This is a genomic window from Streptomyces sp. R35, from assembly GCF_041053035.1.
Classification (GTDB): Bacteria; Actinomycetota; Actinomycetes; order Streptomycetales; family Streptomycetaceae; genus Streptomyces; species Streptomyces lutosisoli.
In genome coordinates this window covers 9829156-9884777 of sequence record NZ_CP163440.1, presented here as the reverse complement: position 1 = coordinate 9884777, position 55622 = coordinate 9829156, and the positions used below count along the sequence as shown (strand labels likewise).

The window sequence follows — 55622 nt, the reverse complement described above, 5'->3', positions numbered from 1 at the left end:
ACGCCGACAAGGTCGGTCTCGGCCTTGATCAGGATCGCGCCGAGGGCGGCCAGGGTGCCGAGGAAGGCCCAGAGCCAGTCGATCCGCCCGGAGCCCCACAGATCGGAGGCGCGCAGGCCGAAGCCGACGAGCACGGCGGCGTCGGTGAGATACGCGCCGACCCGGTCCAGGTAGACCCCGCCGAGCGAGAACTGCTGCTTCCAGCGCGCGATCTCGCCGTCGACGCAGTCGAGCAGCAGGTAGAGCTGGACCATCAGCACGCCGAGCACGGCGCCCGCGATCCCCGGCACCAGCAGGGCCGGGGCCGCGAGAACGCCGCAGACGGTCATCAGGTAGGTCAGCTGGTTGGGCGTGACCCGTGTGTTCACCAGGTACCGGTCCACCCGCAGCGAGATCTCTCGCATGTACAGGCGTCCCGCCCAGTGCTCACCGCTGCGCCGGTCCTTCACCCCTGGGGGGTGAACGACGGGGCGGAGTTCAGCTACCGATGGCCTTGGCATAGTCGGTGTAGATGTCCTTGATCTGGTTGGTTTTCAGGTCGAGGTGTTCGAGGATCGTGTAGCGGCCGGGCCGGGTCTGCGGAGCGAACTCCACGACCTGCACGAACTCGTCCACGGTGAAGCCGATCTCCTCCGGCAGCACCGGCAGCCCGTGCCGGTGCAGCACCTCGGCCATGTACGCCGACTCCTCGTGCGCCCCACGCAGATACATCGCGAAGGCCGCGCCCAGACCACACTGCTCGCCGTGGCTCGCCGCGCGCTTGGGGAAGAGGAGGTCGAAGGCGTGGTTGATCTCGTGGCAGGCGCCGGACGAGGGTCGTGAGTCACCGGACACCGACATGGCGATCCCGCTGAGGACCAGCGCCTCGGCGAGTACCTGGAGGAAGCCGTTGTCACCGATGCCGCCCGGGTGCCGCAGCACGGCCTCACCGGCCTGGCGGGCCATCGCGGCGGCGAGACCGTCGATCTTCTCGCCGTTGACGCGGTTCGCCAGCTCCCAGTCCGCGATCGCGGAGATGTTGGAGACGGCGTCGCCGATGCCGGCGCGCACGAACCGTACGGGGGCCTCGCGGATCACATCGAGGTCGATGACGACCGCGATGGGGTTCGGCACACCGTACGAGCCGCGGCCCGCGTCGTTGTCGAGGGTCGCGACGGGCGAGCACAGGCCGTCGTGCGCGAGGTTCGTGGGCACGGCGACCAGCGGGAGGCCGACGCGTGCCGCGGCGAACTTCGCACAGTCGATGATCTTGCCGCCGCCCAGGCCTACGACCGCGTCGTAATGCCCGGCCTTTATGGCACCGGCCAGCCGGATCGCGTCGTCGAGGGTGCCGCCGCCGACCTCGTACCAGGTGGCGCCCGGCAGGGCCGGGGCGATCCGCTCGCGCAGTTTGGCGCCGGAGCCGCCGCTCACCGCGACGGCGAGCTTGCCCGAATGCGAGATCCGCTGGTCGGAGAGCACACTCGCCAGGTCGTCCAGGGCACCCGGACGGATGTCGACGACGACCGGCGAGGGGATGAGCCTCGTCAGTACCGGCACGCGATCTCACGCCCCTTGGCCAGGTCGTCGTGGTTGTCGATCTCGACCCACTTGACGTCACCGATCGGCGCGACATCGATCTGGAAGCCGCGGTTGACGAGCTCCTGGTAGCCGTGCTCGTAGAACTGCTGCGGGTCCGTCTCCCACACCGTCTTCAGGGCGTCGGCCAGGTCGGCGGCGGCGGCGCCCTCGATGAGGGTGACGCCGATGTACTCACCGGTGGCCTCGGACGGCTCCATCAGCTTGGTGATCTTCTGGACGCCCTTGGCGGGGTCCACGACGACCTTCATCTCCTCGTCGGCGAGCTTCTTCACCGTGTCGAGGGCGAGGATGATCTTCTTGCCGTCGCCGCGGGCGGCGAGGAGCGTCTTCTCGACGGAGACCGGGTGCACGGTGTCGCCGTTGGCGAGGATCACGCCGTCCTTGAGGGCGTCACGGCCGCACCACAGGGAGTAGGCGTTGTTCCACTCCTCGGCCTTGTCGTTGTCGATGAGGGTGATCTTGAGGCCGTACTTCTCCTCAAGGGCCGCCTTGCGGTCGTACACGGCTTCCTTGCGGTAACCCACGATGATGCCGACCTCGGTCAGGCCGATCTCGGCGAAGTTGCCGAGCGTCAGGTCCAGGACCGTCGGTTCGCCCTCTATGCCCGCGGGCCCCACCGGCACGAGAGCCTTGGGGAGGCTGTCGGTGTAGGGACGCAGACGCCGTCCGGCGCCGGCCGCCAGCACGAGGCCGATCATGCGGGTTCTCCTTCATCGTGTACGGCGGGCGCCCCGGAGGACACCCAGAAGCGGATGCTCTCGACGAGCACCAGCAGCGCCACGGCCACGGCGAGCGCCGTGAGCGCGACCTTGAACTGTTCGGCGGTGAGCAGCGCGGCCAGGACGGTGACCAGCAGCGTCCTGCCTTCGTGCCCGCCGATCGCCCGCACCAGCCAGTGCGGGGGGGCTCCGGCGTTGCCGCGGATGCGGTACACCGTGTCGTAGTGATGGTAGGCGACGGCGGCCACCAGGCCGAAAGCCGCAGGAAGCGCCCCGTTCACGTCGGCGTTGGCCGCCAGTACCAGAACGGTGAGGTATTCGGCCGCGCGGAAGAACGGCGGGACCAGCCAGTCGAGGGCGCCCTTGAGGGGGCGGACGACGGCCAGCGGCGACAGCAGTACATAGAACACGGCGCCCAGCACGGGCCACCAGCTGCCGTAAGGGGCGAGCCAGGCCGCGAGGACGACGACGGCGCCGCCGGCCAGCGCGGTGACGGCCGGTGCCCGCAGGGGCACGCGGCGTGCGAAGCGGGTGAGCAGCTCGGCGAGCGGTCCGCTGTCCGTGAGGTCGGCCAGCGCCTGCGCCGCGCGGTCCGTGCGTCGCGCCTTGCGGGTCAGCGAGCGCAGTACGCGGCCCGCCGTGGTGTACGTCGCCGCGAAGGCGCAGCCGATGAGCAGCGCGTAGAAGGTGATGCGCGGGGTGGTCAGCGCCGTGAGGACGGCGATCATGGCCCAGCGTTCGCCGATGGGCAGGACTATCATCCGGCGCACCCAGACCGTCCAGCCGACGCTGTCGAGCTTGTCCGAGAGGGCCGCGGTGGGGCTGGTGTTGGCGGTGGCGTCGTGGTTCGCCTCGTTGAAGGAGAAGTCGACGACGTGCCGGCAGGTCTGAAGGATCATCGCGCCGAGCGCGAGCGCCCATACGTCGTCGCCGCCACGGGCCGCGCCGAGCGCGAGGCCCGCGTAGTAGGCGTACTCCTTGGCGCGGTCGAAGGTCGCGTCCAGCCAGGCGCCGAGCGTCGAGTACTGCAGGGAGTAGCGGGCCAGCTGGCCGTCCGTGCAGTCCAGGACGAAGGAGAACATGAGCAGCAGGCCGGCCACGACGAACCCGGCGCGGGTGCCGGTGGCGGCGCAGCCCGCGGCGATCAGCGCGGTGATCAGTGAGGCGGTGGTGACCTGGTTCGGGGTCAGGCCGCGGCGGGCGCACCAGCGGGCGATGTAGCGCGAGTACGGGCTGATGCAGTAGGTGGTGAAGAAGCCGTCGCGGGCCTTCACGGCGCTGCGCAGTCGTACGGCCTCGTCGTCCACGGCCGAGACGGCCTGCCGGGCCTCGTTGCGCTCCTGCGGGTCGGCGGGTACGGCGGCGACCAGCGTGCCGAGCTCGGGGCGGTACACGGCGACGCCGTCCGCGTCGAGCGCCGCGGTGAGGCGTTCGGCGAGGTGGTCCGTGGCGACGGCGAGGCCGCCGGGGGCGGAGCTCTCGCGGGCCACGGCCCGGGTCAGGGCCTTGCGGGCCTCGGGCTGCACCGATATGGCTCCGGGCAGCGCGGAGGCCGCGAACCGGGGATCCGTGAGGCCGAGGCGCAGCGCGTGCGGGTGCCCCACGAAGCGGGCGTCGACGACGGCGACCCGCTGGTCCAGGGGGACGGCGGCAAGGAGCGTCTCGGCGTCTCCGGCGTCGGCGGCGAGCCGCACGTCGAAGCCGAGCGACCGCAGATCGCCCTCAAGCGACGATCCGGGAACCGGCTGGCCGGTGAGGATGGCGGTCGACAGCGAACTCACTCCCTGGGTGCCGACGCGTCCGCGCCGGGCAAGTGCGTGGTGGGATGGCCCCGCGCCAGGCGACAGGGCCTGTCCGGGCGGCATGTCGGCAGAGGTTATCGGATGGACGGCAGCGGGCGTTCACCACCCGTTCATGGCCCGATCCACCCGGTTTTGCATGGCCTCCGCCGAGATCATCATCAGGGATCCGGGGCCCGCGCCACAAACCGTGCCCTCAGACCGGCGCATTCTCGGCATCGCGCACGGCACCCGGCGCCCCGCCCGGAGCGGGACAGGACGGACACCGCGCGGGACCGGCATAGGGTGGGCGTCCATGACATGGCTGATCACAGGCGGAGCCGGATACATCGGGGCCCACGTGGCGCGGGCGATGGCGGAGGCCGGGGAGCGCGTCGTCGCCCTCGACGACCTTTCGTCAGGGGTGCCGAACCGGCTTCCGGAGAGCATTCCCCTGGTGCAGGGCTCGTCACTGGACGGGGATCTGCTGAAGCGGGTCTTCGCGGAGCACGCGGTGACGGGTGTGGTGCACCTCGCCGCACGCAAGCAGGTCGGCGAGTCCGTGGCCCAGCCGACGCGCTACTACCAGGAGAACGTGGGCGGGCTCGCGACGCTCCTGGAGGCGGCCGCCGGGGCGGGCGTCAAGCGGTTCGTCTTCTCCTCGTCGGCGGCCGTCTACGGCAACCCCGATGTGGACCTCATCACGGAGGACACCCCCTGCGCCCCGATGAGCCCGTACGGCGAGACGAAGCTCGCCGGGGAGTGGCTGGTACGGGCGGCGGGCCGGGCGCACGGCATCGCGACCGTGTGCCTGCGCTACTTCAACGTGGCGGGCGCGGCCGCGCCCGAGCTCGCCGACACCGGGGTGTTCAACGTGATCCCGATGGTCTTCGACCGCCTCACGCGCGACGAGGCCCCGCGGATCTTCGGCGACGACTATCCGACGCCGGACGGCACCTGCGTCCGTGACTACATCCACGTCGCCGACCTCGCCGAGGCGCATCTGGCGGCGGCCCGGCGGCTGGCCGACGGCGCGACGGGCGATCTGACGGTGAACATCGGCCGCGGCGAAGGCGTTTCGGTCCGCGAACTCATCACCCTCATCGGCGAGGCCAGCGGGGACACCCGGGAGCCGCTCGTCGAACCGCGCCGCCCCGGCGACGCCCCGCGCGCGGTCGCCTCGGCCGAGCTGGCCGCGCGGGAGCTCGGCTGGAGCGCGCGGCGCGGGGTGCGCGAGATGGTCGGGTCGGCGTGGGAGGGCTGGCAGCTGCACCGCCCCCGGACGCAGGATTAACGATCTTTCCCATGCCCTGACCTGCGGATCGTTTCCGCAGGTCAGGGCACATGACAACGGTGTTCAGTGCCGCGTTGCCCGATACCCCCCGCCCGTAGTTCACTGTGAGCCCGAGCAGAGCACAGGAGGCGGCTTCCATGGGGGCTGGGCACGACCACGGGCATGCGCACGGCGCTCCCGCCACGGGTACGGCGACAGCGGCGTACCGCGGGAGGCTGCGCGTCGCGCTGTCGATCACGCTCACCGTGATGGTGGTCGAGATCGTCGGCGGTCTCGTCGCCGATTCGCTCGCGCTCATCGCCGACGCGGCACACATGGCGACGGACGCGCTGGGCCTGGGCATGGCGCTGCTGGCCATCCACTTCGCGAGCCGCCCGCCGAGCGAGACCCGCACGTTCGGGTACGCGCGGGCCGAGATCCTCGCCGCGCTCGCCAACTGCCTGCTGCTGCTCGTCGTCGGCGGGTACGTCATGTACGAGGCGATCCAGCGCTTCGTGACGCCCGCCGACACCGACGGCGCTCAGGCCATCGTGTTCGGTCTGATCGGCCTGGTCGCGAACACGATCTCGCTCACGCTGCTCATGCGCGGCCAGAAGGAAAGCCTGAACGTGCGCGGCGCCTTCCTGGAGGTGGTGGCGGACGCGCTGGGTTCGGTGGCGGTCATCATCGCCGCGGCGGTGATCATGACCACGGGCTGGCAGGCCGCCGACCCGATCGCCTCGATCCTGATCAGCCTGATGATCGTCCCGCGCACCTGGAAGCTGCTCCAGGAGACGCTCAACGTGCTCCTGGAGGCCGCCCCCAAGAACGTCGACATGGCGGAGGTGCGCGCCCACATCCTGGCGCTGCCGGGCGTCGAGGACATCCACGACCTGCACGCCTGGACCATCACATCCGGCATGCCCGTGCTCTCCGTGCATGTGGTCGTCAGCTCCGACGTCCTGAACGCGATCGGCCACGAGAAGATGCTCCACGAACTCCAGGGCTGCCTCGGCGTGCACTTCGACGTCGAGCACTGCACGTTCCAGCTGGAGCCCAGCGGGCACGCGGAGCACGAGGCGAAGCTGTGCCACTGACGCGCAGGCGGGGAGCCGCCTGAATTCGGGGGCGGGACGGCCGCTCATTTTGCTAACGTGGCCGGCGATTGGAGGAGGTGGGTTGATGACGGTCGCTTTCGGCGCTGCCGCGCGCAGCGACACAGTCGTCCCCGTTTCCCGGGCCCGAGGCTGACCCGCAGCTCATCCGTGCGTCGGCCGGGCCCCTCACCCAAGGGTTTCCACGTTGACCGACAACGCTGAACACATCACTGCCTGGCGCACCCGCCGGGAAACCTCCGCCGATCGCGCCGAGGTGTACGCCGTGACCGCCGCCGCCTTCCAGAGGGCGGAGGAAGCCGATCTGGTCGACGCTCTGCGCGCCGATCCCGGGGCATGGTTCCCGGACCTGTCGTACGTCGCCGAGGCGCCGGACGGCACGATCGCGGCGTACGCGCTGATCACCCGCTGCCATGTCGACGGCGCCCCCGCCGCCGCGCTGGCCCCCGTCGCCGTACGACCGGACCAGCAGCGCCGGGGCGCGGGATCGGCCGTCGTACGCGCGGTGCTGGAGGCGGCACGCGCGCGTGGGGAGCGGCTGGTCCTCGTACTCGGACATCCCGGGTACTACCCGAGGTTCGGATTCCGGCCCGCTTCGGAGTACGGCATCCGGCCCGGATTCGACGTGCCGTCCGAACATTTGATGGCCCTTGTCCTGAGCGATTCCCTGTCCGTGGCACCGGGCACGATCAGGTATCCGGCCGCTTTCGGCGTCTGACGCACGTCGGCCGTACGTCCCGCTCCGGGGTTCCGGGGCGGGACATGCGGGAGTCGCGAAGTGCCGGGAGTGCCGGTTTCGTACGGCAGACTTGGGGCTCGAAGACCGATGCGAAGGATGGGTATGCCGATCACACCTGCCACCGCGACGCACAGTTCGTCGAACGGCACCGTTGAAGCGATCTTGCTGGAGCTGGTCGACGAGGACGGCAATACGATCGGCACGGCGGAGAAGCTCGCCGCGCACCAGGCGCCGGGGCAGCTGCACAGAGCGTTCTCGGTGTTCCTCTTCGACGAGCGCGGGCGGCTGCTGCTCCAGCAGCGCGCCCTCGGCAAGTACCACTCCCCCGGGGTCTGGTCGAACACCTGCTGCGGCCACCCCTACCCGGGCGAGGCACCCTTCGCGGCGGCGGCCCGGCGGACGTACGAGGAGCTCGGGGTCTCCCCGTCGCTGCTCGCCGAGGCGGGCACGGTCCGCTACAACCACCCGGACCCGGACTCGGGTCTGGTGGAGCAGGAGTACAACCACCTCTTCGTCGGGATGGTGCAGTCGCAGCTCGGCCCCGACCCGGAGGAGGTCGGCTCGACGGCCTTCGTGACCGCCGCCGAGCTGACGGAGCGGCATGAGAAGGACACCTTCTCGTCGTGGTTCATGACCGTGCTGGACGCGGCCCGCCCCGCGATCAGGGAGCTGACGGGCCCGTCCGCGGGCTGGTAGCGCGTCCGCTACACCACGCTCGGAGTGAGCGGCAGGGCTGCCCAGATCACCTTGCCGCCGCTCGCCGTGTGCTCGACGTCGCACACTCCGCCCGACTCCCTGGTGACCTCCCGCACCAGCAGCAGGCCCCGGCCGCCGGTCTGCCCGTGGTCGGCCTCCAGGGCGGTCGGGCGGTAGGGGTGGTTGTCCTCCACGGAGACGCGCACCCACTCGGCACCGACGGCGACCTCCACGGCGAGCATCGGGGACAGCAGCGCCGCGTGCCGGACCGCGTTCGTGACCAGTTCGGAGACGATCAGCAGGAGTCCCTGGACGAGGTCGTCCGAGACGGGCACCCCCTGGCGGGCGAGCAGATCACGGACGGCGTGCCGCGCCTGCGGCACCGAAGCGTCGATGGCGGGAGCGGTGAACCGCCACACCCCCTCGTACGGCAGCGGGCCCGGCGGTCTCCGGTCGGGAGCCATCTCCCCGCCGCCGCCAGGGCTCGGGTCGGACCCCCGCCCGAGGTTCTCCATCGTCCGGTCGCCACCCTTGCGCTCGATTGTCACCACACGTCGAGTGTTGACAATGCGCTGGTCCGGACCGGATGACTGAACAGAAGTCAGCTGGTATCGACGCCTTCTGACCGTCGGCGTATGACACGGTCAGTTGTGGGACTGCTCCTGTCCCTATTGGGCCTGCTTCGCGAACTATTCGGGTTGTACGGGTTTGGCACCGGGCTCGCCCGATTCGTTCCCCGCGGTCTCGTCGTCCGCCTGCCCCCTTCTTGATCGTTCGTTCGGCGGGTGCGGATAGCATCCGGCCTATGGAGCCTCAGCTGCTGCACAGCACCGGCGACGGGGTCGCCACCGTCGTCATCCACCACCCGGCCAAGCGCAACGCCATGACGGCCGGCATGTGGCGGGCGCTGCCACCGCTGCTCGACACGCTGGCCGCCGACCCCGCCGTGCGCGCGCTCGTACTCAGGGGCGAGGGCGACACCTTCTGCGCGGGGGCCGACATCTCGACGCTGCGGGGCTCCCCGGACGAGGCGCAAAGCCTCGCCGTGCTCGCCGAGGAGGCGCTCGCCGCGTTCCCGAAACCGACGCTGGCCGCGATTCGCGGGTACTGCGTGGGCGGCGGGTCGCAGCTCGCTGCGGCCTGCGATCTGCGGTTCGCCGAGGAAGGGGCGCTGTTCGGGGTGACTCCGGCGAACCTCGGGATCGTCTATTCGGCCTCCTCCACACGACGGCTGGTGTCTCTGGTGGGGCCGGGCGCCGCCAAGTACCTCTTGTTCTCGGGCGAGTTGATCGACGCGGAGCGTGCGCTGCGCACCGGTCTGGTGGACGAGGTACTGCCCGGGGGCGAACTCGACAAGCGTGTCGTGGAGTTCACTCGCGTACTGATCACGCGCTCCCTGCTGACCCAGGCGGCGGCCAAGGAGTTCGCGAACGGGCGCACGGACCGGGACGCTTACTGGGCTGAGCGGGCGCGGGGCAGCGGCGACACCGCCGAGGGGGTCGCCGCCTTCCTGGAGCGCCGGCAGCCGCGCTTCACCTGGACTACGTCAGGATGAAGCGGCTCTTCGCGCGGAACTCTTCGACGAGGTGCGCGGGCGCCTTCTGCGGGGATCCGGCGTCGTAGGGCGGCTGCGGGTCGTACTCGGTCAGCAGCTGTACGGCCTGGGCGTGTTCGTCGCCCGCGATCCGGCCGAGCAGGGTGAGCCCCATGTCGATCCCGGACGACACACCGGCCGCCGTCACATACTTGCCGTCGAACACGACCCGCTCCCCCGTCGGCTCGGCGCCGAACTGCTTGAGGATGTCGAGCGCCAGCCAGTGGGAGGTGGCGCGGCGGCCCTCCAGAAGCCCCGCGGCGGCCAGCAGCAGCGAGCCGGTGCACACGGAGGTCGTCCAGGTGCTCGTGGCGTCGGCGGCGCGCAGCCAGTCCAGCAGGACCTCGTTCTCCATCTGCGGGGTCTGGCCCGGGCCTCCCGGGACCAGGACGATATCGGGGTTCGGCACCTCCGCCAGCGTCTTGTCGGCGGTGATCGCCAGATAGCCGGTGTCCGCGCGTACCGGGCCGGTGTGCTCGGCGACGAAGACGGTCTCCGCGTCGGGCAGTCGGCCGAGGGTCTCGTAGGGGCCCACGGCGTCCAGGGCGGTGAAGCGGTCGAAAAGGACGATGGCGATCTGCATCGGGGTTCCTTTCAGGGGATCAGCGGGTGGGATTCCAGCGGGTCAGCGGGTGGGTTCGCGGCGGATCGGGCCCAGGGGCGCCGGGCGGAAACGGCGCCGGTACTCGGCCGGTGCCGAGCCGAGCGTCCTGACGAAGGCACGGCGCATCGCCTCGGGCGTGCCGTAGCCGCACGCGCGGGAGATCTCCTCGATGCCGTCGGCGGTGTCCTCCAGGAGGCGCCGGGCGTGTTCGAGGCGGACGCGATCGACGTAGCGGCCGGGCGGCATGCCGGTCTCGGTCTGGAAGGCGCGGGCGAAGTGGCGGGGCGAGAGGCGGGCGCGGGCGGCGAGCGACTCGACGCTCAGGTCGCCGCCGGGGTGCTCGGTGATCCACTGCTGGACTTCGCGCAGGGGTTCGCGCTGCGCGGTCTGGGCGGCCAGCTGGGCGCTGAACTGCGCCTGGTTGCCGGGGCGTCGCAGGAAGACGACCAGGTAGCGGGCGATCAGGAGGGCGGTCTCGCGGCCCAGGTCCTCCTCGACCAGCGCGAGGGCCAGGTCGATTCCGGAGGTGACACCCGCCGAGGTCGAGACCTGGCCGTCCCGGACGTAGATGGGGTCCGGGTCGACCTCGACGGCCGGGTGGTCGCGGGCGAGCTTGTCGCAGTAGGCCCAGTGGGTCGTGGCGCGGTGGCCGTCCAGGAGGCCCGCCTCGGCGAGCAGGAGGGCGCCGGTGCACACGGAGACCAGGCGTTCGGCGCGCGGGCCGTGCTCACGCAGCCAGTCGGTCAGGCGAGGATCGGGGCGCCGGGTGCCCTGCCCGCCGGGCACGAGCAGGGTGTGCGGATCGGGTACGTCGGCGAGCGCGTGGTCCGGGACGACCGTGAGGCCGCTGGAGGTGCGCACCGGCGCGCCGTCCGGGGAGGCGGTGCGGATGCGGTACGAGCCGGCATGGCGGGCCTCGGCGCCCGCGAAGACCTCGAGGGGACCTGTCACGTCGAGGCTCTGCACCTCGTCGAAGAGGACGATCAGGACGGTTCGCATGTCCTCGATTCTTCGTGGGCCCGGTGATGGCCGCAACGCCGAATACCCCACCTTTCCTGCCATCCCAGGCACTGCCATTCCCGCCGTACCGACCAGTCGGTAATGTGCCGGGCATGACCACTCCACTGCCGGAGCGCGCCGGGCGGCGCTGCCACAACGTCCTCAATCCGCTGCACTCGACGCACTACTTCTCGCCCGATCTGGGGCGGGAGCTGGCCTCGGTCGGGGTCGAGGACAGCAGGGCCGCGTACTTCGCGGTGCGGGCCGCGGCCATGGGAGCGGTGGGCCCGGGCACGGTGACGGCGACGTTCTACAACTTCCGCCACGAACTGGTGGCCAAGCACCTGCCCGAGGTGTGGCGGACGGCTTCCCCGGAGACCGTGCTCGCGGCACGCGCGCGTGCCGTCGACGCGACTCTGCGGCGGCTGCTCGGCGAGGACGTCATCGCCTCCAAGGAGGTGGCGGAGGCGGCGGAGCTCGCCCTGCGGGCGGCCGAGGCCTGCGGCAGGACCGCGCGCCCGCTGTATGCCGCCCACGCCGACCTCCCCGTGCCCGACGCGCCGCACCTCGCGCTCTGGCACGCGGCCACCCTGCTGCGTGAGCACCGCGGCGACGGTCACCTCGCGGTGCTGCTGGACGCGGAACTCGACCCGGTGGAGGCCCTGGTGAGCCACACCGCGACCGGCAAGGGCATGGCCCCGAAGTGGGCCCTGGGCACGCGCGGCTGGTCCCGGGCGGACTGGGAGGCGGCGGCCGGACGGCTGCGGGAGCGTGGACTGCTCGACGCCGAGGGCGAGTTGACAGAGGCAGGTGTGGCCCTGCGCAACGAGATCGAGGCGCGGACGGACCGGCTGGACCGCGCCCCGTACGAGCATCTGGGCGCCGCGGGTGTCGAACGCCTCACCGAACTGGCCAGGGGCGTCCTCATGACGGCGCTCGCGGCCGGCGCCTTCCCCGAGGGCATGACCGGCAAGGGCTGACACCGCCGAGCGGTGCCCTGATCCCCCGTTGTCGGTGCCACCTGCCACAATTGCCGCGCAACCTCAGTGGAGAAGGCGGTACGGGATCGTGACGACACCCCTCGTAGGGTCCATCGAAGGCAGGATCGCCGAGGAACTCGGCGTACGGGAACGGCAGGTCAAGGCCGCCGTCGACTTGCTCGACGGCGGTTCGACGGTGCCCTTCATCGCCCGCTACCGCAAGGAAGCGACCGAGATGCTCGACGATGCGCAGCTGCGCACCCTCGAGGAGCGGCTGCGCTATCTGCGGGAACTGGAGGAGCGGCGCGCCGCGATCCTCGACTCGGTGCGCGAGCAGGGCAAGCTCACCGCGGAGGTCGAGGCGCAGATCAGGGGCGCCGAGACGAAGGCGCGTCTTGAGGACATCTATCTGCCGTTCAAGCCGAAGCGGCGCACGAAGGCGCAGATCGCGCGCGAGGCGGGCCTGGAGCCGCTGGCCGAGGGCCTGCTCGGCGACCCGACGGTCGACCCGCTCGCCGCGGCGCTGGCCTTCGTCGACGCCGACAAGGGAGTGGCCGATCCGCAGGCCGCGCTGGACGGCGCCCGGTCGATCCTCACCGAGCGGTTCTCGGAGGACGCCGACCTGATCGGCGAGCTGCGCGAGCGCATGTGGGTGCGGGGGCGGCTGGCCGCCAAGGTGAAGGACGGCAAGGAAGAGGCGGGCGCCAAGTTCGCCGACTACTTCGACTTCGCCGAGCCCTTCAAGGCGCTGCCCTCGCACCGCATCCTCGCGATGCTGCGCGGCGAGAAGGAGGACGTCCTCGACCTCGTCCTGGAGCCCGAGGAGCCCTCCGAGCAGCCCGGCCCTTCCTCGTACGAGGGGATCGTCGCCCACCGCTTCCAGATCGCCGACCGAGGCCGCCCGGCCGACAAGTGGCTCACGGACACGGTCCGCTGGGCCTGGCGGACCCGCATTCTCGTGCACCTCGGCATCGACCTGCGGCTGCGGCTGCGGACGGCCGCCGAGGACGAGGCGGTCAACGTCTTCGCGGCGAATCTGCGGGACCTGCTGCTCGCCGCCCCGGCGGGCACGCGCGCGACGCTGGGCCTCGACCCCGGGTTCCGTACGGGTGTGAAGGTCGCCGTGGTCGACGCCACCGGCAAGGTCGTCGCGACGGACGTCATCCACCCGCACGTCCCGGCGAACAAGTGGGACGAGGCCATCGCCAAGCTCGCGCGGCTCGCCAAGGAGCACGCGGTCGAGCTGGTCGCTATCGGCAACGGCACGGCGTCCCGCGAGACCGACAAGCTCGCCGGTGAACTCATCACCAAGCACCCGGAGTTGAACCTCACCAAGGTGATGGTGTCCGAGGCGGGGGCGTCGGTGTACTCGGCGTCCGCGTTCGCCTCGCAGGAGCTGCCCGACATGGACGTGTCGCTGCGCGGCGCCGTGTCCATCGCGCGCCGGCTCCAGGACCCGCTGGCCGAGCTGGTGAAGATCGACCCGAAGTCCATCGGTGTCGGGCAGTACCAGCACGACCTGTCCGAGGTGAAGCTGTCCCGGTCGCTGGACGCCGTGGTCGAGGACTGTGTGAACGGCGTGGGCGTGGACGTCAACACGGCCTCCGCCCCGCTGCTCGCCCGCGTCTCCGGCATCACCTCCGGTCTCGCGGAGAACATCGTGGCGCACCGCGACGCCAACGGTCCGTTCACGTCCCGTACCGCCCTCAAGGGCGTGGCCCGGCTCGGCCCGAAGGCGTACGAGCAGTGCGCGGGCTTCCTGCGGATCCGGGGCGGGGACGATCCGCTGGACGCGTCCAGCGTGCACCCCGAGGCGTACCCCGTGGTGCGGCGCATGGTGAAGACGGCGGGGAGCGAGGTCGCGTCCCTGATCGGCAACACCGGTGTGCTGCGCTCGCTGAAGCCGAACGACTTCGTCGACGAGACGTTCGGTCTGCCGACGGTCACGGACATTCTGAAGGAGCTGGAGAAGCCCGGGCGCGACCCGCGGCCCGCGTTCAAGACGGCCACCTTCAAGGAGGGCGTGGAGAAGATCTCCGACCTGGCCTCCGGGATGGTGCTGGAGGGTGTCGTCACGAATGTGGCCGCGTTCGGGGCGTTCGTGGACATCGGTGTCCACCAGGACGGGCTCGTGCATGTCTCCGCGATGTCCAAGACCTTCGTCAAGGACCCGCGGGATGTCGTGAAGCCGGGCGACATCGTCAAGGTGAAGGTGCTGGACATCGACATTCCGCGCAAGCGGGTCTCGCTGACGCTGCGGCTGGACGATGAGGCCGCGGCTCCGGCTCAGGAAGGCGGGGGGCGGCCTCAGCGTGGGGGGCGGCCGCCGCAGCAGCGGGGACAGCGGCAGGGCCAAGGGCAGGGACAGCGGCAGGGCCAGGGGCAAGGGCAGGGACGTGGCGGCGCCGGTGGCGGGTCGCGTCAGGCTGCGCCGCCGCCCGCCAACAGCGCGATGGCGGATGCGTTGCGCAAGGCCGGGCTGGTCGACCCCAAACGGGGCCGGCGCTGACGTTCTGGCGTCCGGTGCCGGGACCCTGGTGACAGGGTGCCCGGCACCGGGGCTGGGCCAGGGGTGGGTGCGCTTACCGGCGCTCGCAGGGTGCCGCTTTCTTTGGGATGCGTGCCGCCCCTAGCGGCACGCATGCCCATAGCGAGGGCGGTTACGGCAGTTCCGTCACCTTGCCGTCCGCTACCTCCAGGCGGCGGGTCGTCCGTACCGCGTCCAGCATGCGGCGGTCGTGGGTGACGAGGAGCAGCGTGCCCTCGTACGAGTCGAGGGCCGATTCCAGTTGCTCGATCGCCGGGAGGTCGAGGTGGTTGGTCGGCTCGTCGAGGACGAGAAGGTTGACGCCTCGGCCCTGGAGGAGGGCCAGGGCCGATCGGGTGCGCTCGCCCGGGGAGAGGGTGGCCGCCGGGCGCAGGACGTGGTCCGCCTTCAGGCCGAACTTGGCCAGCAGCGTGCGTACTTCGGCGGGCTCCGTGTCCGGGACCGCCGCGCAGAACGCGTCCAGCAGAGACTCCGGGCCGTGGAAGAGCCGGCGGGCCTGGTCGACCTCGCCGACGACCACACCCGAGCCGAGGGTGGCGTGCCCGGCGTCCAGGGGAACGCGCCCGAGCAGCGTGCCCAGCAGGGTCGACTTGCCCGCGCCGTTCGCGCCGGTGACCGCGACCCGGTCCGCCCAGTCGATCTGCAGTGTCGCCGGGCCAAAGGTGTACTCGCCGCGCCGCACCTCCGCGTCCCGCAACGTGGCGACGACCGCACCGGAGCGCGGGGCAGCCGCGATCTCCATGCGCAGCTCCCACTCCTTGCGCGGCTCGTCGACGGTGTCGAGGCGCTCGATCATGCGCTGGGTCTGCCGGGCCTTCGCGGCCTGCTTCTCGCTGGCCTCGCTGCGGAACTTGCGGCCGATCTTGTCGTTGTCGTTGTTCGCCTTGCGCCGGGCGTTCTTGACGCCCTTGTCCATCCAGGAGCGCTGCATCTGGGCGCGGCCTTCGAGCGCGGACCGCTTGTCGGCGTACTCCTCGTAGTCCTCGCGGGCGTGCCGGCGCGCGGTGTCGCGTTCCTCCAGGTATGCCTCGTATCCGCCGCCGTACAGCGTGATCTGCTGCTGTGCGAGGTCGAGTTCGAGCACCTTCGTCACCGTGCGGGTCAGGAACTCGCGGTCGTGGCTGACGACGACGGTCCCGGCGCGCAGGCCGGACACGAAACGCTCCAGGCGCTCCAGGCCGTCCAGGTCCAGATCGTTCGTGGGCTCGTCGAGCAGGAAGACGTCGTAGCGGGAGAGGAGGAGGGAAGCGAGTCCGGCGCGAGCCGCCTGGCCGCCGGACAGGGAGGTCATCGGCTGGTCCAGGTCGACGGCGAGTCCCAGGGAGTCGGTGACCTCCTCGGCGCGCTCGTCGAGGTCGGCGCCGCCGAGGTCGAGCCAGCGCTCCAGGCTGGTCGCGTACGCGTCGTCCGCGCCCGGCGCCCCGTCGACGAGCGCCTGTGTCGCCTCGTCCATCACCCGCTGGGCCTCGGCGACGCCCGTGCGGCGCGCCAGAAACTCCCGTACGGTCTCGCCCTCCCGCCGCTCCGGCTCCTGCGGCAGATGCCCGACGGTCGCGGACGGCGGGGAGAGCCGCAGCTCCCCCTGCTCCGGCGTGAGGAGGCCGGCGAGGAGCCGCAGCAGCGTGGACTTGCCCGCGCCGTTGGCACCGACGAGCCCGATCACATCGCCGGGTGCGACGACGAGGTCGAGCCCGGAGAAGAGCGAGCGGTCGCCGTGTCCGGCGGCGAGATTCTTGGCGACGAGAGTGGCAGTCATCAGGAGGCCGATCCTAACGGCCCGGCGCCCTGGGCCGCGCCGCGGTTTCCACCCGCCCGATCCCTGGTGATCACCGTGCCATGGCCTCCACCAGCACACTCCCCGATGTCCGTGCCACGATGAACGACTCCCCCTTCACCGCCTTGGCATCCAGCGCGACCCGGTGCCGGCCCGCCTCCAGGATTCCGTCGAAGACCTCGTGCGCGTGGGTGCGGTACAGGCGGTCGAGCCGGTACGCGGTCAGCTGGACCCGGCAGGTGGAGGTGACCTCGATGCCCGCCTCGCCGTCGGTGGCGACCAGGCGTGTGAGACGGCGCAGCTCCCGCGGGCTGCGGTCCAGGGCGTGCTCGATCTGCGCGACCAGGAGCGGAACGATCGGGGCGAGGCCCTCGACGTACGCGACGTCGACGCCCGCGCGCCGGAAGGATTCCCGTACGGCGGCACGATCGTCCTCGGAGACGGCTCGGCCGAAGGCCACCGCGCCGTATGCGCGGAGTTCTTCGACCGAGACGTCCGTGGTGTCGTGGGCGATGTCGGCGCCGATGCCGATGGTGCGCAGGGCGGCGGCGAGCTTGGCGAGCAGGGCGACGCGGGCGCCGATGAGGAGGACGCGGCGGCGGGGTCCCGCATCGGTGTCGAGGAGGGAGTTCAGGGCGCTGCGGTACTCGGCGCCGTGGAAGCGGAACGGCCCTATGCCGTGGTAGCCGTTGAGCTCCAGGTCGGCCCGTTCGTCGGTCTGCCAGGCGAAGTCGCGCCATACATAGTCGTCACCGTCCTTCTCGATGACCGCCGTGACGGCACCGCATTCGAGGCCCTGGCACTCGGGGCAGCCGTAGATGACGTACCGGCCGCCGTCGAGCGGAGCGTCGGCCTCCAGGAGGAGGCTGCGCACCTGCGCGGTGAAGATCGCGGGTGGCACGTCGGAGGCGAGCGGGGACACCGCGTCGAGGTCGGAGAGCTGGAACAGCAGCGGGCGCCCGTCGACGATGAAGTCGACGAAGTCCCGGTGGACTTGGTAGTCACCGTTGGCGAGGACTCCACCGGCACGCATCGCCGGTGCCAGGCCGAAGGTCGCGTACTCGGCAGACATGCTGTGAGTATCCCCAGACTGGGAGTGATGTGAGCACGGCATGACATATTCCGCTACGGTCCACGCGTGAAGAGCTCTCGCGGCAGTGAAGTGATCGTGGTCGGCAGCGGTGTCATCGGCCTGACAACGGCCGTTGTCCTGGCCGAAGCGGGAAGGCGGGTACGGGTGTGGGCGCGGGAGCCCGCCGAGCGGACCACCTCGGCGGTTGCCGGCGCATTGTGGTGGCCGTACCACATCGAGCCCGAGGCGCTGGCCGGAGAATGGGCCCTCATATCACTCTCCGTGTACGAGGAGTTGGCGGCCCGGCCCGACGAGACGGGCGTACGCGTGGTCGAGGGCGTACAGGGCGAGACACGGCTGGACTCGCTGGGCCCGTGGGCCGCCCGGGTGCCGGGGCTGCGAGCGGCGACGGACGAGGAGTACGCGGGAACGGGCCTGTGGGCGCGGCTGCCACTGATCGACATGCCGGTGCATCTGCGGTGGCTGCGCGAACGCCTCCTGCGGGCGGGAGGAACGATCGAGGAGCACACGGTGACGGACCTCGCGGAGGCTGGGGCGCCGGTCGTCGTCAACTGCACGGGGCTGGGCGCCCGCGAGCTCGTACCCGATCCGGCCGTACGGCCCGTGCGCGGGCAGCTCGTGATCGTGGAGAACCCCGGTGTCCGCACCTGGCTCGTCTCGACGGACCCGGACGCCGGGACGACCACATACGTCTTCCCGCATCCGGACCGGCTGGTCCTGGGCGGCACGACCGACGACGACGCATGGTCGCTGACACCCGACCCGGCGGTGGCGGCGGAGATCGTCAAGCGGTGCGCGGGGCTGTACCCGGAGATCGCCGGGGCGCGCGTGCTCGACCACCGGGTGGGGCTGCGGCCGGTGCGCGACACGGTCCGGCTGGAGCGCGAAGTGCTGCCGGACGGGCGGGTGTTGGTGCACAACTACGGTCATGGCGGTGCGGGCGTCACGGTGGCGTGGGGGTGCGCGCGGGAGGCGGCCGGGCTCGCCCGCCCGGCCGCCTCCGCCTGAGTAACCGTCCTCAGCAGGCATTCTCGGGCTCCCCGGCCGTGAGGTGGTACGGCGCGCGCTCGTCGAGGAGCAGGGGGACGAGGACGCGCAGGGACTGCCGCAGGGGTACGAGAACGCCGCCGCCGTCGCTGTCCGGTCGTACGCGCACGCCGTGCAGGGCGAGTCGGTCGCGCACGTCCGCGTACTGGTCCGCGGTGAGCCGGTAGCCGCAGGGCGGGTCCTGGATCACCTCGGCGGGTTCGGCGGGGTCGTTGTCGGCGCCGCCGAGGTAGACCGGGCCGGTGTCGCGGTAGCCCGCGAGCCGGGCCGCGCTCGTGGCGGCCGCGACCTGTCCGCCCCGTTCGCCCGCGAAGCCGAACAGGCCGCCCAGCGCGGCCAGTTGGGAATGGACGCGACGCCGGTTGTTGAGCGCCTGATCGGCCTTCTCGGCGTCCGTCATCGGATCGACGCGGCTCTCGATGAGCAGTCCGGCCGCGTGTTTGACGCCCGACATGTTCCGCAGGATGCGCTCCTGCCCGTCGCCGGCGGTCTGTTTGACCGGGTCGCCGGTCACGGGGTCGGTCCAGATGCCGTACGTGCCCGTCGAGTACCCCGACTCCTGGGCGGCGGGCCGTACATAGTCCCGCGACAGGGTCTCCGCCTCGTCGTGCACGACCGTGTCCGTGTTGAGGTTGCGCGGCCAGAGGTCGAAGAGGTCCTTGTCGTAGTACTTGGGTGTGGCGCCGTACTCGTGCAGGTCGTAGACGACGTCGGGCTTACGGTCGCGCAGGACCGTGGCCATCGCGCGGGCCTCGGCCGTCCTGAGGGCGAGGTGGTCGCGGTTGATGTCGACGCCGTCGCCGTTCTCCCGGGTGTCGGCGGCGCGGCCGTCGGGGTTGGCGGTGGGGACGACGAGCACGGTGGCGCTCTTCAGCAGTTGCCGGGTGCGCCGGTCCCTCGCGTACGCCAGGTCGCGGATCGTCGTGAGACAGGCTTCGCGGCCGGACGGCTCGTCGCCGTGCTGGCTGCACACGAGGAGCACGGTGGTGGCCGTGCGGTGCGTGCCGATCCGGACGAGCTGGAGGGGGCGGCCCTGCTTCGTGGTGCCGATCCGGGCCATGGACACCTGGTCGCTCGCCTTGTCGACGGCGGCCAGGAAGTCCTGCTCCTCGGGCTCGCTGGTCCAGCGTGCGCCGTCGGTCCGCTCGAATCCGGTGCGCGGCGGGGTCTGTGCCGCGTACGCCGGTGCTGTCGTCAGGGGCGCGGCCAAGGCCGTGACGGAGACCGCCACGGCCAGGGCGCGGATGCGTAAGGGGATCAACGGGTCTCCCCCGGGACCCGGACGGCGGTGCGCGGATCGCGTACGCCGTCGAGGACGGAGGCGGTCGGCGTCGCGGCCGAACCCGCCGTCGCCCTCGTGAAGGAGTCGGCGCCGCCGACCAGCGGGACGCGGGCCGACGTACGGGACAGGTCGAGTGTCAGGGTCGGCGTACTCGACGGAGGATCGATGAGGTCCTTGTCGGTGCCCGCGACGATCAGCGCGAGCCGGTGGCCCTTGGGGACGACATGGTCGGTGGCGGCCAGGTCGAGGGTGATGGTGTACGCCGTGCCGGGGGTGAGCGCGACGCCCTTCAGGTCCGAGGCGTAATTGCCGAGATCGGCCCAGCCGCGGCTGAAGACGTTGAAGTCGACGTCGGTCTTGTTCGCCTGCGTCTCCTTGAAGCAGGCGCTGTCGCCGGTCGCGCTCGCGCCCCAGCAGGTGCGGTCGGTGAGCGTGGTGATGCCCTCGCCGGAGGCGGCGTAGTCGCGGATGGTGTCCGGGCCGAGGTCGACGAGTACCGCGGAGAGATGGGCCGTCGAGGTCGTCGGGGTGGCGGTGACGGTCACCTTGGAGGAGCCGGACAGCCGCAGGTCGTGCGTGAGCGGCTTGGTGACGAAGCCCGCCTTGCCGGGGGTCGACTGGTCGATGTGCGCGGCCCAGTCGGTCTCGCTCAGCTGCGGGTCGTCGGTGAACGTCTCGGTGCCGGAGCCGGTACGGAGGCCGAGGGTGCCGACGCCGGCCTCGGTGCCCGTGCCCGGGCGCAGGGTCGTCGTCGCGGTGGTGCGGGGCGGCCAGACGCTGGAGGTGACCCACTGGTCGGGGTGGCGCTCGATGTCGGCCATGGGCTCGTCGTCGATGCCGTTGTCGTAGCCGAGGAGTTCGTGGTCGAACCAGCGGTGCAGGGTGTCGACCCATGAAGCGCGGCGGAAGTCGAAGGGGTCGACGTGGCCGGTCTGGGAGAGCCAGATCTTGCGCTCGACGCCGTTCTTGGCGAGGGCGCTCCACCACTGGCCGAAGTTCTTGGTGCGGACGTTGAGGTCCTGCATGCCGTGGACGAGGAAGACGCTGGCCTTGACCTTGCTCGCGTCCTTCACGTAGTCGCGTTCGGTCCACAGCGAGGTCCAGTCGCCGGTGCGCGGTGCCTCGTCGACGAGCTTCTGCTGGACGGCGGCGCACTTGGCGCGGGCGTCGGGGCTGTCGACGTAGTCGGAGAGCCAGTCGGGGCCGGAGTCGTAGAGCGGGGCGCCCTTGGCGAAGTAGTAGTCGTACCAGGAGGATATGGCGCTGATGGGCACGATGGTCTTCAGGCCCTTGACCCCGGTGGCCGCGACGCCGTTGGCGACGGTGCCGTCCCAGCTCTTGCCGATCATGCCGGTGTTGCCGTTGGTCCAGGTCGCCTTGGCCGTGGCGCTGCCGGTGCGGCTGCTGTAGCCCTTGGCCCGGCCGTTCAGCCAGTCGACGACCGCCTTCGCGGACTGGACGTCGGAGCGTCCGCCGACGTCCACGCAGCCGTCGGAGCGGCTGGTTCCGGCCAGGTCGACGCCGACGAAGGCGTAGCCGCGCGGCACGAAGTAGTTGTCGTAGAACAGCGGCATCTGGACGACGTCGCCGTTGGCGTCGTACGTCTTCTTCTGGCCTTCGTTGCCGCGTCCGCAGCAGGAGTAGTAGGGGCTGGCGTCCATGATCACGGGTATCTTGCGGCCCTGCTGGGCGAGTTCGCGGGGCCGGACGATGTCGACGGCCACGCGGTCGGGCTTTCCGTCGCTGTCGCCGTCGAGGCCGGTGTCCACCCAGACGGATTCACGGATCGCGTTCTCGTACGAGTAGACCGGGGTGCTCTCCCGTGGGGCGCCGTGTGCGGCGACGGGGGTGAGGAAGGCGGCCATCAGGGCGGCTGTGGCCGCCGTCGCGAGCGATCTCCAGGTCGTGAAGCGCCTGCGGCGCGCTGGTATCGGCATGCGCGGAAGGTACCCCGGTCAACTCCCGTACAAAAGAGGGTCTGTGAAAGGACTGTGGGGCTCGATCGCTCATGTCGGCCGAATGGCGATCGTGTGACAGGGGTGGCCGTGGACATGACCGGGGCCACAGGGACTGAATAGGCTCCGGACAGACTTCATGCCCCTACCACTTGGAGCTTGACGTGCACCGCAGACTCATCGCCCCGGGCGCGCTCGCGGCCTCCCTCCTGCTGGCGATCCCGGCATCGGCGGCCAGTTACTCCCCCGGGGCGCCGGGCATCGGCGACCCCTACTACCCGGCCTACGGCAACGGCGGCTACGACGTCTCGCACTACGATCTGCGGCTCAAGTACCAGCCGCAGACGGACGAGCTGGAGGGCACGGCGACCCTCCTGGCCACCACCACACAGGATCTTTCGCGGTTCGATCTGGACTTCCTGCTCGATGTGAGCGAGGTGCGGGTCAATGGCGCGAAGGCGTCGTTCGCGACCTCGGGTCAGCACGAGCTGGAGATCACTCCGGCGAACCCGCTGCCCAAGGGCACACCGATCACGGTCGTCGTGCGCTACAGCGGGGTGCCGTCCACGAAGAGCGCGTACGGCTTCTCGACCTGGCACCGCACTCCGGACGGGGCGGTCGCGGCGGACGAGCCCGAGGCGGCCTGGTGGTGGTTCCCGAGCAATGACCATCCGCTCGACAAGGCCACGTACGACGTGTCGGTGGCCGTCCCCGACGGCACCCAGGCGATCTCCAACGGAACGCTCCAGTCGACGAGTTCACGGCTCGGCTGGACCCGCTACAACTGGCGCTCCAACAAGCCGCAGGCCACCTATCTCGCCACGCTCGCGGTCGGCAAGTTCGACATCACGACCGGGAAGACGTCCGACGGTGTCCCGATCATCAACGCGTACAGCAAGGACCTCGGCGACAACGACGGGGCGGCACGGGCGAGCGTCGAGCGGACCGGGGAGATCGTCGACTGGCTGACCGGGTACTTCGGCCCGTATCCCTTCAACGCGGTCGGCGGATACGTCCCGAACACCACCACCGGGTACGCGCTGGAGACGCAGACCCGGGTGTTCTACAGCCCCCGGCAGTTCGCGAACGGCTCCAACACCTCGGTCGTGGTTCATGAGTTGACGCATCAGTGGTACGGCGACGATGTGTCACTGAAGGGCTGGAAGGACATCTGGATCAATGAGGGCTTCGCGCGGTACGCGCAGTGGCTCTGGTCGGAACACGAGGGCGAGGGGACGACGCAGGAGCTCGCGGACTACGTGTACGCCTCGCATCCGGCCGACGACGCCTTCTGGACGGTGAAGCCCGGCGACCCCGGTCCGGACGACCAGTTCGACATCGCGGTCTACGACCGGGGCGCGCTGGCGGTCCAGGCGTTGCGCAACGAGGTCGGGGACGACGCGTTCTTCGCCATCCTGAAGGGGTGGCCGAAGGATCACGCGTACGGGAACGCGTCGGTCGGCGACTTCCAGAAGTACGCCGAGCAGGTGTCCGGCAAGTCCCTCGCCTCGCTCTTCGACACCTGGCTGTTCCAGCCGTCGAAGCCTGCGGCACCCGCGGCGCAGGGCGCGTCGATCGCACGGAGCTCGGCGAAGGCGGGGGCTCCTTCCCAGCCGAAGTCGTGGAAGAAGATCGAGGCGACGAACGACCTGCACGCCGAGTAGGGGACGGCAGGGCGGCCCGGGGGTACGACCATCCCGGGCCGCCTAGTGCGTCACGGACGCCGACTCCAACTCGGCTACCTGGGTGAGGAGTTCATCCCTGCCGATCGCGTCGGTCCGCGTCGACGGCACGGTGCAGGCATGGGCACCGGCCACCGCGCCGTAGCGGGCGCAGCGCTTCGGCGGCTCACCGCTCAGCCGGCCGAAGATGAAGCCGGCCGCGAAGGCGTCGCCCGCCCCGTTCGTGTCCACCACCGGCGTGCGGGGCGCGACCGCCGGGATGTGGGTCACCTCGTCGTCGGCCAGCAGGTACGCGCCGTCGGCTCCGGCCGTGGCGACGACCACCTCGGCCCGGCCCCGCTCGACGATCCGGCGCATCGTCCGCTCCGGGTCGGCCAGGGCGGTGGCGGACAGGAACACGACGTCGGCGGCGTGGGCGAACGGCTCGTGGTAGGGGTTGGCGCCGTCCCAGTCGTGCAGGTCGGTCGACAGGGTCACCCCGGCCTCCCGCAGCGCCGGCAGCGCGAAGGCGCACGGATAGGTGATGGAGACATGGGCGTGGCGGCTCGCCGCGGCCAGAGTCCGGACCGTCTCCTCGGGCAGCCGGTCCGACTCCCGCGAGCGGCTCTCGTCGTACAGCGACAACCGGCGCCCGTCGGGGCCCACGAGGTTGACCGCGCGCTTGGTACCGCCGGCCTGGAGGGCGTCGGTGAGCGCGATGCCCCGGTCGCGGTGCAGTGCGCGGACCAGCTCGCCCTCGTGGTCGTCGCCGATCAGGTCGAGGTGGTGGGTGCGCAGGCCGAGGGCGTGCACGCCGAGCGCCACGAAGTCCCCGGTCTGGCCCGCGCGGGTCTCGATGCCGGGCCTGATCATGTAGCTGTCGGCGAACGGGAGCGGCAGTTCGGGGACGTGGACGATCGTGTCCACGCCCGCGCCGCCGAGGACGAGGACGTCGATGTCGCGGCTCATGGCTCTTCCTCCCGGATCCTCTCGGGCTCTCTCGGGCTCTCTCGGATGCGAGCCGTGAGTCAAGCAGGCTCCGCCGATCACGGCAAGGACTTGCGCAATTTTCCGCAACTTCTTTCATCTGCCTGCCTGTTGAGGCCGGTCGAGACTGTCCGCTGTTCGCATGCTTTCGCCGCGGCTCAGTCCCCGTGGTCGTACACCGTGACCGCCACCCCCCGCTTCACCAGCCGCTCGGCTATGAGCGGCTCCACGCGTGACCACGTGCCACCCGCGAGGCCGCAGCCGATGCGGGGCATATGGACGGAGGCGCCGAGCTCGGCGGCCTTGCCGACGACCCGTCCGAGTGCCGTGTCGATGGCCTCGTAGCGCACGGGAACCCCCTTGCTGCCCGTGCGTATGCCTCGCTGCCCCACCAGGTTCGCCACCCACACGTACCGGTCGACCTGGACGAACTGGGCGGCGCCCAGGCCGAAGTCGTTGTGCGCGCGGTCCCGGTGCCAGGCGCGGTACGCGGCCTCCGGCTCCGGCCAGCGGCGCGAGACGGCGAGCACGAAGCCCTTCCCCCATCCCCCGATGTCATTGCAGACGTGGGCGATCACCTTGACGCCCTTGCCCAACGGAACGGTGGCGTCACCCCGGACATATGTGATCTCCGACATGACGCCACCGTAGGCGCTGCCACTGACAGTGGCCTGTGACCGGGGAGTTCGACAAAGTCGACGGACGCTTTCACAACACCGGTGAGACAGCAATACTGTTGCACCGCGTCGCCTCCGGGCCCGGAGCCGGACGCGGCACGACCCGGAAAGGCGAGGACCTGCCATGACGACGGACACCGAGGAGCCGACGCTCACGGTCGACGAGTTGGCCGCGCGGGCGGGTGTCACGGTCCGTACGGTCCGCTTCTACAGCGCCAGGGGCCTGCTGCCGCCGCCCGTCATCGGACCCCGGCGCGTGGGCCACTACAGCCAGGAGCACCTGGCCCGGCTCGCGCTCATCGAGGAATTGCAGCACCAGGGCATGACGCTCGCCGCGATCGAGCGCCATCTGACGCAGCTGCCGCCCGGCCTGAGCGCCCACGACCTCGCCATCCACCGTGCCGTGGTGGCCTCCTGGGCGCCCGACGCGGCCCAGGACGTGACGCGCGAGGAGCTGGAGCGGCGGGCCGGGCGTTCCCTGGGCGAGGAGGATCTGGAACGGCTGGCCGCGATGAACGTCATCGAGCGGACCGCGGACTCCTTTCGCGTGGACCCGGGGCTGCTGCGGCTCGGCGTACAGCTCCTCGACGTACCGCTCGCGCACGAGACGATCCTCGCGGCGCGGACCGTGCTGCTGGAGCACTCGCGCGCGGCGGCCCACGAGTTGTCCACGCTGCTGCGTGAAGCGGTGGGCGGGCGGGAGTCCGTCGCGGCGGTGAAGTCGCTGTCGGCGCACATGCAGCCGCTGGTGGTGCAGGCGCTGCTGACCACGTTCCAGCGCTCGCTCAAGGAGGAACTGCGGGAGTGGCTCAAGGAGTCCTGAGCCACTCCCCCCGCCCTACGCCATCACGTCCTAGGAGACCTTGAGCCCCGCCGCCGACGCGGTGGGCGTCTCGTCGGCGGCGACCTGCCTCAGCCGCTCGGCGTACATCCGCGCGAGACCGGCCAGCGTGTCGGAGGCACCCGCATTCACGAAGTCGGTGTCGTCACGGTAGTCCAGGGTGCCGATGAACTTCCCCTGGAGGATCACCGTCTCCCGGACATTCGCGTCGGACGCGGACTTGAACTGGAAGGTGACGCTTGCGGCATCGTAGGTCGCCGCGTCGAGCACCTGGTACTTGCTCGCGCTGTTGCGGATGTGGCTGTCCCAGGAAGTGAAGGCCTTCTTGGCGGCCCGCGCGTTGCTGTACACGATGACGTCGAAGCTGGTGATGTCCGTGCCTCGGTACCCGACGTCACCGTGTGCCACGGCGTTCTTGCACTTCGAGGACGGATCCTTGCAGCTCGTGGGGGCCTTGGCGCGGCTGGAGAGCGGTGAGGTGACGGTGCGCAGCGCGGTGGGCATGCTGTCGGCGGGCGGCAGCACGGACTGCGCCTGCCGGGCGCCGCTCAGCGACCCGACGCTCTTGCTGCTCGATCCGCCGCTCGTCCCACCGCTGGTCCCGCCGATGGTGCGGCTGCGGGAGGTGGACGACTTCCCCCGGCTCTTCTTCTTGTTCTTCTTGCCCTGGCATCCCGTGAGTGCGAGCGACAGGACGAGGACGCCGACTCCGGCTCCTCGCAGCACTCGCTTGGTGGTGCACCGCACGTACGGCCCCTCCGTTGGCGTGATCATGATCTACGGCAGCCTAGGACGTGGGAGGGGCCCATCCGGTTGCGTCGCCGGCGAACGCACAGAAAACCCTCACAAGTAGGCCGATCCGCCTGCCACGTTGAGGGTCTGACCGGTCAGGAATCCGCTGCCCGGGTCCACCACGTACAAGAGGGTGGAGACGAGGTCGGACGGCTTCTGGGTCCTCGGTACGGCCTGCTGGGCGCGGACGTGCTCGAAGCCGCCGTCCGCGCCGACGGTCCGCTCGGCGGTGGCGGTGCGGACCATGCTCGGCGCGATGGCGTTGACGGTGACGTCGTACGGCCCCAGCGCGGAGGCCAGCGCGCGCGTGAAGCCGATCAGACCCGCCTTGGAGGAGACGTACGCGACCATCGTGGGCGGAGCTGTGAGGACGGCCGCCGAGGTGATGTTCACGATCCGGCCCCGGCCCGCCGCCTTGAGATACGGCAGGGCGGCGCGGGTCACCAGGAACGGCGCTTCCAGGTTCACGCGCATGATCCGCCGCCAGTCCTCTGGAGTGATGTCCTCGAAGGGCGACTCCGGGTAGACGCCCGCGTTGTTGACGAGCACGTGCAGGGTCCCGAACCGGTCGATGACGCGCTCCAGCGCCGCCCCGATCTGTTCCTCGTCGGTGACGTCGGCGATCAACTCCACATAGTCCAGCACCCGTTGGACCGTCTCGGGCTGCGGGACGAGATCGATCCCGGCGACCCGGTATCCGCGCCCGGCGAGCGCGACGGCGAATTCCTGCCCGAGGCCCTGTGCCGCTCCGGTCACCAGGGCGGTACGTGTCTCCATGGGCCGAGTGTGATGACCCGTCAGCCACCCGGCAAGAGCGCATTTCACTCGCTGGAACGGCCCTGTTGCCGTGGGCGTTCGCGGGGCCCACGCTGCGGGGCGACCGCCCAGCGTCAGCCGTACCGGGAGCCGTGCCCGATGACCGAGACCGAGCGTGCCGTGGACGACGCCGAGCGCGCCCGCGAACAGGGCGGCGGACGACGGCAGTTCGGGGCGATCCCGAGACGGCTGACCCGTGGGGTGCTCGCGCGGCGGCTGATCAGGGACGAGCTGGGCGTGCTGATCGTGCTCGGGCTGCTGATCGCGGGCATCGGCATCCCGTACCCCGATTTCCTCGACAGTGACAACCTGCTCACCACCGCCCACAACTCCGTCTACATCTCGCTGATGGCGTGCGGGATGGTCTTCGCGCTCGCCATGCGCGAGGTCGATCTGTCCGTCGGCGGCACCTACGCGATGTGCCTGGTCGTCGGCGCCCTGCTGGTGCGGGACGGTACGCCGCCCTGGCTGGCGGTACCGGTGATGCTGGTCACCGGTATCGCCCTCGGTGTCTTCAACGCGCTGGTCACGACGTTGCTCGCGCTGCCGTCGTTCATCGTGACGCTGGGCACGCTGATGCTCTTCCGGGGCGTCGGGCTCGCGCTCGCCGACGGCAAGCAGATCACCGATCTGCCGCTCGACGACTCGTTCTTCACGTTCGCGGGCGGCGACGCCGCGGGGGTTCCGTTCGCGCTGTGGGTGCTGCTGGCCGTGGTCGTGGTGCTGGCGGTCGTGCTGACCCGGACGCGATTCGGGGCGCGAGTGCGGGCGATCGGGTCCAACCCCGACGCCGCCGCGTTCAGCGGCATCCCCGTCGTCCGCACCCGTATCCAGGCGCTCGCCCTGTCCGGACTGACCACGGCCTGCGCGGCGGCGCTCGCCCTCGCCTTCTACGGGGCCGGCGACCCGACGCTGGGCCAGGGCTACGAGTTGCAGGCCATCGCCGCGTGCATCATCGGCGGCACCCCGCTCGCCGGCGGTCGCGGCTCGGTGGTCGGAGCGGTGGCCGGCGCGATGATCCTTTCCGTGGTCGCCTCCGGGCTCGTCTTCTTCGAAGTACCCATCAACTGGACGTCGTTCGCGACGGGCGGGGTGATCCTCGTCGCGGTCGCGGCGGACAGCGCGCTGCGCCGTACGGGACGCCGACGCCGCTGAAATCCCCCTGGTCCGCAGCCTGTTCAGCTGTTCAGAGCCTGTTTGGAGGCCGTGATGCACCCCCGATTGCGTACGCTGCTGGCCGTGCCCGCCGCGCTGGCCCTCCTCGCCGCCGCCGGCTGCGGCAGCGGCAACGGCTCCGGCGGCAAGAACGGCAAGCTCGACATGGGTATCGCCGTGGCCAACATCAGCCTGAACTTCGCCCACGAGATGGTCCTCGGCGCCGAGAGCGCCGCGAGCCACGAAGGGAACGTGAACTTCAAGGCGGTCGGCCCGCCCAACACGGACGGGCCTGCCGAGGTGCAGCTGTTCCAGAACCTGACCGCCCGCGCCAAGGACGGCATCGTCCTGGAGAACCTCGACCCGCCGATCTTCACCCGGCCCGCCGCACACGCCGTCGACCAGGGCATCCCCGTCGTCGCCCTGGACACCTCGCCGACCGACGGCAGCAAGGTCGGCTTCTACGTCGGCAACGACAACTACGCGCTCGGCGAGCTGATGGCGAAGGAGGCGCTGAAGCGGCTGGGCAGCGCCCCGAAGGGACAGATCGTCATCGGCGTACCCAACCCCGGGACGCCGGTGCTGGACAACCGGGCCAAGGGCATCGCGGACACCTTCAAGAAGCAGGCCCCGAACGTCGAAGTCCTGGGCCCCTTCCAGACGTACAGCGATCCCGGGCAGAACTACAGCTCCTGGTCGGCGCAGGTGAACGCGCACCCCAAGGCGCTCGCCTTCCTCGGTGTCGGTGACGCCGACAGCTACAACCTCGCGAAGATCAAGAAGGCCGAGAAGGGCACCTGGCTCACGGCCGGCTTCGACGTCGACCCGAAGACCCTCGACGCGGTCAAGGACGGCTCGAACTTCGTCACCATCGACCCCCAGCACTTCCTCAAGGGCTATCTCTCCACGGCGATGCTGATCGAGGCCGTGCGCGACAACGACGGCAAGCTGCTCAAGGGCTGGTTCCTGTCCCCGGGCGGAGTCGTGGACCAGTCCAACATCGACGAGATCATCACACGGCAGAAGTCCCCGAAGGCGGCGTACGACTGGTACAAACCGACCATCGACAAACTGCTCGGAGACCAGAACGCCCAGCTCAAGCCCTTGAAGGACGCACGCTGAGATGAGCGACGGCGACATGCTCGTGGCACGGGGCCTGGTCAAGTCGTACGGCGGGGTCAGGGCCCTGGACGGAGCGGACATCAGTGTGCGCGGCGGCGAGGTCCACGCGCTGGTCGGCGAGAACGGCGCGGGCAAGTCGACGCTCGTACGAATCCTGTCGGGCACGGTGGCTCCCGACGACGGCACCGTACGGCTCGCGAAGGAGGCGCGGGCCGGTGGAATCGCCGTCGTCTCCCAGGAGTTGAGCCTCTTCCCCGACCTCACCGTCCGCGAGAACCTCTACCCCTACCGCCCGCCCCGCCGCTTCGGCCTGCTCGACCGGGGCGCCATGGACCGCGCCGCCCGCCCGGTCCTCGCCGAGCTCGGCCTCGACGTCGACCCCGGCATGCTCCTCGGCGAACTCCCCCTGGCTGACCGGCAGTTGACGGAGATCGCCCGGGCGCTGCTGCGGCGCCCCAAGATCCTCGTGCTCGACGAGCCGACCTCCGCACTGTCGGCCGCCGCCGTGGACCGCCTCGAACAGGTGCTGCGCACCCTCACCGGGCGGGGCATCGCGGTTCTGTACGTCACCCACTTCCTGGAGGAGGTGATGCGCTTCGCGCAGCGGGTGACCGTGCTGCGGGACGGGCGGGTCGCGCTGGCCGGGGCACGACGGGAGGACGTCGACGTGCCGGAGCTGGTCACGGCGATGCTGGGCGGCCGGCCTCCCCAGCCCCTACGCCGTGCACGCACCGTCGCAGAAGGCCCACCGCCGGTGGTGCTGTCCGAAGTGAGCGTGCCCGGGCGGCTCGCCGACGTCACCTTCACCGTGCGCGCCGGCGAGGTGGTCGGGGTCGCCGGGCTCCAAGGGGCGGGCCATCTCGCCGCGCTGGAGGTGGTGTGCGGGCGTACGGCGATCTCGGCGGGGCGCGTCGACGTGGGCGGGCGGGGGCTGCCGCGCTCCCTGCGCGCCGCCGTCCGCGCGGGCGTCGCGTTCGTCCCCAGCGATCGCAAACGGTACGGGCTGATGGCCGAGCGCATGGTGTGGGAGAACGCGACCGCGGTGAGCTGGCTGGCCCTGGGGCGCGGCGGCGTGCTGCCCTCACGTGCCGAACTGGTGTGCCGAACCGCCGACTTGACCGACCGGCTGCGGCTGCGCGGCGGGCCCTACGACATCGTGGCCCGCCTCTCCGGCGGCAACCAGCAGAAGGTCGTCTTCGCCAAGTGGCTCGCCACCGAGCCCCGCATCGTCGTGCTCGACGATCCGACCCGGGGTGTCGACGTCGGCGTCCGCGCCGAAATGCATCGCATCGTCGGCGAGTTGGCCGCGGGCGGCGCGGCGGTCCTCATCGCTTCGACCGACCTCGCCGAGCTGACCGAGGTGTGCGATCGGGTGCTGGTGTTCGTGCGGGGGCGGATCGTGGGTGAGGTGCACGGGGAGCGGCTCACCGAGCATGCGTTGGCGGTGGCGGTGCAGTCGGGACTGACGCGCCCGGGCTGACCTGGCGGTTTTCGCCCCCGCCGCCCCTACCCGTCCCATCCCGTTCCTGGGGGCTGCGCCCCCAGACCCCCTGGGTTGCGTGTCGGCTGCGGGCGGGTGGGGGCCGTTCGCGCAGTTCCCCGCGCCCCTTAAGGGGCGCGGGGAACTGCGCAGTCTTTTGGGGGTCTGGGGGCGGAGCCCCCAGGGATGGGACGGGTAGGGGCGGCGGGGGCGAGGAAGGTCTGTCAGGCCGACAGTGTGCGGGTCAGAGCCCTGGCCGCCGCACACACCCTCGCCCCGATGCGGTCCACATCCAGACGACGCGTGCCACCGGTGACCGAGATCGCGGCGACCGGCCGCGGCCCACGCCCCCGTTCGTACACGGCCGCGGCGACGGCCGAGACCCCCACCTCGGCCTCCTCCAGATTCACCCCGTACCCGCGGGCGCGCGTCGCGGCAAGGTCGCGAGCGAGCTGCCCCGGCAGCACGAGGGTCCGCGGGGTGAGGCGGGGCAGGGTGAGATGCGGTGGCCGGGGATCGTGGGCGAGGAAGACCTTGCCGGTGGCCGTGCAGTGCGCGGGAAGCCGGCCCCCGGCGCGCGAGACGATCGGGGTGGCGCGGCGGCCGGTGATCTTCTCCAGGAAGAGGGTGTCGGACCCGTCGGGCACGGCGAGGTGCACGTTCTCGTGGGTCTCCTCGTGCAGATCGCCGAGGTAGGGCAGCGCGGCATCCCGCAACTCCCGTGCGGACGGCGCCGATTGACCTAGGACGAAGAGGGCGAGCCCGATCCGGTAGAGGCCTTCGGGGGTGCGCTCGACGAGCCCGAGCCGGACCAGCTCGCCGATCAGGCGGTGCGCGCTCGGTTTGGGCAGCCCGGTGCGCAGTGCCAGCTCGGCAAGGCTCAGCGCACCTTCGGACTCCCCGCAGGCATGCAGCAGCGCCGCCCCGCGCGCGAGCACCGACTTCGGCGCCGGACCGTCCGTCATGGACCGATGGTCGGGTGCATGACGACGGTTGACAAGGTTCCGGTCACTGTGAGTCGGCCACCGCTACCGAAGTGGTATGTCGAGCAGCAGGGGGCGCGCCAACTCCGCCGCTCCGGAGACGAGTTCACGCACGTGGTCCGCGCTCCCCGCCCGCACCGCGTCGATCCCGAAGAACCGCGCCGCCTGCGTGAAGTCGAGTGCGCCCAACTCCGTGCCGGGACAGGGTCCGTGGCCCCCCATCGCCTCGTAGGTGTCCTGAAGTGTGCGGTAGGCGCCGTTGTTCATCACCGCGAACAGCACCGGCGCCGCACAGCGCGCGGCACTCCACAGTCCCTGGAGGCCGAAGAGCGCGCACCCGTCCCCGAGGACGGCTACCACCGGCCGCCCCGGCTCGGCGAGCGCACGGCCGACGGCGGCCCCGATCCCCCAGCCGAGACCGCCGCCGACGGTGTGCGTATAGCTGCCGGGCCGGTCGAGGTGTACGAGCCGGCGCAGCAACAGGCCGACGGTGATGGCCTCTTCGATGACCGCGGCGTCCCGCGGCAGTCCGCGCGCCACGGCGTGGGCCGCGGCCCAGGGCGCGAGCGGCGCGGCGGAGTACGCGGCCCGGGCGGCGGCCTCGGTACGGCCACGCTCGGCCGTGTGCCGCTCGCCCGCGCGCAGCATCCGCGCCTTCGCGGTGTGCGCGGGCACGCGTTCGCGCAGCAGCTCGGCGAGCCGGTCGAGCGAGGGGGCGAGGGCGCCGACGAGTCCGGTGTCGGCTGGGAAGTTGCGGCCGATCTCGTCGGGGTCCGCGTCGAGCTGGACGACGGCGAGGCCGGGCGGCAGCGCCGGTCCGGGGCTGTAGTGGTGCGGGGTGAACGCGTGCGCGCCCGCGATCAGCACGGTGTCGTACGGGGCGAGCGCGGCACGGATCGCGTCGTGGCGCGGCGGCAGCATGCCGGCGTACAGGGGGTGTGTGGTCGGGAAGTTCAGGCAGTCGGCCATCGGCTGGTGGTGCACGGGGGCGCCACAGGTCTCCGCCACGCGCACCAGCGCCGGGACAGCGTTGTCGCGGCCCACTCCGTCCCCGGCGACGATCACGGGGCGGGCGGCCCCGCCGAGCAGGAAGGCGGCGCGCTCCAGACCGACGGCCGGCCCCGTACGGGGTGTTGGCGTAGGAGGCGGAACCTCGACCTCGGTGTCCTCGGTCAGCAGGTCCATCGGTACGGAGAGGAACACCGGGCCCGCGGGCGGCCGTACGGCAAGGGCGAAGGCACGGCGCACGGCGAGCGGCAGGTCACGGGCGTGCTGGACGTCGACGGCCGCCTTGACCGCAGGGCGGGCCAGCCCGAGGAGGTCGCCCGACAGCATGGGGTCCTGCTGGAGGTGGCGGCGGTCCTGCTGGCCCGCCATCACCACCAAAGGGGTGCGTGAGCGGCGGGCGTTGAGCAGGCCGATGAGCCCGTTGGCGAGCCCGGCCGCGATGTGCAGGCTGACGAAGGCGGGCCGCCCGGTCGCGCGGGCGTATCCGTCGGCCATGGAGACGACGGCGCCCTCGTGGATGCCGAGGACGTACTCGGGCGCGCCCTCGGCGTCCACGAGGGCGGCCAGGAACGGCAGTTCGGTGGTGCCGGGGTTGCCGAAGACGCGGTCCACGCCCTCGCCGCGCAGGATGTCCAGCAGGGCGAGGGCGGGGCGGCGACCCATGGGAGCTCCTCGGTGGGGACGAGAACCGGTTCGCGGGTCAGCGTCCGGTCCCGCCCCCCGAGGAGCAAGCCCTGCATGTCACTCAGCGATACGTGACCACATACGGCTCAGCGGCAGTCCGCCGGCCGGATCACTTCGCGTCGCTGAACGTCGCGCCCTAGTTGTCGCTGAACTTCTCGCCCTTCTCCGCCTTCTCCACGAGCAGCGCGGGCGGCGTGAACCGCTCCCCGTAGCGCTCGGCGAGTTCACGCGCGCGTGCCACGAACCCGGGCAGCCCGGCACCTGCCCCGGCGCCGCCGTCGTATCCGTTGATGTACTGGAGGACACCGCCGGTCCAGCCGGGGAAGCCGATGCCGAAGATGGATCCGATGTTGGCGTCGGCGACGGAGGTCAGTACGCCTTCCTCCAGGAGCCGGACGGTGTCCAGCGCCTCGGAGAAGAGCATGCGCTCCTGCATGTCCTTGAAGGGGATCTCGTGGCCCGGCTTGGCGAAGTGTTCGCGCAGGCCCGGCCACAGCTTGCCGCGCTTGCCGTCCTCGCCGTACTCGTAGAAGCCCGCGCCTCCGCTGCGGCCGGTGCGGCCGAACTCGTCGACCATGCGGTCGATGACCGCCTCCGCCGGGTGCGTCTGCCAGGTGCCGCCCGCCTCCTCGACGGCCTGCTTGGACTCCTTGCGGATCTTGCGCGGCAGGGTGAGCGTGAGCTCGTCCATCAGGGAGAGGACCTTGGCGGGGTAGCCGGCCTGGGCGGCGGCCTGCTCGACGGACGCGGGCTCGATGCCTTCGCCGACCATGGCGACGCCCTCGTTGATGAAGTGCCCGATGACACGGGAGGTGAAGAAGCCGCGCGAGTCGTTGACGACGATCGGGGTCTTCTTGATCTGCCGTACGAGGTCGAAGGCGCGCGCCAGTGCCTCGTCGCCGGTCCGCTCGCCCTTGATGATCTCGACGAGCGGCATCTTGTCGACGGGTGAGAAGAAGTGCAGCCCGATGAAGTCGTCCTGCCGCTCGACGCCCTCGGCGAGCGCGGTGATCGGCAGGGTCGAGGTGTTGGAGCACAGCAGCGCGTCCGGCTCGACGATGTTCTGGATCTCCTGGAACACCTTGTGCTTGAGCGCCGTGTCCTCGAAGACGGCCTCGATCACGGCGTCGCAGCCGGCCAGGTCGTTCGGGTCGGCGGTGGGCGTGATGCGGGCGAGGAGGGCGTCGGCCTTGTCCTGGCTGGTACGTCCCCTGGAGACGGCCTTGGCGCAGAGCTTCTCGGAGTAGGCCTTGCCCTTGGCCGCCGCATCCGCGGACACGTCCTTGAGGACGACGTCGATGCCCGCGCGGGCGCACGAGTAGGCGATGCCTGCGCCCATCATCCCGGCGCCGAGGACGGCGACCTTGCGGACCTGGCGGGGCTCGATGCCCTTGGGCCGGTTGGCGCCGGAGTTGACCGCCTGGAGGTCGAAGAAGAACGCCTGGATCATGTTCTTCGAGGTCTGCCCGGTGACCAGCTCGGTGAAGTAGCGCGCCTCGATGATCAGCGCGGTCTCGAAGTCGACCTGGGAGCCCTCGACGGCCACCGCCATGATGTTGCGCGGGGCCGGGTAGGGCGCGCCGTTCAGCTGCTTCCTCAGGTTGGCCGGGAAGGCGGGGAGGTTGGCGGCGAACTTCGGGTTCGACGGCGTACCGCCCGGGATCCGGTAGCCCGGCTTGTCCCAGGGCTGCTGCGACTCGGGGTTGGCGTCGATGAAGGCGTGCGCCTTGGCGAGCATCTCCTCGGGGGTGGCCGCCACTTCGTGGACGAGACCGTTCTCCAGGGCCCGCTGCGGCGAGTACTGGGTGCCCTGGAGCAGCACCTTCAGGAGGGCGTCCGTGATGCCCATCAGGCGGACGGTGCGGGTGACACCGCCGCCGGCGGGCAGCAGGCCGAGGGTGACCTCGGGAAGGCCGATCTTGGAGCCGGGCGCGTCGAGGGCGACGCGGTGGTGGGAGGCGAGGGCGATCTCGTAGCCGCCGCCGAGTGCCGCGCCGTTGATGGCGGCGACGACCGGCTTGCCGAGGGTCTCGATGCGGCGCAGGCAGGACTTGATGGCCGTACCGAACTCGAAGACCTGCTGGGCGTCCTCCGGGCCTGCCTTGATCATGTCCTTGAGGTCGCCGCCCGCGAAGAAGGTCTTCTTCGCTGAGGCGTAGATGATGCCGCGGATGGTGTCCTTCTCGGCCTCGGCGCGGTCGGCGATCGCCGCGATCGAGTCCTTGAAGGCCTGGTTCATGGTGTTGGCGGACTGGTTGGGGTCGTCGAGGACGAGGGTGACGACGCCTGTCTCGTCCTGTTCCCAGCGGATGGTGGTGCTCTCGGTCATGAGGAGGGTCTCCGGTCTCCGTTGAAGTCTGATGGTCCGCTGGGGAGTTACAGGCGCTCGATGATGGTCGCGATACCCATGCCGCCGCCCACGCACAGCGTGGCGAGGCCGTAGCGCTTGTCCTGGCGCTCCAGTTCGTCGATGAGGGAGCCGAGGATCATCGCGCCGGTGGCTCCGAGCGGGTGGCCGAGCGCGATGGCGCCGCCGTTGACGTTGACCTTGTCCAGGGACAGGCCCATGTCCCGCGCGTAGCGCAGGACGACGGCCGCGAAGGCTTCGTTGATCTCGACGAGGTCGATGTCGTCGATGGTCAGCCCGGCCTTGGCGAGCGCCTTGCGGGTCGCGGGCGCGGGGCCGGTGAGCATGATGGTGGGCTCGGAGCCGGAGACGGCCGCGGAGACGATCCGCGCGCGCGGAGTGATGCCGTAGCGCTCGCCGACCTCCTTCGAGCCGATGGCGACGAGCGACGCGCCGTCCACGATGCCGGACGAGTTGCCCGCGTGGTGGACGTGGTCGATCTCCTCGACCCAGTGGTACTTCTGCAGGGCCACGGCGTCGAAGCCGCCCAGCTCGCCGATGTCGGCGAACGACGGCTTCAGCTTGGCGAGCGAGTCGGCGGTCGTGCCGGGGCGCATGTGCTCGTCGTGGTCGAGGACGACGAGTCCGCTGCGGTCCTTCACGGGGACGACGGACTTCTCGAAACGCCCGTCCTTCCAGGCGGCGGCAGCGCGCTCCTGGGACAGGGCCGCGTACTCGTCGACGTCACGCCGCGAGAAGCCCTCGATGGTGGCGATGAGGTCGGCGCCGATGCCCTGCGGTGCGAAGTTGGTGGCGATGTTGGTCATCGGGTCGGCGAACCAGGCGCCGCCGTCCGAGGCCATCGGTACCCGGGACATCGACTCGACGCCGCCCGCGAGCACCAGGTCCTCCCAGCCGGAACGGACCTTCATCGCTGCCAGGTTGACGGCTTCCAGGCCCGAGGCACAGAAGCGGTTCTCCTGGACTCCCGCGACCGTGTCGGGCAGTCCGGCGGCGATCGCGGCGATCCGGGCGATGTCGGAGCCCTGGTCGCCGACCGGGCCCACGACGCCGAGCACGATGTCGTCGATCGCCGCCGGGTCGAGCCCGGGGAAGCGGCGCTGGATCTCGTGGATGAGTCCGACGACCAGGTCGATGGGCTTCGTGCCGTGCAGGGCGCCGTTCGCCTTGCCGCGGCCGCGCGGGGTGCGGATCGCGTCGTACACGTACGCTTCGGTGCTCACTGGTATGCCTTTCAGGAGAGCTGGGAGGGCTGAGCCGGGCTGGGAGGGTCAGCCCAGCAGGGAACGGCCGATGATCTCCTTCATGATCTCGGTGGTCCCGCCGTAGATGGTCTGGATACGGCCGTCGGTGAAGGCCCTGGCGACGCGGTACTCCGTCATATAGCCGTAGCCTCCGTGCAGTTGGAGACAACGGTCAGCTACCCGCTTCTGCAGCTCGGTGGACCACCACTTGGCCATCGAGGCGTGCACTGCGTCGAGTTCCCCGTTCGAGTGATCGACGATGCAGCGGTCGAGGAACGTCCGGGTGACGGCGCACTCGGTGGCCATCTCGGCTATCTCGAAGCGGATGTGCTGGAGCTTGGAGAGCGGCCGTCCGAAGGCCTCGCGCTCCTTGACGTACTCGGTCGTGATCTCCAGCAGGTACTCGGCGGCGGCGATCCCGGCGACGGCGATGCCCATGCGCTCCTGCGCGAGGTTCGTCATGAGGTGGACGAAGGCGCCGTTCAGCTCGCCGAGGAGGTTCTCCTTGGGCACGCGTACGTCGTTGAAGAACAGCTCGGCGGTGTCCTGCGACTTCTGGCCGATCTTGTCGAGGTTGCGGCCGCGCTCGAAGCCCTCCGTGCCGCGCTCGACGACGAGCAGGGAGAGCCCGTGAGCGCCGCCTTCGGGTGTCGTCTTCGCGACCACGATCACGAGGTCGGCGAGGATGCCGTTCGAGATGAAGGTCTTCGAGCCGTTGAGCAGCCAGTGGTCGCCCTGGTCCTCGGCATGGGTCTTGATGCCCTGGAGGTCGGATCCGGCGCCGGGCTCGGTCATGGCGATCGCCGTGATCAGCGAGCCGTCGCAGAATCCGGGCAGCCAGCGCCGCTTCTGTTCCTCGGTCGCCAGGTCCGTCAGATACGGCCCGATGATGTCGTTGTGCAGCCCGAGGGCGAGCCCGGGGGCGCCCGCGCGCGTGAACTCCTCGGCGAGAACGGCGCTGTAGCGGAAGTCGGCGTTGCCGCCGCCTCCGTACTCCTCGGGCACGGCGAGCCCGAGCAGCCCCTGCTTCCCTGCCGCCCGCCAGGCGTCGCGCGAGACGATGCCGTCCTTCTCCCACTGCTCGTAGTGGGGCAGTACTTCCTTGGCGAGGAAGGTGCGCACGGTCTCGCGGAACGCGTCGTGCTCGGCGGTGAAGATCTGCCGCTTCATGCGGGAAACGCCTTCCTGGAGTTCATTTGCGGGCAAGCCCCTCTCAGAGCCAGCTCTTGACGGTTTCGATCAGCCTGGCGGGTTCCGGTCCGACGGGAATGACGTTGAGCATCGTCACTCCGGCCGCCCGGAAGGCCTCGACACGCTCGCGGACGTAACTCTTCGGCCCGCACAGCGACATGAGCTCGCAGAACTCGTCCGGCACGGCGGCCTCGGCCTCCTTCTTCCGGCCGGACAGATACAGGTCCTGGATCAGCCGGGCTTCCTTCTCGTAGCCGTACGCCACCGCGAGGTCGTTGTAGAAGTTCTTGCCGGGCGCGCCCATGCCCCCTACGTAGAGGGCGATTTTGGGTCGCGCGAGGTCACGTACGGCCGCCGCGTCCTCGCCTATGGCGAGCAGTCCGCCGGCGACGGTCTGGAGCGGGCCGAGTTCCGGGTCCCGGCGCGCGGCGCCCTCCGCGAGCGGCGCACCCCAGACCTGGTGGGCCTTCTCGGGGATGAACAGGGTGGGCAGCCAGCCGTCGGCGAGTTCGGCGGTCATGCGGACGTTGGCGGGGCCCAGAGAGGCGACGTACAGGGGCACTTCGGGCCGTACGGGCTTGGTGAGGATCTTCAGGGGCTTGCCCAGGCCGCCGGGGCGCGGCATGTCGGTGATGCCGTGGTGGTCGATGACCTCGCGGCGCAGGATACGACGGGTCAGCTCGATGACCTCGCGTGTCCGGCCCAGGGGCTTGTCGTACGCCTTCCCGTGCCAGCCCTCGACGACCTGCGGGCCGGAGGCGCCCAGGCCGATGATGGCGCGGCCTCCGGAGACCGCGTCGAGCCCGGCGGCGGTCTGCGCGATCAGGGCGGGGGTGCGCGAGTAGACGTTGAGGATCGCGGCGCCGATCGTCATGCGCTCGGTGCGGGCGGCCAGATAGCCCATGATCGTGGGCGCGTCGAAGCCGTAGGCCTCCGCGACCCAGACGGCGTCCAGGCCCGCGGACTCGAGGGCGGCGACGTCATCGGCGGCGCGGCGCGGGTCGCCCGCGTAGTCGAGCGGGAGGGAGAGCTGCATCAGGCGCCGTCCTTCATCGGATCGCTGGCTTTCATCGGGTCGCTGTCGTTCAGAAGGCGGGGTACGCCCCAGTCGCGGGCCACGTCCACGGTGTCGGCGCCCGGCTGGGCGGGGCCGGTGCGGACGTCGGTGTGGGTGACGGAGAAGCGGGGCGCGGGGGCCGGCTGGGTGATGCCGCCGTGGTCGACGAAGGTGCCGCGGGCGGCGAGATGCGGGTGGGCGGGCGCCTCGCGCAGCGACAGGACGGGTGCCACGCACGCGTCGGAGCCTTCGAAGACCGCGGTCCACTCGTCTCTCGTACGGGTCTTGAAGCGGGCGGCGACCGTCTCGCGCAGCTCGCCCCAGCGGGCCAGGTCCTTGCGGGCCGAGGCCAGTTCGCCGATGCCGAGCAGTTCGGCGAACTCGGCGTAGAACTGCTGTTCCAGGGCGCCGACCGCCATGTACTGCCCGTCAGCCGTCTCGTACGTCCCGTAGTACGGGCAGCCGCCGTCCAGGAGGTTGGCGCCGCGCCGGTCCTGCCATCCGCCGGCGGCGAGCATGCCGTGGATCATCGCGGCGAGGTGTGCGGCGCCGTCGACGATGGCCGCGTCCACGACCTGTCCCGCTCCGGTCGCGCGTGCGTGGTGGAGTGCGGCGAGGACGCCGACGACGAGATAGAGCGAGCCGCCCGCGTAGTCACCGACCAGGTTCGCGGGGACCGTGGGCGGCTCGTCCGGCCGGCCGATCATGCCGAGGGTGCCGGTGAGGGCGATGTACGCGATGTCGTGCCCGGCACGCTGGGCGAGCGGACCTTCCTGGCCCCAGCCGGTCATGCGCCCGTAGACGAGCTTCGGGTTGCGGGCATGGCAGGTCCCGGGGCCCACGCCGAGGCGCTCGGCGACGCCGGGGCGGTAGCCCTCGATGAGGATGTCGGCGCGGTCGACCAGGTCAAGGACGCTTTCCTGGCCGCTCTCGGTCTTCAGGTCGAGGATCACGGACCGCTTGTTGCGATTGGTGACGTCGTACTCCGGGTTGATCGCGAGCCCTGCGCCGCCGGGCCGGTCCACTCGGACGACATCCGCGCCCAGGTCGGCGAGGAGCATGGCGGCGAACGGGCCGGGACCGATGCCCGCCAGCTCGACCACGCGCACCCCGGCGAGCGGGCCGTGTCCTGGCGTCCCTGCCACTGCCATCAAGCCCCCAGCACTGTGACACTACTGATGTGACATCAGCGATGTTAAGAACGTGTTCCACATCGGGCAAGCCCTTAACGAGCAAGCGCTTAGTTAAATTCCGGTCGGCGGATGGTGACGAAACGGGCCAGAACGGGCCGTGTCAACGCTCGTCGAGCTCGGCGATCAGCTTCTTCGGCGCGATGGTCCGATAGCTCTCCTCGACCCAGTCGCACAGCAGCTCCGCGGCCGGAGCGCCCCGCTCCGCCAGGGGTATGCGCACCCAGCCGGACTTGCCCAGGCCGTACCCGGCGGGCTCGGCGCCGGGAGAGGTGAGGGCGTGGGCGTGGGCGGCGTCGTCCTTGAGCTTCAGGGTGACGCCCAGCGGATAGCTGCCGTCGTCGACTCCGAGGAAGACGAACACCTTCTTGTTCACCTTCGCGACGGTCTCGCCCCAGGGAAACTCCTCCGCGGCGCCGGGCAGGCCGAGGGCGAACTCGCGCACCTTCTCCCACTTTTTCAGGGCGTTCTTCGGCACGGCCACGGCTACCTCCGACCTCTTCGTCCGACCTCATCGTCCGGCTGCTCGTACCTCACGCTAGCCTCAGCCACCGACAACGGCGCTTCGCGCACGGCTGAGGGGTGTCATGAGCAGGCTGAACGGGACGGATCGCGCGTACGACATCGTGCTTTTCGGAGCCACCGGGTTCGTCGGGGAACTCACGGCGGAGTATCTCGCCGCCCACGCGCCCGAGGGGCTGCGCTGGGCGATCGCGGGGCGGAGTGCGGAGAAACTGGAGCGGCTGCGCGAGCGGCTGTCCGGCGCCCCGGGGGTACTCCGGGCGGACGTGGCCGATCCGGAGTCGCTGCGTGAACTCGCCCGGCACGCGCGCGTGGTGGCCACGACGGTCGGGCCGTACATCACGTACGGCGAGGAGCTGGTGGCCGCCTGCGCGGACGCCGGGACCGACTACGTGGACCTCACCGGTGAGCCCGAGTTCGTGGACCTGATGTACGTCCGGCACGACGCCCGGGCGCGGGAGACGGGGGCGCGGCTCGTGCACGCCTGCGGCTTCGACTCGATTCCGCACGACCTGGGCGCGTACTTCACCGTGCGGCAGCTTCCCGAGGGGGTGCCGCTGAGGGTCGACGGATTCGTGCGCTCCCAGGCGATGTTCTCGGGCGGCACCTTCGCCTCGGCGCTCAACCAGTTCGCGCGCGGGCGGCACATGCTCGCCGCGGCGCGGGACCGCAAACGCCATGAGCCGCGTCTGATGGGGCGGCGGGCCGTGGCGCCGCTGAGCGCTCCGCGGTTCGCCAAGGAGGTCGGGGCGTGGGCGCTGCCGCTGCCCACGATCGACGCTCAGGTGGTCCAGCGGTCCGCGCGGGCCCTGGAACGGTACGGGCCCGACTTCCGCTACCGCCACTACGCGGCCGTCGAGCGGCTGCCGATCGCCGTGGGCGGGGTCGCGGCGGTGGGCGCGGTCTTCGCGGCGGCTCAACTGCCGCCCGCGCGCCGCTGGTTGTCCGACCGGATCAAGCCCGGGGACGGGCCGAGTGCCTCGCGGCGGGCGAAGAGCTGGTTCTCGGTGCGGTTCGTGGGCGAGGGCGGTGGACGCCGCGTCTTCACCGAGGTCGCGGGCGGCGACCCGGGCTACGACGAGACCGCCAAGATGCTCGCCGAGTCGGCCCTGTCCCTCGCCTTCGACGACCTGCCGAAGACGTCCGGGCAGGTCACGCCGGCGGTGGCCATGGGAGACGCTCTGATGGAGCGCCTGCGCGAGGCGGGGATCACGTTCCGGGTGGCGGCTGTCCTGTAGTCGGGTGGTCCGGACAGTCGGGGTGGTCCGGACAGTCGGGGTGGTGCGGGTGGCCGGGATGATCCGGGCGGCCGGGATGGTCGAGGTAGTCGTACCTCAGGACGACCATCCCGTGACCGTGTAGATCATCCCGCCTATCCAGGCGAGTCCGGCGATCACGGCGAGGACCAGTGCGGCCAACACGGCGCGCTCGACGGGCTGGGCGGGGTGGGCGGCGGTCTTCGGGGCACGGTGCGTCGTCATGCGGCACAGCCTGCCGATCATGACGGTGGAGCCACATCCGTACAGGTACTCAGAACACGTACTCAGTCAACGGATGAGGACCATCACGGGGTTGCCTCCTGGAGGGCCCGCCTGCAGAGGGAGTCCGCACGTCGGGTGGACTCCGGGAGGCGGTACTTCGGGGTGAGCGCGAGCGTGTGCGCGCACGCGTTGTCGAGGCTCACCCGGTGGCCGACGGACACGAACACCGGCTTGACGCCGTCCTGGGTGCGCAGCGCGCGGCCGACCTCGTCCTCGCCGGAGACCAGTGCGGACGCGCTGCCGCGCCGGGTGCCCGGCTCCTCGTACGAGAAGGTGAAGGGGTTCTTGGCGACCCCGATCGTGGGCAGCCCGGTGAGGACCCCGAGGTGGCTGGCGAGGCCGAAGCGGCGCGGATGAGCGAGGCCGTAGCCGTCGCAGACGACCAGGCCGGGGGCGCAGGGCAGGGCGTCGAGTGCGGCCAGGACGGCCGGGATCTCACGGAAGGCGAGCAGGCCGGGAACGTACGGGAAAGAGACCTGGCCGACGGCGGTGGCCTCGGCGACGACGTCGAGGGTCGCCGCGTCGAGCACGACGGCCGCCGCCACGACGAGGTCCCGCTCGTCGTCGTACGCGACGTCGACCCCCGCCACCCGGCCGGTGCCGGGCGGTGGCCCCGGTTCGTCGAGCACCACCCGCTCCCGCAACTCGTCCTGTACGGCACGGGCTTGCTCTTCGGTGGCGGGCCAGCCCGCGGGAATCCTTACGGTCGTCATGGTGGGGACGAGCCTAGGGGGCCACGGAGCAGGGCGATCGGCCAGGGCGGGCTCGCGATCATGTTCGCCCGCCCGGGCCCGACATACGTTCCCGCGCGGGAATCACCCTTCCGCGGGATCACCGTCAGCGCTCCAGGCGGGCCACCCGTCCCTTCTCGCCGGAGGCCCAGCAGCCCAGGTCGGGGGTGCAGTCCACGGTGTCGTACGAGCCGGTGTCGAGGGTGCGCCAGGTGCGGCCGCCGTCCGTCGTCAGGTCGGTGCCGGTGGGGCCGACGGCGAGCGCGGCGGTACGGCTGTGCGGGAGCCAGGTGACACCGGAGCGATAGGCGGGCGGGGGCTGGGCGGCGGGTGTCCAGGTGCGGCCGCCGTCGGGGGTGAGGACCGCGGCCTGGGGTGAGGCCTGGTCGGCGCGGTAGTCGCCGCCGACCGCGAGGCCGTGGGTGGGGTCACGGAAGGCGAGGGCGAAGACGCCGCGCGCCGGGTCGCCGGCCGGGATCGGCGTGTCGGTGGCCGTCCAGGTCAGTCCACGGTCCGAGGAGTGCAGCACACGCGCGCGTGCACCCCCGCCGGTGGCCAGCCACACATCACGAGGCCCCGAGCTGACCAGGCACTGCCCGCTGGCCGCGAAGCCCGCCTCGCCGTCCTGAGCTGCGGGCATCCCGTCACTGGGCAGCACCTTCCAGGAGCGGCCGCCGTCACTGGTGGACAGGATGCGGAACTTGCCGTCCACGGGGTCGCTCATCGCCAGTCCGTGGCGCCGGTCGAAGAACGTGAGGCAGTCGTAGAAGGCCTTCGCGTCGGTGTTGCGGAACGACTCCGTCCAGGTGGCGCCGCCGTCGTCCGTCCGGAAGACACGGGAGTCCTCGCCCTCACCGATGGCGAGGACCACGGCGCGCCGCGCGTCGAACGCCTCGATGTCACGGAATTCCAGGTCCGCCGCCCCGGGCGGCGAGACGTTCCCCCAGTTCGCGCCGCCGTCGGTGGTGCGCAGCACGGTGCCCTTGGAGCCGGCCACCCAGGCCGTGTCCCGGCTGACGGCCGAGAGTCCGCGGAACCGTACGTCCGTGCCGCTGTCCTTGAGCTCCCAGTGGGCCGCCTTCCCCGCCTCGTGTGCCTGCGCGGGTGATGCCGCCGTCAGCGCGGTGGCGAGCGCGGCCGCGCACAGTCCCACGGTGACCATCCGACTCGTACGTCTCGTCTTCCCCAAGCCCCTCATGGCGGGCGAAGCTAGCCCACTCCCCCTGCGCCGTCCAGATGGCGTCCTCCGGGAACCTCGGGGCATCGACTGAGTGTCCTCTCGGATGTCCGGAGAGCACGGGACGAGAAGTGGATCACTACAGGGATCACCGGGATCACCCCAGTGAAGGGACTCGGTGACAGAGGTCACTCGGGTTTCAGGTGCACGCAGTGGCTCATTTCTTCGTCTCTTCATGTGACCGGCCTCATCCGCCCGGAGTTCGTCCAGCCGTCACAAGGGAGCAAGGCGTTGTCCACCGTCATCGAGCAGCCCGTAGAGGCCCGCCTCGTCGCCGCCGCGCCGCGGATGCCGAGCATTCCCGCAACGCTCCACTACGACCGGAGCGATCCCTTCGCCGTCTGTATGACCTTCCCGGCCCCGGCCACGCTGGAGGGCGTCGACGTGTGCTGGACCTTCGCGCGCGAGCTGCTCACGTCCGGGCTGGAGGAGGCCGTGGGCTGGGGCGACGTCCGGGTGCGGCCGTACGGCTACGACCGCACCGTCCTGGAGTTCCACGCCCCCGAGGGCACCGCCGTGGTGCATGTGCGCTCGGGCGAGGTGCGACGCTTCCTGCAGCGCACGACGGACCTGGTGCCCGTCGGTCTGGAGCACCTCCACGTGGACCTGGACCACGATCTGGCGGAGCTCATGCGGGGCACGTGCTGAGCGCCCCTGCTGAGCGGCGTACCGCCCTCAGCTGCTCCTGCCCATCAGGGTGTTGAGCTCGCCGTAGTCGAGCCCGTCGGTCAGCGAGTCGTAGGTCCCCGCGTCCAGCAGCTCCCGCGCGGCACGGTGGACCAGGGCGTGTGCGGCCTGCGCGATGCCCGAACCCGCGCTGATCCGGGCCACTCCGAGCGCGGCCAGCTCGGCGACGGACGGTGCGCCGGGGCCCACCAGTACGTTCAGCGGGCCCTCGATGCCCTCGACGAGTGTCTTGACGGTCACCGGATCGACGGCCCCGGGGACGAAGACACCGTCGGCTCCGGCTGCCAGGAACGCGGCCGCCCGCTCCAGGATCTCCTCGATCTTGCCCGCGCCGCGCAGATACGTGTCGATGCGGGCGTTGATGTACAGCGGCACCCCGGCCGCGTCGGCGGCCGCGCGGGCCGCCGCGATGCGCTCCGCCTGCTCGGCGACCGGCCGCAGCGGCGCGCCACCGCCCTCGTCGCCATAGAGCGCGTCTTCGATGTTCACGCCCACGGCACCGGCCGCGAGCACCGCACGGACCGTGTCCGCGACGCCCTGCGCGTCCTGAGCGTAACCACTCTCGATGTCCGCGCTGACGGGCACCCGTACCGCGGCGACGATCCGCCCCACGACACCGAGAGCCGCATCCCTGTCGAGCCGGTCCCCGTCCGCCGTCCCCAGCCCCCACGCGAGCCCCGCACTGGTCGTCGCCACCGCGGCCGCGCCCGCCCCTTCGACGATCCGGGCACTCGCCGCGTCCCACGCGTTCGGCAGGACGAGCGGATGTCCGGGCACGTGCAGGGCACGGAAGGCGAGAGCGGTTCCGCGCAGGGAATCGGGGTTCGTGCGGAGGGAATCAGGGTTTGTCATGGGGGTGAGCCAAGCATGGAGCGGGGTGGGGGGCTGGCAGGAAATCGACATGTACGTGAGGGAGGAACGCGGGCAGCGGGCGTTAATCCTTTGACAGGGTTCAGGGCCGTTCCTACGGTGTACAGCGGTCCTGTTGCCGTCGATTGGAGAAGGACGTTGCTCGTCTGAGGTCTGAGACACCGCGTCACACACAGCCGCCTCTTCCTGGCTTTCGTGTGCGCAGCGTGCGACCTCGGCGTATGAGCCGTCCTCCGGTGCGGGGCCTTCTTGCTGCCCTCCTGACTGGATCGTCGTCACCTCGCGGTGTCCCGAACGCGTGCCCCTGACCGCATCCAGCAACCGCGAGGCCTTCATGTCAGCCTTTCCCACCTCCATCACCTGTACCTCCCTCTCCTTCACCTGGCCGGACGGCACCGCCGTCTTCGACGGCCTCCAAGTCGCCTTCGGCCCCGCCAGGACCGGGCTCGTCGGCGTCAACGGATCAGGAAAGTCCACCCTGTTGAAGCTGATCGCCGGGGAACTCACCCCGGCCGACGGCACGGTCCGGGTCGCGGGCGAGGTCGGTTACCTGCCGCAGAACGTCACCCTCGACACCGGTCTGCGCGTCGACGAGGCGCTCGGCATCGCCGCCACCCGCGCCGCGCTGCACGCCATCGAGGCGGGCGACGTGGCCCAGGCGCACTTCGACCTCGTCGGCGACGACTGGGACGTCGAGGAGCGGGCGCTGGCGACGCTCGGCGAACTCGGGCTCGGGCACATCGAGTTGGACCGCACGATCGGTGAAGTCTCCGGTGGCGAGTCGGTGCTGCTCCGCCTGGCCGCGCTCCTGCTGCGCCGGCCCGACGTACTGCTGCTGGACGAACCGACCAACAACCTCGACCTGTACGCACGGCGGCGGCTCTACGCGGCCGTCGAAGCCTGGTCCGGGGTCATGGTCGTGGTCAGCCACGACCGGGAACTCCTGGATCTGGTCGACCAGATCGCGGATCTGCGCTCCGGAGAGGTCACCTGGTACGGCGGCAACTTCTCCGCGTACGAGGAGGTGCTCGCCGGCGAGCAGGAGGCGGCGGAGCGCATGGTGCGCGTCGCCGAGGCCGACCTGAAGAAGCAGAAGCGCGAACTGGTCGACGCGCAGGTGAAGTTGGCCCGGCGCAAGCGGTACGGCCAGAAGATGTTCGAGCAGAAGCGGGAGCCGAAGATCGTCATGGGGACGCGCAAACGCGCGGCCCAGGAATCCGCGGGCAAGCACCGCATCATGCACGAGGAGAAGCTCGCCGACGCGAAGGAGCGTCTGGACGACGCGGTGGAGGCCGTACGGGACGACGACGAGATCCGCGTCGACCTGCCGTACACGGCCGTGCCGCCGGGCCGCACCGTACTCACTCTGGAGAAACTGGAGTTGCGGTACGGCGCGCGCGTGGACGGCGTGTTCGAGCTGCGCGGGCCCGAGCGGATCGCGCTGATCGGGCGCAATGGCGCGGGCAAGACCACGTTGCTGCGGACGATCCACGGGGAGCTGGACGCGGTGTCCGGCGACGCGCGGGTCCATGTGCCGTTGCGTTTCCTGCCGCAGCGGCTCGATGTGCTCGACGACGAGCGGACGGTCGCCGAGAACGTGGCCCACTACGCGCCGGCCGCCACCAACAACCGGATCCGGGCGCGCCTGGCCCGCTTCCTGTTCAAGGGGGCGAAGGCCGACCAGCGCGCGGCGACGCTCTCCGGCGGCGAGCGCTTCCGGGCGGCGCTGGCGGCGCTGCTGCTGGCCGAGCCCGCACCGCAGCTCCTGATGCTCGACGAGCCGACGAACAACCTCGACATGGCGAGCGTCCGGCAGCTCACGACGGCCTTGGACTCCTACGAGGGGGCGCTGATCGTCGCCAGCCACGACGTGCCCTTCCTGGAGTCGATCGGAATCACGCGGTGGCTGCTCCTGGAAGGAGGAGAACTGAAAGAAATCACGCCGGAAGCTGTCGGGTATCCCTCATAGCGCTGGGCCTGGGGGACGCCTAGCGTCTGATTCGGGGGCTGCCCGGCGTCGAGCCGGGGGCTTTCGTGCGCGCGGACCCGCGCTGCATGATGTCCGCCGACGCCCCCTGCCGATTCGGAGATCCATCCGTGCCCAGCCAGAAAGCCCTGATACGCCGTCCCAGCCCCCGCCTCGCCGAAGGGCTGGTGACGCACATCGAGCGCGCGAAGGTGGACGTCGACCTGGCGGTCGAGCAGTGGGAGGCGTACGCGGAGGCACTGCGTACGCACGGCTGGGAGACCGTCGAGGTGGACCCTGCCGACGACTGTCCGGACTCGGTGTTCGTCGAGGACACCGTGGTCGTCTTCCGCAACGTCGCCCTGATCTCCCGCCCCGGCGCCGAGTCCCGGCGCGGTGAGACCGCCGGGGTCGAGGAGGCCGTGGCCCGGCTGGGCTGCTCGGTGAACTGGATCTGGGAGCCGGGCACCCTCGACGGCGGCGACATCCTGAAGGTCGGCGACACCGTGTACGTGGGCCGCGGCGGGCGCACCAACGCGGCCGGGGTCCAGCAGCTGCGGGCGGCCTTCGAACCGCTCGGAGCGCGGGTCGTCGCCGTACCCGTGAGCAAGGTGCTGCACCTGAAGTCGGCGGTCACCGCGCTGCCCGACGGGACGGTTATCGGCCACGAGCCACTGGTCGACACGCCGTCGCTGTTCCCGCGCTTTCTGGCGGTTCCGGAGGAGTCCGGGGCGCACGTCGTGCTGCTGGGCGGAGGAAAACTTCTGATGGCCGAGAGCGCCCCGAAGACGGCGGAGCTGCTCGCGGACCTCGGCCACGAGCCGGTCCTCGTGGACATCAGTGAGTTCGAGAAACTCGAAGGCTGTGTGACATGTCTCTCGGTCCGGCTCCGGGAGCTGTACGTCTGAACAGGTGATCGTGACGTCCGTCCGGCGCGCGTCCGGTGCTGGGACCTGGGCATCCAGGACGCTCCCGGCGGGCGTCGGAGAGTGCGCGATCTCCCGTGAAGACCCCCGCTGACCAGGGGGGCTTTACAGCACACTTAACCTACGGTTTCGTAACCTACGGATACGTAGCCTACGATGCCGTAGGTTGCGTCCTGGCTTGTTGTACACGTCCCCCCTGGAGCACCCGTGACGATCACTTCTCCCCACCTCGGCAGCCCGTCCGCCGCCTGGACCGACGCTCGACTGCTGTACGCGCTGGAAGAAGTGGTCGAGACCGAGCTCAACCGCCACCTCAAGGTGGCCAAGGACTGGATGCCCCACGAGTACGTGCCGTGGAGCGACGCCCGTAACTTCCCCGGCTTCTTCGAGGACGGCGAGGCCTGGGGCAAGGAGCAGTCCAAGGTCACCGAACTCGGCCGGATCGCGCTGGTCGTCAACCTCCTCACCGAGGACAACCTGCCCAGCTACCACCACGAGATCGCCTCGCTGTTCGGCCGTGACGGCGCCTGGGGCACCTGGGTGCACCGCTGGACCGCGGAAGAGGGCCGGCACGGCATCGTGATGCGCGACTACCTGCTCGCCTCGCGTGCCGTGGACCCCGACAAGCTCGAAGCGTTCCGCATGCAGCACATGAGCGAGGGCTTCGAGTCGGACAACCGCCACTCGATGCTCCACTCGGTCGCGTACGTCGCCTTCCAGGAGCTGGCGACCCGCGTCTCGCACCGCAACACCGGCCACCAGTCGGGCGACCCGGTCTGCGACCGCATGCTGGCGCGCATCGCGACCGACGAGAACCTGCACATGGTCTTCTACCGCAACCTGCTGAAGGCCGCGTTCGAGCTCGCCCCCGACCTCACCATGGAGGCCGTGCGTGACGTCATCGTCAACTTCCGGATGCCCGGTCACGGCATGCCCGGCTTCGAGCGCGCCGCCGCGCAGATGGCCATCGGCGAGGTCTACAACATGCGCATCCACCACGACGACGTGCTGCAGCCGGTGCTGCGCCACCTCAAGGTCCTGGAGATCGACGGCCTCGGCCCCGAGGGCCTGCAGGCCCAGGAGGAGCTCGGCTTCTTCATGGGCGGTCTGGACGCTGAGGCCTCCAAGTTCGACGAGAAGCTCGCCGCCCGCAAGGCCCGTATGGCGGCACGCGCCGCCGGCTGACGCCCTCCGTACTCGCTCAGCGTCACCTCACCTCACTCCTGCGCCGTCACCTGGTCCAGCGCCGCGTCCCGCACGTCGGCCACCGGGTGGCGGCGCAGTGCTCTCAGCTGCTGCCGCCAGGGCGCGGCCCAGCCGGTACGGCTGCCGATCGCCCCGGTGACGGCCGCCGCGAGCAGCCCCTCGCCGTGCCCGCCGTGCGCGGTCAGCCTCCGTACCGTGACGAGCAGTGCCTCGGGATCGCCCTCGTGCGCCTGCCGCCGCAGCCGCTCCCCGAGCTCCCCGGCCGTCCGGGCGGCGAGCGCGGGCCGGCCCTCGGTGAGGGCGGCCAGCCGCTCCAGCCGCCCCGGCTCGGCGTCCAGGTCCAGGTGGTACGCCGTGATCGCGGCCGCATGCGGGACGAAGGCGTCGTACCCGGCGAGCAGCTCACCGGCGGCGAGAGCCGCGGGACGGATGGGTCCCGGGACCGTCCTGGCCTGCTGGGCGAGGCGGACGACAAGGTAGTCGACGCGCTGCCGGGCCGGCCGATCCCGCCGCTCGTCCGCGTCGGCATCGGCCTCCGCGGCGGTGCCGGTCTCCGTCTCCACCTCGGCCAAGGTCCTCAGCGCCTGCTCAAGCCCCAGGCCACCCCGTGGTGAACCCGCCGCCGCGGTCACCAGACCGCCCGCCGCCGCCCGCCAGCCCGTGCGTCCCGTGAGATCGGTGACGGCGTCGGCGAGGACCGTCGGGGCGTCCGGGGACCAGGGCGCCCAACGGGCCAGGGCGTCGAAGGCGAGGGTCGCCGTCTCCGCGTCGTCGGTGGAGGAGACGTCGCGGATCAGCCGGGCGTACCGCTCGCGGTGCGGCTCGGGCAGGTCCAGCGGGGTGACACGCAGGACCGCGGTGCGGAGCACAGGTTCGGCGCCCGCGGCGGCGCGCAGCAGATCCCAGACCGGTTCCTCGGCGAGCAGGCCGCCCGCGAAGGCCACGATGGCGGCGCGGACGTCGAGGTGGGCGCCGGGCGCCGCGTACGCCTCGGTCAGCAGCGCCGCCGCCCGCGGCATCGGAAGCCGTACCGCGGCGAGCCGGGCGGCCTCCTTGCGGCTGGTCACCTTGGCACGCGACGCGAACAGCACGGCGCGCAGCTGCTCGGCGAGGCGCGACGGCGCCGCGTACCGGGACGCCTGCGTGGCCGCGTACACGGCGACCCGCGCCCGCTCACCGCCCGCGTGCGCCAGCAGCTCGGGCAGCGCGTCGGCGGGCCGGTCGGTGCGGGCGAGCGCGGCGAGCGCCGCCTCGGCGAGCACCACGTCCGGCGAATCCGTCCACCGGCGTACCAGATCGGCGCCGCTGCCCGGGACCAGCGCGCCCCGCGCGACGGCCGCGGCCCGCTGGTACAGCGGCAGCCCGGCGTCCTCGGCCTCCGCCGTCAGCTGCCGGGCCACCGCGCGGTGTTGGCGCGGAACCCAGCGGCGTACATCCCGGTCCACCGGTACGGTCCAGGGGGTGCCCTTGGTCAGAAAGCGCCCGTACGGCGGGGCCTCGGCGAGCAGCGGGTCGAGCAGATCGGTGCGGCGCCGGGTGACGATCCCGAGGACGGGCCACAGCGCACCGGCGGACGGTTCGAGCGCGAGAACGCGCGCCACGCGCTCGTCCCGTGTCGCGGGCGGCTCCAGCCACAGCTCGACCGCGGAGCGCACTGTCACGTCGTTGCCGTATCGGATGGCCTGCCACAGGAGTTCCTGCAGCTCGGGCATACCGGCGGCGCGGCGACCCACCGCGCGGGCGAGCGCGAACGCGAGGCTGTAGTCGGCCTTCTCGGCGCCCGCCTCGACCCAGGGGCGCAGGGCCTCGTACACCTGGTGCTCCTGGCCGCGGCGCAGCCTCGCGTCGAGCCGGCCGAGGTCGGCACCGCCGGTGTTGCCGGATATCCGGACCAGGGTGCGCAGCGCCCAGTTCACCAACTCCCGTTGCCCGCTTGCCGCGTGCTCGCGCAGGACGGACACGGCGAGCCTGCTGAGGTTCTGCCGGGTGGCGGGCGAGGAGTCACGGGCCTCGACGGCGTCCACGGCGATCCGGTCGAGGTGCGGCTCGGCGTCCTCGGTGAACAGCGCGGGCCGCACCCCGGCCAGCGCGCCGAGCGCGGCCGAGCGCACCGGGTCCTGCTCGTTGCGCAGCCGCCCCATCTCCCGCAGTGCGGAGGTGACGGCGGCCGAGTCGCCGGAGCGGGCGGCGTTGCGGATGAGCAACGGCCAGGCCTCGGCGCGGTCTTCGGCGGCCGGGCGGCGGGTGGCCTCGACGAGCCGGTCGCGTACCTCGGCGACGGGCAGGAAGGAATCGGCGAGCAGCAGGGAGTTCCACCGGGCGCCCCCTTCACGCGCGACGTCGGCCATGCGGCGGGCCTCCTCGGCGACGCAACTGCGCGGCAGCACTTCGAGGATGACCGCGTCGATGCTGACGTGTCCGGCTCCGCGGCCTTCCTCCGCGGCCCGGTAGAAGGCGTGGCGTCGCGCCGGCGGCAGCGCCTTCACGAGCGGTGCGAGATCGCCCCAGTCGGCCAAAGCCCTCCCGTACGCGGCGAGTTCGGGCGCGTCGGAGCGGGCCAGCCTGCGCAGCACGGCGGGGCCCAGGGACCGGCTGCGGCGTGCGGCGAATCCGGTCGGCGTGAGCAGCAGTCGCAGCAGCCGGCTCGGGTCGGCTGCCGCGAACTCCGCGAAGCGCTCGCGGAGTTGGTAGGGAAGGGTGGCGGGTCCGAAGCGTTCGATCAGGTCGAGCACGCGCAGCGGCTCCGCCGCGACCGTGGCGGCCACACCCGGCGCGTACCGGCTCCACCAGGTGGCGCGCATGGCCTCGGGCAGCGTCGTCAACTCCCGTTCGGCGACATCGAGAAGGAGGCCGGGATGGCGCTTGGCGAGGGTTTTCCAGCCGGTGACCGCGTGGAAGAGTTCGGGAAGCAGTCCGCCGACCGTCTCCGCCGAGCACCCGGGGAGCAGTCGGGCCGCCTCCGCGTCGCCCCAGTCGCGCCGCAGCCCGTCCACCAGCCGGTCGGCGAGTGCGGTGCGCCGCCCCGCGACGATGGCGCGCAGTAGCTCTCTGCGGACCGCCTCGGGGGCGTCACCGAGGGCCGACTCGTAGGCGGAGTCCGGCACTTGGAGACTTTCGGCGACGCGCAGGGCGTGTCCGCGCACGAAGGCGTCAGGGTCGGCGACGCGGTCCGCGATCCACTCGGCGTCCCGGCCGACGGACGCCGCGACGACAGCGATCCCGCGTTCATGGGGTCCGCGCGCTTCGAGCTCCTCCAGAACCGGCCGTAGCGGCACCATCTCCCGTACCCGCAGAGCGAGTTCGCGCATGCGCTGCGGGTAGGGAAGCGGATCGAGGGCGTTCAGCAGACTGTCGGCATCCTGCCGCGGGGTGCGGGCCATGCGGGGATTGTGCCTGCCCGGGGGCCGCCTGGCGTAACGATTTCGCGGTGCGGTCCGGCGCGCACCTGCGGCATCATGCGGCCATGTACGAGAACAGCACGTCATCGAGGGCGGCCGGCTTCCTGCTGGACCTGATCGAGGCCGACGATGCCGAGCGGGCACGCCGGCGGATCGGGCTGCAACAGCCCGCGACCGAGGAGCCGTTGGACACACAACGCAAGCTGTTCTCCTGGTGGACGCAGACGGCCGTGCCGTCCTCCGTGCTGCTGTGGGTCCTGGAGGAGGACGATCCGGAGCTGAACGCCATCGTGTGGCGGCACGTGTCGACGGACGACGCGATGCGCCGCGCCATCGTGCGCGGTGTCCCGCACGGTCCCGGCCGCACCCGTGCCGTACGGGTGGCGAAGCCGTTGGCCCGGGACCAGGAGCCCCCGGTGCCCGGGCACTTCACCCAGTACGGGCTCATCGGCGCGCTGCGGGCGTCCACCTCCATGGGACCCGCCAGGTCGGCCGCGTCCATGGTTCTCGGGCGCCCCGGCTGGCAGGCGGTCGCCGATGCGGACCGGGAGCGTCCGCTGCCCGGCTATGCGCGGTGGGCGCTGTCCGTGCGCCCCGACTGCCCGCCATCGCTGCGCGCCCGGTTCGGCTCGCACGCGAAGTTCGCCCATCGGGTGCGGCAGGCGGGCGTCATCGAGGGGCCCGCCCAGTACGCCACCGCATGGAGCCCCGCGAGCAAGGTGCTGCAGGTGCTGTCCCTGGGGCGGACCCTTTTCCCGACGCGCGTCCGGGAGGCCGAGGACGCGCTACGGCCGCTCGTACGGGACCATTTGGGAGACCGTGAGGACGCCTGGGCTGTGCTCGCCCAGCTGATCGGGACGTTCCAAGGGAGCGTTCCGGAGCTGGTGATCACGGCGGGAGCGATCGCCTGAGCGGTACCTTCCCTGTGGTGAGGGGGCGGGGCGGCTGGATTCGAACCAGCGTGCTCTGGTTTTGGAGACCGGTGCGCCTGCCTCTGCGCTACGGCCCCGCCCTTGGCGCTGAGGGTAATGCCTTGGCCCGATGTCAGTGCGGCCTGGTACCAAAGAGGCAATGGGGGAGATCGGACACGGGGGCGGGCATGGCGTACGGAGAGCGGGGGCGACGGCCTGTCGTCGACCTGGCGGACCGCAGGGCGCTGGAGCGGTTCCGGCCGGCCGACGCGGAGGTCGTCGAGCAGGCCCGGCGGCTCAAGGAGGCCGCGCTGCTGGACTTCGGGCTGACGGAGTCGGCGGTGGCCTCCTGGCTGTACGCGAAGTGCCACCACCAGCTGGCGACGACAGCGGTGGACACGGCGGCCGTGGTGGCCTCCGGCGACGGTTCCTGTCTGCTGCTCTACAACCCGGGCTTTTTCGTACGACTCGGCCTGGACGGCGTGAAGTTCGTGCTGTTCCACGAGGCCCGGCATCTGGTGCAGCGGCATCTGTTCGCCGACCCGGAGCTGCGCGCGGACCCGGTCTTCGAGGTGGCCACCGAGGTGTGCATCA

48 protein-coding genes and 1 tRNA gene (2 of these 49 only partly in view) are annotated in these 55622 nt (G+C 71.2%); 20 read left to right on the top strand and 29 right to left on the bottom strand.

The annotated features are described in order from the left end of the window. The 4 genes in view from AB5J50_RS44395 to AB5J50_RS44380 are tightly spaced (each overlapping or abutting the next) and all read right to left on the bottom strand, a layout consistent with a single transcriptional unit that may run on beyond the window. Positions 1-500: the 5' portion of a CDP-alcohol phosphatidyltransferase family protein gene (locus AB5J50_RS44395; RefSeq protein WP_369264246.1), read on the bottom strand. 280 nt of this gene lie to the left of the window's left edge; 500 of the gene's 780 nt are visible here — the first part of the coding sequence; the start codon lies at positions 498-500; its stop codon lies off the left edge, out of view. Continuing rightward, positions 478-1539 carry an iron-containing alcohol dehydrogenase family protein gene (locus tag AB5J50_RS44390; RefSeq protein WP_327433664.1) on the bottom strand — a complete coding sequence of 354 codons (1062 nt, stop codon included), beginning with the start codon at positions 1537-1539 and terminating at the stop codon, positions 478-480. The genes AB5J50_RS44395 and AB5J50_RS44390 overlap by 23 nt, the downstream gene beginning before the upstream one ends. Continuing rightward, positions 1527-2279, bottom strand: coding sequence for a sugar phosphate nucleotidyltransferase (locus AB5J50_RS44385; RefSeq protein WP_369264245.1), 753 nt, complete (start codon positions 2277-2279; stop codon positions 1527-1529). Before AB5J50_RS44385 ends, AB5J50_RS44390 begins: the two co-directional genes overlap by 13 nt. Next, positions 2276-4072 carry a DUF5941 domain-containing protein gene (locus tag AB5J50_RS44380; RefSeq protein WP_369265681.1) on the bottom strand — a complete coding sequence of 599 codons (1797 nt, stop codon included), beginning with the start codon at positions 4070-4072 and terminating at the stop codon, positions 2276-2278. Before AB5J50_RS44380 ends, AB5J50_RS44385 begins: the two co-directional genes overlap by 4 nt. 322 nt (positions 4073-4394) lie before the next feature. Between AB5J50_RS44380 and galE the strand changes: the two genes are divergently transcribed. From galE to idi, 4 genes are all read left to right on the top strand, one after another. Then, positions 4395-5372: a UDP-glucose 4-epimerase GalE gene (galE, locus tag AB5J50_RS44375; RefSeq protein ID WP_369264244.1), complete on the top strand. Its 978-nt coding sequence runs from the start codon at positions 4395-4397 to the stop codon at positions 5370-5372. A gap of 137 nt (positions 5373-5509) precedes the next feature. Continuing rightward, positions 5510-6448 carry a cation diffusion facilitator family transporter gene (locus tag AB5J50_RS44370; protein WP_369264243.1) on the top strand — a complete coding sequence of 313 codons (939 nt, stop codon included), beginning with the start codon at positions 5510-5512 and terminating at the stop codon, positions 6446-6448. Between the two features lie 205 nt (positions 6449-6653). Then, positions 6654-7184, top strand: coding sequence for a GNAT family N-acetyltransferase (locus tag AB5J50_RS44365; RefSeq protein ID WP_369264242.1), 531 nt, complete (start codon positions 6654-6656; stop codon positions 7182-7184). A 123-nt stretch (positions 7185-7307) separates the two neighbouring features. Further along, positions 7308-7901, top strand: a complete 594-nt coding sequence (gene idi / locus AB5J50_RS44360) for an isopentenyl-diphosphate Delta-isomerase (protein WP_369264241.1) — start codon at positions 7308-7310, stop codon at positions 7899-7901. An 8-nt stretch (positions 7902-7909) separates the two neighbouring features. Here the strand turns inward: idi and AB5J50_RS44355 are convergent, their stop codons facing one another. Further along, complete coding sequence (locus AB5J50_RS44355; RefSeq protein ID WP_369265680.1) at positions 7910-8416, bottom strand: ATP-binding protein; 507 nt, start codon at positions 8414-8416, stop codon at positions 7910-7912. 290 nt (positions 8417-8706) lie between these two features. Here AB5J50_RS44355 and AB5J50_RS44350 point away from each other — a divergent pair, with 290 nt between their 5' ends. Beyond that, complete coding sequence (locus AB5J50_RS44350) at positions 8707-9456, top strand: enoyl-CoA hydratase/isomerase family protein (protein WP_369264240.1); 750 nt, start codon at positions 8707-8709, stop codon at positions 9454-9456. Here AB5J50_RS44350 and AB5J50_RS44345 read toward each other — a convergent pair. Together AB5J50_RS44345 and AB5J50_RS44340 are read right to left on the bottom strand one after the other, a co-directional pair. Next, positions 9443-10078: a DJ-1/PfpI family protein gene (locus tag AB5J50_RS44345; RefSeq protein ID WP_369264239.1), complete on the bottom strand. Its 636-nt coding sequence runs from the start codon at positions 10076-10078 to the stop codon at positions 9443-9445. The two genes, AB5J50_RS44350 and AB5J50_RS44345, sit on opposite strands and share 14 nt — an antisense overlap. Positions 10079-10120: 42 nt before the next feature. Continuing rightward, entirely contained in the window at positions 10121-11098 is a 978-nt protein-coding gene (locus tag AB5J50_RS44340; RefSeq protein WP_369264238.1) for a GlxA family transcriptional regulator, read from the bottom strand. A 113-nt stretch (positions 11099-11211) separates the two neighbouring features. On the opposite strand from AB5J50_RS44340, the gene AB5J50_RS44335 reads away from it, so the two are divergent. Together AB5J50_RS44335 and AB5J50_RS44330 are read left to right on the top strand one after the other, a co-directional pair. Beyond that, the gene (locus tag AB5J50_RS44335; protein WP_369264237.1) at positions 11212-12078 is read left to right on the top strand and encodes a hypothetical protein; all 867 of its coding nucleotides are present in this window, start codon (positions 11212-11214) and stop codon (positions 12076-12078) included. An 88-nt stretch (positions 12079-12166) separates the two neighbouring features. Continuing rightward, positions 12167-14587 (top strand): Tex family protein, encoded by a 2421-nt coding sequence (locus AB5J50_RS44330; RefSeq protein ID WP_369264236.1) that lies wholly within the window; start codon positions 12167-12169, stop codon positions 14585-14587. 151 nt (positions 14588-14738) lie between these two features. On the opposite strand, the gene AB5J50_RS44325 is transcribed toward AB5J50_RS44330, so the two are convergent. Continuing rightward, complete coding sequence (locus tag AB5J50_RS44325) at positions 14739-16382, bottom strand: ABC-F family ATP-binding cassette domain-containing protein (RefSeq protein WP_369264235.1); 1644 nt, start codon at positions 16380-16382, stop codon at positions 14739-14741. A gap of 70 nt (positions 16383-16452) precedes the next feature. After that, positions 16453-17472 (bottom strand): oxidoreductase, encoded by a 1020-nt coding sequence (locus AB5J50_RS44320; RefSeq protein WP_369264234.1) that lies wholly within the window; start codon positions 17470-17472, stop codon positions 16453-16455. Between the two features lie 66 nt (positions 17473-17538). On the opposite strand from AB5J50_RS44320, the gene AB5J50_RS44315 reads away from it, so the two are divergent. Beyond that, complete coding sequence (locus tag AB5J50_RS44315) at positions 17539-18501, top strand: FAD-dependent oxidoreductase (protein ID WP_369264233.1); 963 nt, start codon at positions 17539-17541, stop codon at positions 18499-18501. Between the two features lie 10 nt (positions 18502-18511). Here the strand turns inward: AB5J50_RS44315 and AB5J50_RS44310 are convergent, their stop codons facing one another. Beyond that, the gene (locus tag AB5J50_RS44310) at positions 18512-19798 is read right to left on the bottom strand and encodes a M14 family metallocarboxypeptidase (protein ID WP_369265679.1); all 1287 of its coding nucleotides are present in this window, start codon (positions 19796-19798) and stop codon (positions 18512-18514) included. Further along, positions 19798-21759: a Xaa-Pro dipeptidyl-peptidase gene (locus AB5J50_RS44305; protein ID WP_369264232.1), complete on the bottom strand. Its 1962-nt coding sequence runs from the start codon at positions 21757-21759 to the stop codon at positions 19798-19800. The genes AB5J50_RS44310 and AB5J50_RS44305 overlap by 1 nt, the downstream gene beginning before the upstream one ends. 182 nt (positions 21760-21941) lie before the next feature. On the opposite strand from AB5J50_RS44305, the gene AB5J50_RS44300 reads away from it, so the two are divergent. Beyond that, a complete protein-coding gene (locus AB5J50_RS44300; protein ID WP_369264231.1) occupies positions 21942-23441 on the top strand; it encodes a M1 family metallopeptidase in 1500 nt (499 codons plus the stop codon). A 42-nt stretch (positions 23442-23483) separates the two neighbouring features. Here the strand turns inward: AB5J50_RS44300 and AB5J50_RS44295 are convergent, their stop codons facing one another. Next, positions 23484-24407: an adenosine kinase gene (locus AB5J50_RS44295; RefSeq protein WP_369264230.1), complete on the bottom strand. Its 924-nt coding sequence runs from the start codon at positions 24405-24407 to the stop codon at positions 23484-23486. Positions 24408-24583: 176 nt separating this feature from the next. Further along, complete coding sequence (locus AB5J50_RS44290) at positions 24584-25063, bottom strand: macro domain-containing protein (protein ID WP_369264229.1); 480 nt, start codon at positions 25061-25063, stop codon at positions 24584-24586. A 163-nt stretch (positions 25064-25226) separates the two neighbouring features. Between AB5J50_RS44290 and AB5J50_RS44285 the strand changes: the two genes are divergently transcribed. After that, a complete protein-coding gene (locus AB5J50_RS44285) occupies positions 25227-25925 on the top strand; it encodes a MerR family transcriptional regulator (RefSeq protein WP_369264228.1) in 699 nt (232 codons plus the stop codon). Between the two features lie 30 nt (positions 25926-25955). On the opposite strand, the gene AB5J50_RS44280 is transcribed toward AB5J50_RS44285, so the two are convergent. Both AB5J50_RS44280 and AB5J50_RS44275 read right to left on the bottom strand, forming a co-directional pair. After that, on the bottom strand, positions 25956-26717 hold the full coding sequence (locus tag AB5J50_RS44280) for a hypothetical protein (RefSeq protein ID WP_369264227.1): 762 nt from the start codon (positions 26715-26717) through the stop codon (positions 25956-25958). A gap of 69 nt (positions 26718-26786) precedes the next feature. Then, complete coding sequence (locus tag AB5J50_RS44275; protein ID WP_369264226.1) at positions 26787-27512, bottom strand: SDR family NAD(P)-dependent oxidoreductase; 726 nt, start codon at positions 27510-27512, stop codon at positions 26787-26789. Between the two features lie 138 nt (positions 27513-27650). Here AB5J50_RS44275 and AB5J50_RS44270 point away from each other — a divergent pair, with 138 nt between their 5' ends. From AB5J50_RS44270 to AB5J50_RS44260, 3 genes are read left to right on the top strand one after another with little or no spacing between them, the layout of a single operon-like run. After that, entirely contained in the window at positions 27651-28706 is a 1056-nt protein-coding gene (locus tag AB5J50_RS44270; RefSeq protein WP_369264225.1) for an ABC transporter permease, read from the top strand. Between the two features lie 54 nt (positions 28707-28760). Further along, positions 28761-29828 carry a sugar ABC transporter substrate-binding protein gene (locus AB5J50_RS44265; protein ID WP_369264224.1) on the top strand — a complete coding sequence of 356 codons (1068 nt, stop codon included), beginning with the start codon at positions 28761-28763 and terminating at the stop codon, positions 29826-29828. Between the two features lies 1 nt (position 29829). Then, positions 29830-31308 (top strand): sugar ABC transporter ATP-binding protein, encoded by a 1479-nt coding sequence (locus tag AB5J50_RS44260; RefSeq protein ID WP_369264223.1) that lies wholly within the window; start codon positions 29830-29832, stop codon positions 31306-31308. Positions 31309-31532: 224 nt separating this feature from the next. Here the strand turns inward: AB5J50_RS44260 and AB5J50_RS44255 are convergent, their stop codons facing one another. The 8 genes from AB5J50_RS44255 to AB5J50_RS44220 all read right to left on the bottom strand — a co-directional run bounded on the left by AB5J50_RS44255 (position 31533) and on the right by AB5J50_RS44220 (position 41517). Next, a complete protein-coding gene (locus tag AB5J50_RS44255) occupies positions 31533-32273 on the bottom strand; it encodes an IclR family transcriptional regulator (protein WP_369264222.1) in 741 nt (246 codons plus the stop codon). Between the two features lie 63 nt (positions 32274-32336). Beyond that, positions 32337-33962: a thiamine pyrophosphate-binding protein gene (locus tag AB5J50_RS44250; RefSeq protein WP_369264221.1), complete on the bottom strand. Its 1626-nt coding sequence runs from the start codon at positions 33960-33962 to the stop codon at positions 32337-32339. Between the two features lie 157 nt (positions 33963-34119). Next, complete coding sequence (locus AB5J50_RS44245; protein ID WP_369264220.1) at positions 34120-36312, bottom strand: 3-hydroxyacyl-CoA dehydrogenase NAD-binding domain-containing protein; 2193 nt, start codon at positions 36310-36312, stop codon at positions 34120-34122. Between the two features lie 47 nt (positions 36313-36359). Further along, entirely contained in the window at positions 36360-37574 is a 1215-nt protein-coding gene (locus AB5J50_RS44240) for an acetyl-CoA C-acetyltransferase (RefSeq protein WP_369264219.1), read from the bottom strand. A 48-nt stretch (positions 37575-37622) separates the two neighbouring features. Further along, complete coding sequence (locus AB5J50_RS44235) at positions 37623-38765, bottom strand: acyl-CoA dehydrogenase family protein (RefSeq protein WP_369264218.1); 1143 nt, start codon at positions 38763-38765, stop codon at positions 37623-37625. Positions 38766-38808: 43 nt separating this feature from the next. Continuing rightward, on the bottom strand, positions 38809-39822 hold the full coding sequence (locus AB5J50_RS44230) for an LLM class F420-dependent oxidoreductase (RefSeq protein ID WP_369264217.1): 1014 nt from the start codon (positions 39820-39822) through the stop codon (positions 38809-38811). Continuing rightward, complete coding sequence (locus AB5J50_RS44225) at positions 39822-40994, bottom strand: CaiB/BaiF CoA transferase family protein (protein ID WP_369264216.1); 1173 nt, start codon at positions 40992-40994, stop codon at positions 39822-39824. The genes AB5J50_RS44230 and AB5J50_RS44225 overlap by 1 nt, the downstream gene beginning before the upstream one ends. A 142-nt stretch (positions 40995-41136) precedes the next feature. Then, on the bottom strand, positions 41137-41517 hold the full coding sequence (locus tag AB5J50_RS44220; protein WP_369264215.1) for an MmcQ/YjbR family DNA-binding protein: 381 nt from the start codon (positions 41515-41517) through the stop codon (positions 41137-41139). 103 nt (positions 41518-41620) lie between these two features. On the opposite strand from AB5J50_RS44220, the gene AB5J50_RS44215 reads away from it, so the two are divergent. After that, complete coding sequence (locus AB5J50_RS44215) at positions 41621-42793, top strand: trans-acting enoyl reductase family protein (protein ID WP_369264214.1); 1173 nt, start codon at positions 41621-41623, stop codon at positions 42791-42793. A gap of 96 nt (positions 42794-42889) precedes the next feature. Here AB5J50_RS44215 and mmpA read toward each other — a convergent pair whose 3' ends face one another. The 3 genes from mmpA to AB5J50_RS44200 form a co-directional block, all read right to left on the bottom strand. Further along, positions 42890-43036, bottom strand: a complete 147-nt coding sequence (gene mmpA, locus AB5J50_RS44210) for a morphogenic membrane protein MmpA (protein ID WP_369264213.1) — start codon at positions 43034-43036, stop codon at positions 42890-42892. Between the two features lie 83 nt (positions 43037-43119). Next, positions 43120-43809 (bottom strand): endonuclease V, encoded by a 690-nt coding sequence (locus tag AB5J50_RS44205; RefSeq protein ID WP_369264212.1) that lies wholly within the window; start codon positions 43807-43809, stop codon positions 43120-43122. A gap of 124 nt (positions 43810-43933) precedes the next feature. Continuing rightward, entirely contained in the window at positions 43934-44989 is a 1056-nt protein-coding gene (locus tag AB5J50_RS44200; protein ID WP_369264211.1) for a WD40/YVTN/BNR-like repeat-containing protein, read from the bottom strand. A gap of 306 nt (positions 44990-45295) precedes the next feature. On the opposite strand from AB5J50_RS44200, the gene AB5J50_RS44195 reads away from it, so the two are divergent. Next, positions 45296-45712: an SsgA family sporulation/cell division regulator gene (locus AB5J50_RS44195; protein WP_327435309.1), complete on the top strand. Its 417-nt coding sequence runs from the start codon at positions 45296-45298 to the stop codon at positions 45710-45712. Between the two features lie 27 nt (positions 45713-45739). Here the strand turns inward: AB5J50_RS44195 and AB5J50_RS44190 are convergent, their stop codons facing one another. Next, a complete protein-coding gene (locus AB5J50_RS44190) occupies positions 45740-46603 on the bottom strand; it encodes an isocitrate lyase/phosphoenolpyruvate mutase family protein (RefSeq protein WP_369264210.1) in 864 nt (287 codons plus the stop codon). A gap of 352 nt (positions 46604-46955) precedes the next feature. Here AB5J50_RS44190 and AB5J50_RS44185 point away from each other — a divergent pair, with 352 nt between their 5' ends. The 3 genes from AB5J50_RS44185 (at position 46956) to AB5J50_RS44175 (ending at position 50698) form a co-directional block, all read left to right on the top strand. Next, positions 46956-48590: an ABC-F family ATP-binding cassette domain-containing protein gene (locus AB5J50_RS44185; RefSeq protein ID WP_369265678.1), complete on the top strand. Its 1635-nt coding sequence runs from the start codon at positions 46956-46958 to the stop codon at positions 48588-48590. Between the two features lie 128 nt (positions 48591-48718). After that, on the top strand, positions 48719-49495 hold the full coding sequence (ddaH, locus tag AB5J50_RS44180) for a dimethylargininase (RefSeq protein WP_327433627.1): 777 nt from the start codon (positions 48719-48721) through the stop codon (positions 49493-49495). Positions 49496-49720: 225 nt separating this feature from the next. Beyond that, entirely contained in the window at positions 49721-50698 is a 978-nt protein-coding gene (locus AB5J50_RS44175) for an acyl-ACP desaturase (protein WP_369264209.1), read from the top strand. A gap of 32 nt (positions 50699-50730) precedes the next feature. On the opposite strand, the gene AB5J50_RS44170 is transcribed toward AB5J50_RS44175, so the two are convergent. Then, positions 50731-54099, bottom strand: a complete 3369-nt coding sequence (locus tag AB5J50_RS44170; protein WP_369264208.1) for a hypothetical protein — start codon at positions 54097-54099, stop codon at positions 50731-50733. 83 nt (positions 54100-54182) lie between these two features. Between AB5J50_RS44170 and AB5J50_RS44165 the strand changes: the two genes are divergently transcribed. Beyond that, a complete protein-coding gene (locus tag AB5J50_RS44165; RefSeq protein WP_369264207.1) occupies positions 54183-55028 on the top strand; it encodes a hypothetical protein in 846 nt (281 codons plus the stop codon). A 24-nt stretch (positions 55029-55052) separates the two neighbouring features. Here AB5J50_RS44165 and AB5J50_RS44160 read toward each other — a convergent pair. Beyond that, a tRNA-Trp gene (locus AB5J50_RS44160) sits at positions 55053-55128 on the bottom strand. A gap of 88 nt (positions 55129-55216) precedes the next feature. Here AB5J50_RS44160 and AB5J50_RS44155 point away from each other — a divergent pair. Further along, positions 55217-55622 carry the 5' portion of a hypothetical protein gene (locus AB5J50_RS44155; protein WP_369264206.1) on the top strand. 992 nt of this gene lie beyond the right edge of the window, so the window shows 406 of its 1398 coding nt (coding positions 1-406); the start codon lies at positions 55217-55219; its stop codon lies beyond the right edge, outside the window.

What these genes read in the sequence shown, in the direction of transcription:
- AB5J50_RS44200 (WP_369264211.1), bottom strand. Translation starts at nt 44,989, where the DNA reads ATGGTCACCGTGGGACTGTGCGCGGCCGCGCTCGCCACCGCGCTGACG.
- AB5J50_RS44305 (WP_369264232.1), bottom strand. Translation starts at nt 21,759, where the DNA reads ATGCCGATACCAGCGCGCCGCAGGCGCTTCACGACCTGGAGATCGCTC.
- AB5J50_RS44355 (WP_369265680.1), bottom strand. Translation starts at nt 8,416, where the DNA reads ATGGAGAACCTCGGGCGGGGGTCCGACCCGAGCCCTGGCGGCGGCGGG.
- AB5J50_RS44345 (WP_369264239.1), bottom strand. Translation starts at nt 10,078, where the DNA reads ATGCAGATCGCCATCGTCCTTTTCGACCGCTTCACCGCCCTGGACGCC.
- AB5J50_RS44270 (WP_369264225.1), top strand. Translation starts at nt 27,651, where the DNA reads ATGACCGAGACCGAGCGTGCCGTGGACGACGCCGAGCGCGCCCGCGAA.
- AB5J50_RS44340 (WP_369264238.1), bottom strand. Translation starts at nt 11,098, where the DNA reads ATGCGAACCGTCCTGATCGTCCTCTTCGACGAGGTGCAGAGCCTCGAC.
- AB5J50_RS44245 (WP_369264220.1), bottom strand. Translation starts at nt 36,312, where the DNA reads ATGACCGAGAGCACCACCATCCGCTGGGAACAGGACGAGACAGGCGTC.
- AB5J50_RS44215 (WP_369264214.1), top strand. Translation starts at nt 41,621, where the DNA reads ATGAGCAGGCTGAACGGGACGGATCGCGCGTACGACATCGTGCTTTTC.
- AB5J50_RS44335 (WP_369264237.1), top strand. Translation starts at nt 11,212, where the DNA reads ATGACCACTCCACTGCCGGAGCGCGCCGGGCGGCGCTGCCACAACGTC.
- AB5J50_RS44285 (WP_369264228.1), top strand. Translation starts at nt 25,227, where the DNA reads ATGACGACGGACACCGAGGAGCCGACGCTCACGGTCGACGAGTTGGCC.
- AB5J50_RS44275 (WP_369264226.1), bottom strand. Translation starts at nt 27,512, where the DNA reads ATGGAGACACGTACCGCCCTGGTGACCGGAGCGGCACAGGGCCTCGGG.
- AB5J50_RS44165 (WP_369264207.1), top strand. Translation starts at nt 54,183, where the DNA reads ATGTACGAGAACAGCACGTCATCGAGGGCGGCCGGCTTCCTGCTGGAC.
- AB5J50_RS44170 (WP_369264208.1), bottom strand. Translation starts at nt 54,099, where the DNA reads ATGGCCCGCACCCCGCGGCAGGATGCCGACAGTCTGCTGAACGCCCTC.
- AB5J50_RS44295 (WP_369264230.1), bottom strand. Translation starts at nt 24,407, where the DNA reads ATGAGCCGCGACATCGACGTCCTCGTCCTCGGCGGCGCGGGCGTGGAC.
- AB5J50_RS44205 (WP_369264212.1), bottom strand. Translation starts at nt 43,809, where the DNA reads ATGACGACCGTAAGGATTCCCGCGGGCTGGCCCGCCACCGAAGAGCAA.
- galE (WP_369264244.1), top strand. Translation starts at nt 4,395, where the DNA reads ATGACATGGCTGATCACAGGCGGAGCCGGATACATCGGGGCCCACGTG.
- AB5J50_RS44230 (WP_369264217.1), bottom strand. Translation starts at nt 39,822, where the DNA reads ATGCAGCTCTCCCTCCCGCTCGACTACGCGGGCGACCCGCGCCGCGCC.
- mmpA (WP_369264213.1), bottom strand. Translation starts at nt 43,036, where the DNA reads ATGACGACGCACCGTGCCCCGAAGACCGCCGCCCACCCCGCCCAGCCC.
- AB5J50_RS44185 (WP_369265678.1), top strand. Translation starts at nt 46,956, where the DNA reads ATGTCAGCCTTTCCCACCTCCATCACCTGTACCTCCCTCTCCTTCACC.
- AB5J50_RS44385 (WP_369264245.1), bottom strand. Translation starts at nt 2,279, where the DNA reads ATGATCGGCCTCGTGCTGGCGGCCGGCGCCGGACGGCGTCTGCGTCCC.
- AB5J50_RS44265 (WP_369264224.1), top strand. Translation starts at nt 28,761, where the DNA reads ATGCACCCCCGATTGCGTACGCTGCTGGCCGTGCCCGCCGCGCTGGCC.
- AB5J50_RS44255 (WP_369264222.1), bottom strand. Translation starts at nt 32,273, where the DNA reads ATGACGGACGGTCCGGCGCCGAAGTCGGTGCTCGCGCGCGGGGCGGCG.
- idi (WP_369264241.1), top strand. Translation starts at nt 7,308, where the DNA reads ATGCCGATCACACCTGCCACCGCGACGCACAGTTCGTCGAACGGCACC.
- AB5J50_RS44370 (WP_369264243.1), top strand. Translation starts at nt 5,510, where the DNA reads ATGGGGGCTGGGCACGACCACGGGCATGCGCACGGCGCTCCCGCCACG.
- AB5J50_RS44250 (WP_369264221.1), bottom strand. Translation starts at nt 33,962, where the DNA reads ATGGGTCGCCGCCCCGCCCTCGCCCTGCTGGACATCCTGCGCGGCGAG.
- AB5J50_RS44190 (WP_369264210.1), bottom strand. Translation starts at nt 46,603, where the DNA reads ATGACAAACCCTGATTCCCTCCGCACGAACCCCGATTCCCTGCGCGGA.
- AB5J50_RS44280 (WP_369264227.1), bottom strand. Translation starts at nt 26,717, where the DNA reads ATGATCACGCCAACGGAGGGGCCGTACGTGCGGTGCACCACCAAGCGA.
- AB5J50_RS44260 (WP_369264223.1), top strand. Translation starts at nt 29,830, where the DNA reads ATGAGCGACGGCGACATGCTCGTGGCACGGGGCCTGGTCAAGTCGTAC.
- AB5J50_RS44350 (WP_369264240.1), top strand. Translation starts at nt 8,707, where the DNA reads ATGGAGCCTCAGCTGCTGCACAGCACCGGCGACGGGGTCGCCACCGTC.
- AB5J50_RS44225 (WP_369264216.1), bottom strand. Translation starts at nt 40,994, where the DNA reads ATGGCAGTGGCAGGGACGCCAGGACACGGCCCGCTCGCCGGGGTGCGC.
- AB5J50_RS44290 (WP_369264229.1), bottom strand. Translation starts at nt 25,063, where the DNA reads ATGTCGGAGATCACATATGTCCGGGGTGACGCCACCGTTCCGTTGGGC.
- AB5J50_RS44320 (WP_369264234.1), bottom strand. Translation starts at nt 17,472, where the DNA reads ATGTCTGCCGAGTACGCGACCTTCGGCCTGGCACCGGCGATGCGTGCC.
- AB5J50_RS44235 (WP_369264218.1), bottom strand. Translation starts at nt 38,765, where the DNA reads ATGAAGCGGCAGATCTTCACCGCCGAGCACGACGCGTTCCGCGAGACC.
- AB5J50_RS44325 (WP_369264235.1), bottom strand. Translation starts at nt 16,382, where the DNA reads ATGACTGCCACTCTCGTCGCCAAGAATCTCGCCGCCGGACACGGCGAC.